The organism is Roseofilum sp. SBFL, assembly GCF_017746885.1.
Lineage (GTDB): Bacteria > Cyanobacteriota > Cyanobacteriia > Cyanobacteriales > Desertifilaceae > Roseofilum.
In genome coordinates, this window is sequence record NZ_JAGHZH010000036.1 from 1 (window position 1) to 57,671 (window position 57,671).

General features: G+C 45.3%; 20 protein-coding genes and 1 pseudogene (1 of these 21 running past the window's edge). 13 read left to right on the plus strand and 8 right to left on the minus strand.

Annotated features, from left to right (window positions below):
- Positions 1-167: 167 nt before the first annotated feature.
- Positions 168-270, plus strand: a pseudogene (locus J7545_RS23895) (IS5/IS1182 family transposase); the annotation flags it as partial.
- Positions 271-274: 4 nt separating this feature from the next.
- Here the strand turns inward: J7545_RS23895 and J7545_RS03760 are convergent.
- From J7545_RS03760 to J7545_RS03790, 7 genes are all read right to left on the minus strand, one after another.
- A complete protein-coding gene (locus tag J7545_RS03760) occupies positions 275-2,296 on the minus strand; it encodes a ribonuclease R (RefSeq protein ID WP_318719153.1) in 2,022 nt (673 codons plus the stop codon).
- A 143-nt stretch (positions 2,297-2,439) separates the two neighbouring features.
- Complete coding sequence (gene rpsR, locus J7545_RS03765) at positions 2,440-2,658, minus strand: 30S ribosomal protein S18 (protein ID WP_271945029.1); 219 nt, start codon at positions 2,656-2,658, stop codon at positions 2,440-2,442.
- 71 nt (positions 2,659-2,729) lie between these two features.
- Positions 2,730-2,924, minus strand: coding sequence for a 50S ribosomal protein L33 (gene rpmG / locus J7545_RS03770; RefSeq protein WP_271945032.1), 195 nt, complete (start codon positions 2,922-2,924; stop codon positions 2,730-2,732).
- A gap of 50 nt (positions 2,925-2,974) precedes the next feature.
- A complete protein-coding gene (locus tag J7545_RS03775; RefSeq protein ID WP_318700752.1) occupies positions 2,975-3,496 on the minus strand; it encodes an RDD family protein in 522 nt (173 codons plus the stop codon).
- Positions 3,497-3,527: 31 nt separating this feature from the next.
- Positions 3,528-3,992, minus strand: coding sequence for a response regulator (locus tag J7545_RS03780; RefSeq protein ID WP_318700751.1), 465 nt, complete (start codon positions 3,990-3,992; stop codon positions 3,528-3,530).
- A gap of 101 nt (positions 3,993-4,093) precedes the next feature.
- A complete protein-coding gene (locus J7545_RS03785; protein WP_318700750.1) occupies positions 4,094-4,735 on the minus strand; it encodes a pentapeptide repeat-containing protein in 642 nt (213 codons plus the stop codon).
- 17 nt (positions 4,736-4,752) lie between these two features.
- The gene (locus J7545_RS03790; RefSeq protein ID WP_318700749.1) at positions 4,753-6,114 is read right to left on the minus strand and encodes a DICT sensory domain-containing protein; all 1,362 of its coding nucleotides are present in this window, start codon (positions 6,112-6,114) and stop codon (positions 4,753-4,755) included.
- Positions 6,115-6,353: 239 nt separating this feature from the next.
- Here J7545_RS03790 and J7545_RS03795 point away from each other — a divergent pair, with 239 nt between their 5' ends.
- From J7545_RS03795 to J7545_RS03835, 9 genes are all read left to right on the plus strand, one after another.
- Positions 6,354-12,338, plus strand: coding sequence for a type I polyketide synthase (locus J7545_RS03795; protein ID WP_318719154.1), 5,985 nt, complete (start codon positions 6,354-6,356; stop codon positions 12,336-12,338).
- 11 nt (positions 12,339-12,349) lie between these two features.
- On the plus strand, positions 12,350-22,618 hold the full coding sequence (locus J7545_RS03800) for an SDR family NAD(P)-dependent oxidoreductase (RefSeq protein WP_318719155.1): 10,269 nt from the start codon (positions 12,350-12,352) through the stop codon (positions 22,616-22,618).
- Complete coding sequence (locus J7545_RS03805) at positions 22,611-25,610, plus strand: type I polyketide synthase (protein ID WP_318719156.1); 3,000 nt, start codon at positions 22,611-22,613, stop codon at positions 25,608-25,610. The genes J7545_RS03800 and J7545_RS03805 overlap by 8 nt, the downstream gene beginning before the upstream one ends.
- A 52-nt stretch (positions 25,611-25,662) precedes the next feature.
- Positions 25,663-28,614 (plus strand): SDR family NAD(P)-dependent oxidoreductase, encoded by a 2,952-nt coding sequence (locus J7545_RS03810; protein ID WP_318700744.1) that lies wholly within the window; start codon positions 25,663-25,665, stop codon positions 28,612-28,614.
- A 2-nt stretch (positions 28,615-28,616) separates the two neighbouring features.
- On the plus strand, positions 28,617-34,646 hold the full coding sequence (locus J7545_RS03815) for a type I polyketide synthase (protein ID WP_318719157.1): 6,030 nt from the start codon (positions 28,617-28,619) through the stop codon (positions 34,644-34,646).
- A 4-nt stretch (positions 34,647-34,650) separates the two neighbouring features.
- Entirely contained in the window at positions 34,651-40,374 is a 5,724-nt protein-coding gene (locus J7545_RS03820; protein WP_318719159.1) for a type I polyketide synthase, read from the plus strand.
- A complete protein-coding gene (locus J7545_RS03825; RefSeq protein WP_318700741.1) occupies positions 40,371-46,310 on the plus strand; it encodes an SDR family NAD(P)-dependent oxidoreductase in 5,940 nt (1,979 codons plus the stop codon). The genes J7545_RS03820 and J7545_RS03825 overlap by 4 nt, the downstream gene beginning before the upstream one ends.
- Before the next feature lie 45 nt (positions 46,311-46,355).
- Positions 46,356-47,249 (plus strand): phytanoyl-CoA dioxygenase family protein, encoded by an 894-nt coding sequence (locus tag J7545_RS03830; RefSeq protein WP_318700740.1) that lies wholly within the window; start codon positions 46,356-46,358, stop codon positions 47,247-47,249.
- An 80-nt stretch (positions 47,250-47,329) separates the two neighbouring features.
- On the plus strand, positions 47,330-54,628 hold the full coding sequence (locus J7545_RS03835; RefSeq protein WP_318700738.1) for a non-ribosomal peptide synthetase: 7,299 nt from the start codon (positions 47,330-47,332) through the stop codon (positions 54,626-54,628).
- Here J7545_RS03835 and J7545_RS03840 read toward each other — a convergent pair.
- Positions 54,625-56,229, minus strand: a complete 1,605-nt coding sequence (locus J7545_RS03840) for a photosystem II high light acclimation radical SAM protein (protein ID WP_318700737.1) — start codon at positions 56,227-56,229, stop codon at positions 54,625-54,627. The genes J7545_RS03835 and J7545_RS03840 overlap by 4 nt on opposite strands.
- A 322-nt stretch (positions 56,230-56,551) precedes the next feature.
- Between J7545_RS03840 and J7545_RS03845 the strand changes: the two genes are divergently transcribed.
- The 3 genes from J7545_RS03845 to J7545_RS03855 form a co-directional block, all read left to right on the plus strand.
- Complete coding sequence (locus J7545_RS03845; RefSeq protein ID WP_318700736.1) at positions 56,552-56,914, plus strand: DUF1830 domain-containing protein; 363 nt, start codon at positions 56,552-56,554, stop codon at positions 56,912-56,914.
- Between the two features lie 128 nt (positions 56,915-57,042).
- Entirely contained in the window at positions 57,043-57,480 is a 438-nt protein-coding gene (locus J7545_RS03850) for a DUF4079 domain-containing protein (protein WP_318700734.1), read from the plus strand.
- A gap of 16 nt (positions 57,481-57,496) precedes the next feature.
- Positions 57,497-57,671, plus strand: partial view of a hypothetical protein gene (locus J7545_RS03855; RefSeq protein ID WP_318719160.1) — the beginning only. It continues 383 nt past the right edge of the window; the window shows 175 of its 558 coding nt (coding positions 1-175); the start codon lies at positions 57,497-57,499; its stop codon lies off the right edge, out of view.

Sequence of the window (57,671 nt, forward strand, 5' to 3'; positions counted from 1 at the left end):
CATTGAGGTGATGGAAGACCTCTTAGTTGAGCGGTGTTTGACCTTGGCTAATTCTATGCACGAGCCAGTTCGTCATCTGACTCAATTTCATTGGTGGCCAGTGTGACTTTCTCTTTCCCATACTATCCGGATTTGGGATCAATAGTGCTATGAGTCGCTGACCAGAAATTGTCCATCCTCAACGACCATCTTATCCCAGTGATTTAAGTGATGCCTTCCTGGGAAGTACTCAAGCCTTTACGCCCTAGTCCTAAAGGCTTTGGACATCCAAGGATCAAGATTCTAAAGCTGCCGGTTCTAAGACATGCTGAAAATGAACTACATCTTCTCTGGGGTCAGCATAGGTGACTTTAAGCTCGATATAATCGCCAGGAGCTACCGGGTTGGTAAAGCGAATGGCCATCTCTAAACCCAGCTCTTCTAATAAAACCAGGGCTAAATTGTCATTTTCCCGTAACCAGCGCAGGACTAAACCTTGCCAAACTTGATCGAGATGGCGACGCAGAAATTCTAATCCCCAATACCGGTTAGTTTGCCGTTCTACCCAGTTGGCTTCTTGGGTGCTGGGAGCAATGGCAGCCATAAGTTCTTGAAGTTTGGCTTCGGAGAAGGGTAGGGGGTCGCCACGCAGATGGGCCTTGAGTTGGAAATGAGTCAGTAAGTCCATGTAGCGCCGGATGGGGGAGGTTACTTGAGTGTAAAAGTCGAGTCCGAGACTGGCGTGACGGGCGGGGGTAATGCTCATTTCACTGCGGGGCATACAACGACGTAGGGCGCAGGAGCGGACAGGCCCTGCGGGGAGTTGCATGAGTTCTTCGGCTGGGGGAAGTTCAGGTTGGGGTTGGGAACGGAAGGGAAAGGGGAGTTGATGGGTAGAACCATAACGTCCGGTGACTTCTCCGGCGAGGATCATCATTTCGGCGACAAGTTGCCGAGAGATGGCATCTTCGAGCAGGGTGATGGTTACTTCGTCGTCTTTGACTTTGATGGAGGCTTCGGGTATGGAGATGTTGATTGCGCCTTGGGCTGTGCGCCAGGTTTGCCGCAGTTTGGCGAGGGTGGCAAGGGTGGCGATTTCTGGTTCGGCAGGAACGCCCAGATGGAGCATTTCTTCTACATCGTCGTAGGTGAGGCGATAGGTGGGTTTGATGAGGGTGGCGTGGATGGTGTAGTCGGCGATCGCCCCTTCTTGATCTAAAATTACACCAAAACTGAGGGCACAGCATTCTTTCCCTTGAATTAAACTCATGGGGCCGGTGGCCAATTCTGAGGGAAACATGGAAATCATGCCGGTGGGGGTATAAATGGTAGTCCCTCGCCGTCTAGCATCTAGGTCTAGTTCATCTCCAAGGGTTAACCATCTTGTGGGATCGGCAATGTGAATCCAGACCCGAATTTGAGCATCGTCTAGGTATTCAATGCTCAAACCATCGTCAATTTCTTTGGTACTTTCATCGTCAATGGTATAGACCTTAAGATGGGTGAGGTCTAGGCGGTTGGAGTCCGGGTCATCCGGAGGATTTTGAAGACAACCTTGGGCCACTTCGAGTACCTTTGTTGAGAATTGAGTTGGAATTTGACTCCGCCGCAGAAATAGGTTTTCGTGGGGACTCCATATCCCCAAAGCAACTAAGAGATCGAAGCAGGCTTGGGGGGTATCGGGACGATTGAGGGCTGTTAGGGTTTCGCCAACGATCGCCGACGGTTTGAACCCTTCTGTGCTATTACCATGGATAGCGTATTTCTCGATCGCCTCTAGACGGGAGCGATCGCTATTTGTCCACTCTAGCACTTCTCCCGCTAGGGCCCGATTGAGGCGATCGAGAAAATCAATGGCTTCCTGTTGCCGTTGTTGTTGAACTTCTTTTTGGTGCTGAATTTCCGCGACTAAACTACTCGGGCGGGGTTCATAGCGATCGCCCTTTTGCTTAAAGTACAGCTTATCTTCAACCAATAAGCAATGGGCAGCATAACACAAGGGAGGACTTTGATCGCTATAGAGCAACTGAGCTAGTTCTTCGGGGGTTACCGCTTCCCCCGCTTCTACCAACAGTTCCCAGGCTACTTCTAAGTTGGATGGGTCAAGATAGGGATCTACTTCTTTGAGGAATCGGGGAATATCTGAGGGGGTATAAGCTTCTCCCGCCACTTCATAGGTAATTTGTTGGCGCTTAATCGTATGACTATGAGCGCCTTCGTCAATCACTACCCAATTTTTCTTTCCTTCTGGGCGATCGGCGACTGCTAGTCGCCGTTCCCCATTGAGCCTAAATTCGATTAGCCTTCCCTTCTCCACAGCACTATCCTAGGGATTGATTCACAACATCACAGCCTTAATTTACCAGTCTTTGGCAGAGTTAACTTTCCTAGTTCAGAATTCTTCTCTGTCCGACTTTTCTCCATAGGATGTGCTGATTTTATCCATCCTGACTCCGCTGCTTAACCTTCTTGGTTGACAAAGGGTAATAGGGCAATCAGCCGCGCCCGTTTAATGGCTGCTGTTAGGGCACGTTGTTGCTTACAGGTTAATCCTGTGATTCTGCGAGGTAAAATTTTACCTCTTTCGGTGATATATTTACGGAGCAAATCCACATCTTTGTAATCAATTTTTTCTTTGGGTTGAATGGGGGAAACCCGTTTTCTGTAGTAATTTGACATAGGTTTGATCTCGGTTGATATTCTGGGGACAATGGGCTTAATTCCAGCAACTCAAAATAAGCAACTGGAGGTTATTTAATTTCCTTGTGGGTTGTATGGGCGTTACAGTGGGGGCAGAACTTTTTCAGCTCTAATCGGCCCGTCGTGTTACGACGATTCTTCTTGGTTGTATACCGAGAGACACCTGGCGATCGCTTCGCCAAGTTACTGCGACACTCTGTACATTCTAGGGTCACAGTAATGCGGACACCTTTATTCTTAGCCATAGCTTTACGGGCGCTAAAAGTTTTTAGAGTTAATTAAACACAATTTCCTATTATCTCATACGTCTTTGTAATTGTGCAACTATTTGTTTGAGTTTCAAATCTAAGGAATAACCACGACGGGTTTGAATCATCAAAGTCCCTGCTACTTGGTCATGAAAGGCTTGTCGCCAATTGGTTTCGGCAAAGGCCCAGCCACAATCGACCCCTAGGGGTAAGATTAACAGCAGTGACCAGGCATTGGCTGGATTGAGAGAATTAAATCCGATCAAGGCCAACATTGAGGCGAGTCCGAGAACGGCTTCCCGTTTTAATAAGTCAGAAAATAGGGGAGTCCGTCCCGTTTGGTCTACCACTCGCAGATCAAAGGCATAGCGTCCCAGACTTTGCCCCTTATTTTTGAGGACAATAAAAATTCGAGCCGTAAACCAAGCTAAGAGAAAGGCTAGTAAAAACAAACTCCTACCGGCGATCGCACAAAAGAGCCAAATCGTAGCCAAATCTATAGCAAACGCTGCTGTCCGTCGTGACAGAGGCGCTCTGGGAAAATAGCGATCGGGGGGGGGACTGAACATGAACAGAAGGGAATAGGGAATAGGCAATCGATTAATTCTTTTGATGGTGTGATAAGGCCTGTTCTAGGGTCGTGATTTTTTCTTCCAAATACTTATGCTGCGATCGCCGAATCAAATGCCCCTTCAACCGTACCATGACTTCTCTGATATTGAACGGTTTGGTAATATAATCAACCGCTCCCAGTTCAAAGGCTTTAATTTTATCCGCCACCCGAGCGATCGCCGTAATGAAAATCACCGGAATTTCCTCAGTTTGAGGATTTTCCTGGAGTTTTTGATACACTTCATAGCCATTCAGACCTGGCATCATCACATCTAGAAGGATCAGATCGGGACGGATTTGTGCAGCGATTTCCAAAGCTTCAAGACCATTGACTGCTGCTTCCACTTGATAGCCATCATCAAGCAAAATTTCAAGCAACAAGCGCATGTTAGTGGCATTATCTTCAACCACCAGGATGGTAAATTGGGATGGTTCAAACTGAATGTGCTGCATAGAACTCTTAACCAAAAATGGGATGACTCTATGGCATCTACTGCCCTATTCTTAAGGTCTACCGAAGAACAAGGCGATCGCATAAAACCCCTTTGAAAATCCTATCCGGTATTCTGGCTTGTTCCGACTAAACAAGCGCCTTCCCAAGTAATCCCCGTCAGATTTGCACCCTCTAACTCGGCACAGAGTAAATGGGCTTCTTTTAAGTTAGCACCAATCAAATTCGCACCACGTAAGTCAGCTTCTTCTAAATTCGCTTGAGTTAAGCTTGCTCCTTGGAGATCGGCATAACTTAAATCAACCCCTTTAAGATTAGCATTATTCAAATTTGCACCTCGCAAGTCAGCGCCTCGCAAATCTGCACCTTGTAGCTTAACCCCGATGAGGTTAGCGCCACTGAGAAATGCCCCCGCTAAGGACGCTTGGGTTAATGTAGCACTCATCAAGTTAGCCCCTCTAAGGTTACTCCCTCGCAAGTCAGCTTGGGTTAAATCTGCTTGCATTAAGTTTGATCCGAGTAAATTACCCCGCAGATCAGCCCCAATCAGTTGAGCTGCCATCAGATTTGCACCGTCGAGTCGGGTTCCTTTGAGATTAGCAGAGGAAAGAATCGTTCCCACTAAGTTAGCTCCCGCTAAATCAGCATTCGGAAGTTGGACTTCAGTCAGGTCTTCATCTTCTAAGTTTACCCCTGGAAGGTGTTTGAGATGGCCAGCACGAAGGGCAACAAGATCTAAATCCATAGTATTTATTAGATTCATCAGTAGGTTGAGTTTAGGGAAGTAAGGGGGGTGGGATTTTCATCAAGTAACCAGATGCCTGAAGCAATTTTAGGGGGCAAGTTCGAGAGTTGCAAGCCCTGTTGCATTCCTCGCACTAATAAGGTCAACGTTTCAACTAATTTGGGGTCAAATTGGGTTCCAGCCAGGTCTTGGCAATATTCTAGGGCTGCGATCGCCTCTTGGGAATTCTGACTCTGGAGCTGCTGTTCAAAGGTCGCAATCAGACTGAGAATCCGAGATTCAATCGGAATCTGATCGTAGGCGAGACCTTCCGGTTTGCCAGAACCATCCCAATGTTCGTTTTGATGACTAATAATATGGGCGATCGCCTGAAGTTGGGGCATCATCCGCAAAATCGAAGATTTGGGCAAGTCTGAGAGCTGTTCCTGAAGTTCTTGTTGCCGTTTGCTTTGGTAGGGATCGAGGGCTTCGGGGAGACCTTGTAAGCAGGGCAGTCGATGGAGCAGAGCCGCTAACCGTAAGCGTTTCACTTGCCACACCGGTAAATCTAGCAATTGTCCCATTACATCTGAGAGCGCTGCCACTTCTGTCGCTACATGGGGGTTGCTCAGATCGGCTTGGTCAATGACTTGAGCCATCCGTAACAAGGCTTGAATTTTATTGGAGCGCAAGTTATCCGTCAGGTCTTGAAACTGATAGAGAGGGGAATCACTATTGTAAGGGTTAAGTTGATTTTGGCAGTTTTGCAGATAGTCTACAACAGAAGAAACGACAGCATTGAGCAGATCGGCTTCTGGAGGTTTAGGGGTGATATTTTTCAGGCGATCGCCGAGCTGTTGAGCTAATTTTGGATCGTAGGCTTGCAGATGTTCGGCCACTAACGTAACAGTTTCCTTAACTAACGTCGGTTCAAATGTCCAAAACCCATAAAATTTCCGTTCGCAATCGTTTTTTGGCCATCCTTTTACCCCATAATCAACCGCAGATAATTCTTGACATAAGACCATCGCCGTATAATTGTTGGACAGAATAATCAGATGCCATTCCTGACAAACTGGATCGTGGCTCTCTAGACCCACTAATTGAACATTGGGGAATTGACTGGTCGGATGTTGAGTAAATCCTGCCTCTTCAGTGGCTAAAATCACCACTTCGGAAGCTCGCTGGGCTAATTCTCGATAGCGTTCTGCTTCTTGCTCATACCATTTCCCCTGTTGGAATGCTGCAATCAGCAGGGGCTGATCCTCACATTGGAGAATAAAATCTTCTAAGGCATGACACAGGGCAACCAAAGTATTTTTATAATAGACCCCAAAGTTCAGGGGTTGGGTGTTTTTGTGGGCTGTATGCAGTTTTTGCAGGATTGAGCCAGTTAACATTATTTTATCTTATCAGTTGCTTATGAAATATTAATCTTCAATTCTTGCATTACATTTTGACATAACTTACCAGGGTAGAGCCACACTTTTCAGAAAATCAAAAAAGACGCTTATCATACAACTCCTGCACTTAGGATGCCTATCATGGACGAATTAAAGCTTCTGTTGAGAGCGATCGCTCATTGTGTCCCCACCTATGGTATAATAGTTAGTGACCTGGGCTTTAAGACTTGGAAGAGATGATTTCTGCAACGAATGAGAACGAAACCAATCACCATGAGCGATCCATAGCTGTTGTGGGGATAAGCTGTCGCTTCCCTGGCGCAAAAAGCTACAGTGAATACTGGAATAATTTACTCCAAGGAGTCAATAGTATCACTACCACATCCCAGAGATGGGATATTGACAAATTTTACTCTTCCATTCCAGAGACTGCCAACAAAACGATTAGTAAATGGTCCGGATTAATCGAAGGCATTGATAAATTTGATGCCGGATTTTTCGGGATTTCGCCAAGGGAAGCCAGTCGAATAGACCCTCAACAGAGGATTCTCCTAGAATTGAGTTGGTCTTGTTTAGAAGATGCAGGTTATTCACCGTTAGAACTCTCCGGAAACCAGATAGGAGTATTTATCGGTGTTTGCAACTCTGACTATAATCAAATACAACATCAAAATGGCAATATTCAGGGACATACCGCCACAGGAACGTACACCTGCATGATTGCTAACAGAATCTCTTATTTCTTTAACTTTCATGGTCCTAGTGTGCCCGTAGATACCGCTTGTTCGAGTTCTCTAGTTGCTCTGCACCAAGCCATCAATTCCATTCAAGCACAAGAATGCCAAATGGCACTTGTAGGTGGAATCAATATATTATGCACTCCCACCAGCTATATATCATTCAGTCAGCTCGGCATGTTATCTCCAACAGGGCAATGCAAAACATTTGATAGCCAAGCCGATGGCTATGTTAGAGGAGAAGGAGCCGGAATAATCCTATTAAAACCTCTAGAACAAGCCCGATTAGACCGAGATCAAATTTATGGTGTTATCAAAGGAAGTGCCGTCAATCATGGGGGCAAAGCAAGAACATTAACCGCTCCTAATATTTATGCTCAAACTCAAGTTCTACGAGCTGCCTATACCCAAGCCAATATCGCGCCTAACACCGTTTCTTACATAGAAACCCATGGTACAGGAACACCCTTGGGAGATCCCATAGAAATCAATAGTCTCAAACGGAGTTTCAAACAACTCCATCAACACTATGGAATCCCAGCACCACAAAATCCCTACTGTGGTCTAGGAGCAGTAAAAACGAATATTGGGCATACAGAAGCCGCCGCCGGAATAGCTGGATTAATCAAAGTTTTATTATCGATAAAAAACAAAAAAATACCTAAAATCATTAACTTCCAGAAACTCAATACTCGAATAGACTTAAAGCACACACCATTTTATCTAGTCAGAGAAACTCAAGAATGGAAACCACTAATTACAGAAAATGGAGAAATAGTTCCTAGGCGAGCCGGAGTAAGTTCCTTTGGTTTTGGAGGAGTCAACGCTCATATCGTTTTGGAAGAACCGCCCGAACAAGACAAACTACAAACAGAACTAGCTCCTTCATTCAATATATTAACGCTTAGTGCTAAAACCAAACCCGCGCTGCAAGACTTAGCCCAGAATTATATCCCTTATTTACAATCTCAGAATGAATCTGAAATAGCAGACATTTGCTATACCAGTACCCTAGGACGGGCGCATTTTGAAGAAAGACTAGCAATCGTGGCTGAGTCGAAGCAAGAGTTAGAGGAAAAACTCTTAGAATTTGTCAACCAACCTTACACCTACGGGGTCATTCGAGGAACAGCACCGTCCGCCCACTCTCAAGATGTGGCTTTTCTATTTACCGGTCAAGGGTCTCAATCTATCAATATGGGACGACAATTATATGAAAGACACCCAACTTTTCGCCAGGTTTTAGACGAATGTGACACAATTCTAAAATCCTATTTAGAAGTCCCTCTATTAAAAGTTTTATATCCTGATGAATCTCAGCCCCTTGAGACCTCTCTCATTCACCAAACTGCTTATACCCAACCCGCTCTCTTTGCTGTAGAGTATGCCTTAGCTAAACTATGGGAATCTTGGGGAATACAACCCAGTATTGTGATGGGTCATAGTGTCGGAGAATATGTCGCTGCTTGTATTTCTGGAGTCTTCACTTTAGAAGAGGGTTTGAAACTAATCGCCATGCGGGGACAATTAATGCAACGCTTGCCTCCCGGCGGCCAAATGGTCTCTGTATTAGCATCGGAAACTCAAGTCAAAGCAGTCATAAAGAACTATTCTACACAAGTTAGTATCGCCGCTTTTAATGGGCAACGAAGTATTGTCATTTCAGGGGAAATAGAAGCTTTAGCCGTTATTTGTAGTCAATTAGAAAGTCTGGGAATTAAAACTAAAACGCTACAAGTCTCCCATGCCTTTCATTCCCCATTAATGGAACCCATGATAGCGGAATTTGAAGCGATAGCTCAAGGAGTAACTTATCGTCAGCCCAAAATCCCGTTAGTTTCTAATGTGACAGGTAGAAAAGTTGGAGAAGAAGTCAGCACTGCTCAATATTGGGTGAATCATATCAAAGAACCGGTTAGATTTGCACAAAGCATGGTGACCTTATGTGAGCAAGGATATGAAAATTTCTTGGAAATTGGGCCAAAACCTGTATTGTTGGGCATGGGAAGAGAGTGTTTACCTGAGGAAGGCGGCCTATGCTTGCCTTCCTTACGTCCAGGAATACCAGAATGGCAACAAATGCTCTCTAGTTTAGGGGAATTATATGTAAAAGGGGCGAAGGTAAATTGGTTAGGATTTCATGAAAGTTTTGGTTTCTCTGGACAGAAAGTTTCTTTGCCGACTTATCCATTTCAAGGAGAAAAGTATTGGATAGAAGATTCTGAGCTTAACGATGCTTCTCTGGTAACTACAGATCAAGGAAATTCAATTGTCAACTTATTGAATCAAGGCGATATATCGCATTTAACTGAACGATTGAGAACGGTTGAAGATTTTAGTCCTCATGAAGTTGATTTACTTCCCAAATTACTGAAGTGTTTGGTCAAGCAACATCGACAAGAGTTAGGAAAAGCAGGCATTCATGATTATTTTTATTCTATAGATTGGCGAGAAAAAGTAGGTTTTGGTCAGACCCGGTTAATCCAACCGGTAGATATGGAACGTCAATCCATTTTGGGTGAGTTAGAACTCAAGCAAGAAAAGCCAGGAAATATTCTGACTTTATTAGAGAAAATTGGTATAGAGTATATTATGCAAGCCCTAGATGAAATGGGCTGGTCTTATCAGCCTACAGAGCTGTTTTCACTAGAGAGAATTACCCAAAAATTAGGGATCGTCAATAGCCAAAAACAACTGTTTAATCGGATTTTACAAGTTCTTGTTCAAGAAGGAATGCTTAAAAAACGATCGCAACAGTGGGAAGTTGTACAAGAGCTAACCCCCGTAAATCCAAGTCAAATTTATCAGTCGAGATTACAGAAATATCCGGATATCGTTGCCGAATTAACGCTTCTTCACCGTTGTGCGTCTCAGTTGAGTGCCGTATTACGAGGAGCGATAGACCCGGTACAGCTAGTCTTTCCAGAAGGGGATTTGACCGCAGCAACACACCTCTATCAAGAGTCTCCCACTGCTCAGGCGATGAATACCATCGTCCAACGCGCAGTCAGCCAAGTGATAGAAAAGTTACCTCCAAGGCAAGGGGTCAGAATCTTAGAAATCGGCGCAGGAACAGGAGGAACAACCGCTTACCTTCTCCCCCACCTTCAACCGAGTCGAACCCAATATATTTTTACCGATCTAGGAAACTTATTTCTCCGGAAAGCACAAGAAAAATTTCAGGACTATTCCTTTGTTTCGTACCAAACGTTAGATATTGAAAGCGATCTCGAACAACAGAATGTTGATTTACATCAATATGATATCGCGATCGCGGCTAATGTCCTTCATGCGACTGAAAACCTCAAACAGACCTTAAACAACGTACATCAGTTACTCGCTCCAGGAGGACTCATTGTCTTATTAGAAGTTGCAACCCAGAACCTATGGCTAGATTTAGTTTTTGGACTGTTAGAAGGATGGTGGAGATTTCAAGATCATGAATTGCGTCCTGATTATCCATTGCTCAATCGGCTGCAATGGCAGCAACTGTTGAAGGAAACGGGATTTAGCGAGCCGGTCATACTCCCTGAACAATCGGGGCAATTAGACCTCTCTTCTGACCAAGTCGTGATGATTGCACAAGCAGAAGAAACCGCTAGACTCGAAGACCGAGCAGTCTCTCAACATTGGTTGATTTTGGCAGATCCAGAGGGAATTGCCCAGCACCTAGCGACCCATTTACGTTCAGTCGGACACTCTTGCACGTTGGTATTTCCTGGAGAAAACTATCAAAAGATTGGAGCAGCAGAATTTATCCTTAATCCTCACCACCCTTTAGAGTTTGGACAAATGATGACTGAAATTGTCCAACAGTCAAGTTTATATGGAGTGGTGCAATGCTGGACTCTGGAAAGGGGAGATATCCTTCAGAGAGAACCGTTAAACGAATGGTTGAAATCAGGATGTGGCGCGACCTTATTCTTAGTGCAAGAATTAGTCAAACTTGAGAATAGCCAACCGCCAAAATTATGGGTCGTAACCCAAGGCGTGCAACCCCTTCCTGAACCCGAACCCCTATTATCTGGACTCGCCCAATCTCCAGTATGGGGGATGGCCAAAGTAATTGACTTAGAACACCCAGAATTGAACTGTGTTCGAGTCGATCTTGACCCAACAGAATCGGTGGAGACTCAGGCATTAAACTTATTGGATGAACTCCATTCAAGGGAGGGTGAAAATCAAGTGGCTTTTCGAGGACAACGCCGTTATGTTTCTCGGTTAGTCTCGAACGATCTGGCTACACCATCGATTCATCCCAGCTTCGGTAAAGAGGTGACTTATCTGATTGCAGGAGGCTTAGGGGGATTAGGTTTGCTGGTAGCAGGTTGGATGATTGAGCAAGGCGCTCAACATTTAGTATTGCTCAGTCGCCGTTCTCCTGATGCGTTAACCGAAGAAAAATTAGCTCAACTGAGGAAATCGGGGGGTTCCGTGACGGTGGAAAGGGCTGATGTATCCGATTTAGACGCAATGACTCAGGTGTGCGATCGCATTAATCGCTCCCCATACCCCCTAGCAGGAGTGATTCATGCGGCGGGGATGCTCTCGGATGCCGTCTTGCAAAATCAAACTTGGTCAAGTTTTGAACCCGTTATGAAAGCCAAAATAGAAGGGGCTTGGAATTTGCACCAGCTTACTAAGAACCAACCTTTAGATTTCTTCATTCTGTTCTCGTCTGTTGCTTCTCTGTTTGGTTCTTCTGGACAGAGTAACCATGCTGCTGCTAATGCTTTTCTCGATCATTTAGCTCATTATCGACGCAGTATGGGACTACCGGCATTAAGTATTCATTGGGGAACCGTATCCAAAGTCGGAGAAGCAGCAGAACGGGGTGCAGATATTCGTTTACAACAACAGGGGTTAAATGCTATTTCCCCTGACGAAGTTTTAGAGGCTTTAGCGATTCTCTTGACTGGAGAGTTAACGGAAGTGGGCGTTGTCAATGTGGATTGGTCTATCTGGGAAGATCGGATTGCCCATTCTCCCTTCTTGGAAGATTGGCAACAGAAAGCCACAGCGACTGAGGTGACCCCAACTGTTGAATCAAATATTGCACAACAGTTAAGCAATGCTACGCCCAAAGAGCGGCGATCGCTGCTCATCTCTCATCTGCGGAATCAGATGGGCCCAATACTAGGTCTTAAGAACGTTAGCGAAATTGGATTAGAAGATAAGTTTTTTGAACTGGGAATGGATTCTTTGACTTCCGTTGAATTACGCAATAAACTACAAAGAAACTTGGAAATCACTCTGCCCTCGACCCTGGCATTTGACTATCCGACAATCGACAAGTTAGTTGAATACCTGCTTCAACAATTATCTGGCTCACCCATAGCCAATAGCCCATCTTCTATTCCCGAACAACAGGAGGATACCCTAGAGGAAGATCTTGAAGAAAGATATGCTCTAATACAAGACCTGTCAGAAGAAGAAGTTGAAGAATTGATTAATCAAAAATTGAATGCACTACTAGACGATTAGGGGGGTACATCATGGACAAAGCCAACAAGCTACGACAATTAACTCCTTTACAGCGATCGCTCTTAGCCATAGAAAAATTAGAATCTAAACTCAAGAAACTAGAAAACTCTCATCAAGAGCCAATTGCGATCGTCGGTCTAGGCTGTCGATTTCCAGGAGGAGTCAATAGCCCAGAATCCTTCTGGAACCTTTTATCTGAAGGAACCGATGCGATTACAGAAATTCCTCAAAATCGCTGGAATCTCGAAGACTACTATGACCCTAACCCAGAAACTCCCGGCACAATCTACACACAATCTGGGGGTTTTGTCAACCCATTAAAAGAATTTGACGCAGAATTTTTCAACCTTTCAGCGAAAGAAGCAACCTCTCTCGATCCTCAGCAACGATTGCTTTTAGAAGTCACGTGGGAAGCCTTAGAACATGCCACCATTAATCCCCAACATTTAATGGGAACCAAAACAGGGGTTTTCATTGGCATTAGTACCCATGACTATCTGCAAAAGTTAGCTAGTCGCGACCTCAAAGAAATTGATGCCTATATGATTAGCGGGAATGCCAATAGTACCGCATCAGGAAGACTTTCCTATAGTTTAGGATTAGTCGGGCCAAACTTTGCTGTAGATACCGCCTGTTCATCCTCACTCGTTAGCCTACATTTAGCTTGTGCCAGCTTAAGAAATAGAGAAAGCCATGTCGCTCTAGCCGGCGGTGTAAATTTCCTGATTTCACCCTTAATTCATATCAACCATTCTAGAGCCAGAATGTTATCGGCTGATGGCAGATGCAAAACATTTGATGCTAAAGCCGATGGATTTGTGCGCAGTGAAGGCTGTGGAATAGTTGTCCTCAAACGTTTATCTGATGCCCAAGCTGACGGCGATCGGGTATTAGCAATTATTCGAGGAACAGCCATCAATCAAGATGGTCAGACCAGTGGATTAACCGTTCCCAACGGCATCTCACAGCAAGCGGTAATTGCTCAAGCTCTCAAGAATAGCCAACTAGACCCAAAAGAAGTCAGCTATATTGAAGCTCATGGTACAGGAACGGCTTTAGGCGACCCCATTGAAGTTGGGGCTTTAAGAGCGATTTTTAAAGACAGTCACTCCCCCCAAAATCCGGTCTTCATTGGCTCGGTAAAAACAAATATTGGTCATGCAGAAGCGGCTTCAGGAATTGCGGGTTTAATTAAAGTTGTTTTGCAGCTTCAACATAAAACAATTGCTCCTCACTTACATTTTCAAAACCCAAATCCTTATATTGAGTGGTCAGAAACACCGGTACAAGTGCCGACTCAAGTCATGCCATGGACGACTGAAAATCAATCCAGAATTGCTGGAGTTAGCTCCTTTGGTTTTAGTGGTAGTAATGCCCATGTAATTGTGGAAGAAGCCTCCCATATCAAGGTGAAGTCTCCCCGGCAAGAGTCGGAGCGATCGTATCATTTACTGACTCTTTCTGCGAAAACAAAACCCGCATTATCTGACTTAGTGAATCGATATAGAAACCATATCCAAGATTATCCTGATTTAGAACTGAATGATATTTGTTATAGTGCTAATACAGGACGTGCCCATTTCAAATATCGGTTAGCAATCCTAGCTTCTAGCAAGCAAGAATTAATACAAAATCTCCAGGATGCTGAACAGGAGAAAGAAGATAGGAGCGTCGGGAAAATTCTCAGCAGTGGAGAAGCACCTAAACTAGCTTTTTTGTTTACTGGACAAGGCTCCCAGTACCTGAATATGGGAAGGCAGTTGTACGAAACTGAGCCAGTATTTCAGAAAGCGATACAAGAGTGCGATCGCATCCTGAAGACTGAGCTAGATTATTCCCTGATTGATGTGCTTTATCCTGATGAAGTAGACCCTAACGTTTCAGATCTCCTTCATCAAACTCAGTATACGCAACCCGTCTTATTTTCCTTAGAATATGCTTTGGTTCAACTGTGGAAATCTTGGGGAGTTGAACCCGATAGTGTAATGGGTCATAGTGTCGGTGAATATGTGGCGGCTTGTGTGGCAGGAGTCTTTAATTTAGCAGAAGGACTCAAACTGATTGCCGCACGGGGACGGTTGATGCAGAAGTTGCCAGAAGGAGGAGGAATGCTGGCAGTCAGAGCCGCAGAATATCGGGTGAGAGATTGGATTAGAGCCTATGGAAATCAAGTCAGTATTGCGGCTATTAATGGACAGAGTAATGTGGTGATTTCAGGAGAATTGCTTAGTCTCGAAAAAATCGCCCAAGCTTTAGCAAAAGAAAATATTAAAACCAAATTTTTACAAGTCTCCCATGGGTTTCATTCTCCGTTAATGGAACCCATTTTAGAAGAATTTGCCAGCATTGCTCGTCAAGTCAACTATCGTCAACCCAGTATTCCCATTATTTCTAATGTAACCGGGACAAAAGTCGATCGGGATATCGCCACTGCGACTTATTGGGTGAATCATATTCAAGAGTCGGTACGTTTTGCCCAAAGTATGGAGACGTTAGGTACGACGGGTTATGGAGTATTTGTGGAAATTGGCCCGCAACCGATCTTACTGGGAATGGGGAGTCAATGTTTACCTGAAAATAAAGGAATTTGGCTGCCCTCTTTGCGTCCTGGGATAGAAGACTCTATACAGATTTTATCGAGTCTGGGGCAACTCTATAGTCAAGGAGTGGATATCGATTGGTTGCATTTTTGGCAAGACTATAAGCGAAAAAAAGTTGATTTACCGACCTATCCTTTCCAAGGAAAAACCTATTGGATTGAATCCGATCGGCAGGATAAAACAATCCAGAAAGATCGGGGTCTGGATTTGGGAAAATATTTTTATCATCTGCAATGGCAACTGCTTGATCCGGTTGAGGAATCGGTCGAATGTCCTCCAGGGAATTGGTTGATTTTTGTTGACGATTGTCAAAGCTTGAGCGATTCATTAGGAACTCTGCTGCGAGAAAAAAATAAGAAGGTTAGTTGGGTTTATAAGGGAAGTGGTTATGAACAAATCGCAGAAAATGAATATAGAGTTAATCCGGAACATCCGCAAGATTTTGAAGACTTATTAGAAAATCTAAAATTAGCTGGGCGAGAGAACTTTGAAAACATCCTTTATTTGTGGAGCTTGGATACTCCGCCAACCGAGCAGTTGAACTTAGAGCGTTTAAAAGTCGCTCAGGATTTTGGCTGTGGTGGAATTTTACATTTAGTGCAAGCCTTGCTGAAAGGCACGAGTTTAGGAAAATTATGGATTGTTACCCGTGGAGCGCAATCTGTTTCACTAACTCCGGAAAGGGTGAATGTGGCGACATCGTCTTTGTGGGGATTGGGTACAGTGCTGTCGTTAGAACATCCTCAATTGTGGGGAGGATTAGTCGATTTAGATCGGGAAAAACAAGAGGATGAAGGGCAGAAATTATGGCGTTTAATTGATAATCTGGACAAGGAAGATCGTTTGGCAGTGCGAGGAGAACAGATCTATTGTTCTCGTTTACTTCAATTACCGGTGTCTGAGCCAAAACCGGTGGTTCTAGATCCAGATGGACTTTATTTAATTACAGGAGGAACGGGAGCGTTAGGATGGCATACGGCGCAATGGATGGTCAATCAAGGGGCAAAACATCTCCTGTTAGTCAGCCGTCACGAACCTTCCGGCCAGAAACAGGCTAAAATTCGGGCATTAGAAGAGGAGGGAGTTGAAGTACAGGTTGTTTTGGCAGATGTGCGCGATCTCCAACAACTCTCGCTTATCCGACAACATCAGAGTCGAGATCGCCCCCTCAAAGGTATCATTCATGCCGCTGGAGTTGTCGCCATTGAACCCATAGAAGAGATATCCCTGGGTCAATTGCAAGAGATGATGGCAGCTAAAGTACTCGGGGGCTGGAATTTGCACCAATTGAGTCAAGACCTAGACCTAGACTGTTTTGTTACCTTCTCTTCCATTGCAGCGGTATGGGGTTCAATCGGTCAAGCTCACTATAGTGCGGCCAATGCATTTTTAAATGGTTTAGTTCACTACCGTCAAGCTCAAGGATTACCCGGTTTATCCGTGAACTGGGGACCTTGGTCAGGAGGCGGAATGGCTGGAGAAAAAGAGTTACAGGAGTTAAGCAAACGAGGAGTCAATCCCTTATCTCCCCAACAGGCGATCGCCGCTTTAGAACAGATTTGGCACAGTGGACGTGCCCAGACTACCATCGCCAATGTAGACTGGACGATATTAGCCCCACTGTATCAAACGGGACGGCAACGACGGCTATTAGATGAGATCCCTGTTGATTTGCCTCAATCTTCAAGCCCAGAACAAACGTCAGAAATCCTACAACAGATTCAAGCGGCACCCAAACATCAACAAAAAGAGTTATTGCTCACCTGCGTTCAACAGGAAGTAGCCAAAGTCTTAGGATTATCTTCCAACCAACTGCCGAACCGAGAACAAGGCTTTTTTGAATTAGGGATGGATTCCCTAATGGCTGTTGACTTAGGGACAAATCTGACTCGTCTGTTGGGCGTTTCCTTACCCTCCACGCTCACGTTTGATTTTCCCAACATCGAGCAACTGAGTCACTATCTGGCGACAGAACAATTAACCGTCGATCCAGCGCCAACCCCCGCTCAGTTGGCTACTCCATCCTCCTCCCTCAAAGAGCCGATCGCCATTATTGGCATCGGTTGTCGATTTCCTGGAGGCGCAACAGACCTCGATCGATTCTGGCAAGTGCTGGCCACAGGAACGAATACGCGCCAAGAAATTCCGCCAGATCGTTGGGATTTTGAGTCCGTAGGCGATCGGATCGCCACTCCCTACGGCAACTTTCTCTCAGAAGTCGATCGCTTCGATCCCACGTTTTTCGGCATTGCTCCCAGGGAAGCCACTGCCCTCGATCCCCAACAGCGCTTGCTTCTAGAAGTCACTTGGGAGGCTCTCGAACGGGCCTGTGCCGTGCCTCAACGGTTAGCTCAACAGCCTGTTGGTGTATTTATTGGTAATGATGGACAAGATTATGCCGAATTAGTCCATCAACATTTAGCCCAAGAACCAGATAGTCCGATCGCTCTCCATGCTGGGGTAGGCAATACCTTTTCGGGCATGGCTGGTCGTCTGTCTTATACCCTGGGATTAACGGGGCCTGCCATAGCCATTGATACCGCTTGCTCTTCTTCCTTGGTCGCCCTTCACCAAGCGTGCAATAGTTTGCGCTTGGGAGAATGTGAGATGGCGATCGCCGGAGGCGTGAAGCTCCATCTGACCCCCACCTCCTATCTGCTCGCTTCCCAAGCTAATATGCTCTCGGCTGATGGTCTGTGCAAAACCTTCGATGCAACAGCAGATGGCTACAGTCGCGGGGAAGGCTGCGCGATCGCGATCTTGAAGCGATGGTCAGATGCCCAAAAAGACGGTAACCCAGTGCTGGCAGTCATCCGAGGCAGTGCAGTCAATCAAGACGGGCCCAGCAGCGGGTTCACCGTTCCCAATGGTCAAGCTCAACAGCGCTTAATTCGCCAAGCATTACGCCAAGCGGAGATTGACCCCCAAGAGATCGGTTACTTAGAAGCTCACGGAACCGGAACCTCCTTAGGCGATCCGATCGAACTCAATGCTGCGGCGGCGGTGTTAGGTGAAGGACGTTCCCAAGACTGTCCCTTATGGGTTGGCTCAGTGAAAACCAATATCGGCCACTTAGAAGCCGCCGCCGGAATATCGGGAGTCGTGAAGGTGGTGTTAGCGATGCAACATCAGACCCTTCCTCCCCATTTGAATTTTAATCAGCCCAACCCCAAAATCGATTGGGACAATTCGGCGATCGCCGTCCCCACCCAACTCACCCCTTGGACCGTTCCCGGAAAGCGCTATGCTGGCGTGAGTTCATTTGGATTTACCGGAGTCAATGCCCATGTCATTCTGGAAGAAGCCCCTGCCCCAGATCCCCAAGACTACTCCGTAAATCCCTCAGATCGTCCCTATCATCTCGTCACCCTATCGGCAAAAACCGAAACGGCACTTCAGGAATTAGTCACTCGAGTGCAGCGTCATCTCGAATCCCATCCCCACGTGAAGCTTGCAGACCTAGCTTACAGTCTGAACACCGGTCGTGCTCACCTCGAACATCGACTTGCTCCGATCGCCTTCAGTCTACAAGACCTACAAGAAAAACTGTATCGCTGGCAAACCGGACAACAAACCCCCGAGCTTTGGAGCGGAGATCTTCCCAGTCTAATGTCCTCCCCTAAAGTCGCTTTTCTGTTTCCTGGGGAACCTTTAGACTCTGGCAACTGGGGAGAGAACTTGTATAAACAGTCCCCCATCTTCAAAGCAGCGATCGATGAATGCGATCGCCTCCTGAGTTCTCAGTTCCCCAGCTCGATCGTACAATTCCTCTATTCTCACTCCCAAGAAAGCCAACCTGAACAACCGATCCGGCGATCGGCTCTATTTGCCCTAGAATATGCCCTCTGTCAGTTATGGATGTCTTGGGGCATTGAACCCGATCTACTCTTCGGTCATGATGTGGGAGAATACGTCGCCGCTTGCGTCGCTGGAGTCTTCAGTCTAGAAGACGCATTACGTTTAATCACAGCAGACTCAACCCACTTAACCTCAATAGCTCAGGCGATCGTCTACTCTCCCCCTCGTATTCCCCTTCTCGCGATCGCAGACTCCCACCCCCCTATCTCCACACCAGATTACTGGATAACCCCCCGCCAACTCCCTTATCCATGGGCAGAAAAAATCCAAACCTTACAAGCACAAGCAGAGTATCTCTTCCTAGAACTCGGGCAAACCCCAAGTTTATCGACAACAGAGCAACACTCGACTCCTCAAAAGCCAGATAATTATTTCCTATCCTTATCCTCTCAAGGTCAAGAATGGCAACAACTCTTATCAAGTTTAGCTCAGTTATATGTCCGAGGAGTCAACGGTGATTGGTTAGGATTCGATCGCCCTTACCTCCCGAACCGTAAACCCCTCACCTTACCAACCTACCCATTCCAAAGAGAACGATATTGGCTTAAAACGCCTCACTCAGTTCTGACTCAAAATCAGAGTTCCGTTAACCCCAATCCTCCCCTGCCCGAAACCCCTGAAATCTTAGCTCAAAACTTGCAACAGTTCGGTGACCTATCCCCCAGCGAAATTGCCTTACTGCCGAAACTCCTAGACCTCCTCAAACAGTATCAAAACAATCCACAAGATCCTCCAATTGAACCCGATCCGCTTGCCCCTTGGCTCTACGAACTGCATTGGAAACCAAAAGCCAATTTCTCTGGCGATCGAGCCGCTAAGTTTTTGCCCTCTCCTCAAGACTTATATTCAACCCTCAATACAACGTCTCAACGCCTTTTAGCCGAGAATGACCTACAGAACTATACCGAAATTTCCGCCCATTTAGAATCCCTCAGTGTAGACTATATCATTCAATGCTTACAGGAAATCGGTTGGTCTTACCCCGTAGGAGAGCAATTAGAAACAGCAACTCTCATCGATCGATTCGGTATCCTTCCCAGTGCCTCTCGGTTATTCAATCGGATGCTACAAATCCTGGCAGAAGAGGGAATTTTAAACCAGGAAAATCACCACTGGCAAGTCCTCCAACCCTTGCCAGAAATCAATCCTAAGAGGCAGCATCAAAACCTTCTCAATCAATATCCCACGGCTAAAGCTGAATTAACCTTGCTTGGGCGTTGCGCGAGTCAACTGAGCCAAGTTTTACGAGGCACCATAGATCCGGTGCAGTTGGTTTTTCCGCAAGGAGATTTTACCGATGCCATTGAAATGTATCAAGGCTCTCCAGCAGCCAAAGTGATGAATGAGTTGATCGAAAATGTAGTGGTTAATAGCTTGAAAACTATTCCCGATCGCCAAGGCATAAAAATTCTCGAAATTGGAGCCGGAACCGGAGGCACAACCCGCTCAGTCCTCCCCCATTTTGCGCCGGAACAAACCCAATATCTTTTCACAGATGTGGGCAGTTTATTCACCACTAAAGCCCAACAAAAATTCCAAGATTACAAGTTTGTTACTTATCAAACTCTCGACATCGAAGTTAATCCCAATACTCAAGGCGTTGAGTCCCATCACTACGATATTATTATTGCCGCTAATGTCCTTCATGCTACCCGTAGTTTACAGGAAACCTTATCCCATGTGCGGCAACTCTTAGCACCTGGCGGACTGTTAATCTTATTAGAAGCCAATATTCAGATTAGATGGGTGGATTTGATTTTTGGACTCTTAGAAGGATGGTGGAGATTTGAAGATACAGAACTGCGACCTGACTATCCGTTATTGAGTCGCGAACAATGGAAAAAGCTGCTACAAGAGACGGGATTTAGTCAAGCCATTACTGTTCCTGAATTTGACCCGATGCCCTTGGTTTTATCTCAGCAAGCAGTAGTCGTTGCACAGGCGGATAAAACGGGCGAATCCTCTCCTCAATCCCTGGAGAAAAACTGGTTAATTTTTGCCGATCGACAATGCTTAGGTCAAGCTTTGGCTAAAACCCTGGATTCCAGGCAAGAAAACTATCGATTGGTTGTTCCAGGAGAGGGAATCAATCCCCAAAATCCTCAAGAATTTGACGATCTATTGACCTCCTTCTCTTTATCGTCATCCACTCAAACCCATGTCGTTTATCTCTGGGGATTAGATAGCCCTCGTTTAGATCAAATGAGTCCAGAAGCGATTCAAGAAAATCTAAGCTGGCACTCTCAAAGCCTTTTATATTTAGTCCAAAGCCTCTCTCGACTGAACCGGCTCTCGTCTTGCCGCTTATGGATCGCAACACAAGATTCACAACTGGTTGTTGCTGATTCATCTTTATCCGGATTAGCTCAATCTTTCCTCTGGGGAATGGGGTTGACGATTTCTCTGGAATATCCAGAGTTATGGGGCGGACTCATTGATTTAGATCCCCAGGTTTCTTGGGATGAATCCAGTCGAATTTTATGCACAGAAATTGATACTCCAGAAGGAGAAGACCGAATTGCATTTCGAGGACAATCTCGTTATGTTCAGCGATTGGTTAAACCCGATCGCCAGTTCTCTAGATCTCAAAATTTGGATAGGAATGCTACTTATATCGTTGCTGGAGAATTAGGCGGTTTGAGTTTACCCATAACGGAGTGGATGGTAGCTCAAGGTTTCCGAGATTTGGTCTTAATCAGTCCTGAGCAACCATCAGTGGATCAAAACACTCAAATTAATCAGTTACAAAACCAGGATACGCAAATCAGGTGGATTCAAGCTGACTTGACTTGTTGGGAGGAAGTACAAAGGGTTTTTGCTGAACTGGATAGGGATAAAATCTGCTTAAAAGGTATTGTTTATACAGGCAAAATAAGTAACATTAAAGGTATAAAAGAAAAAATATTTTCTGAATTAGAAATGGAAGTTCATCGTGGTATATTAGGACTATGGAATTTACACCAAATCACTCAGAATCGCGAGTTAGATTGCTTCGTGAATTGTTCTTCTTTGGCTGCTGTGGTGGGTTTATCGGGTCAGATACAGCAAGGCGCATCGGATTATTTTGCCGATAGTGTCGTCCGCTACAGACAAATCCAAGGATTATCGGGTTTAACTCTGAATTGGGGGGTTTTATCAGTAGGCAATTTAAGGGGTGAAACAGAGTTGGCAGAATTTAAAAAACGAGGGGTGTGTGCGTTGTCTGCTGATACAGCAAAATTAACGTTAACCCGGATGTTACAGAGGAAGCAGGGCCAAGCGATGGTGGCTGATATTGACTGGAGCATCTTTAAACCGCTTTATGAGATGGGGAGACACAGATTACTGCTCGAGGAGATAGAGCTTCAATCTTTAAGTCATGAAGGTCAAGAGCAGACCGGTCAAATTCTGGAACAGGTGAATCAGGCTTCAGAGAGCGAACGGATGGATTTAGTCATTGGTCATATTCAACAACAGACGATGAGAGTTTTGGGACTCAAAGAAACTCAAATGCCTAGGGCTGAACAAGGCTTTTTTGAAATGGGGATGGATTCTTTAACATCGGTGGAATTCAAGACTCGTCTGGAAGCCGATTTCCACTGTGCTTTACCGACGACATTAGTTTTTGAATTTCCTAATATCTTGAGTTTAGCGGAGTATATCGGGCGAAAAGTTATGGGTTGGGATAGAGAGGAGGCAGAAATCAGTAAATCGGGATCGAATCAGTCTCTTGAACGAGAGATTGAAGAATCAACGGTTGATGTCGGGCAGCTTTCTGAACAGGAGATGGAAGATTTGATTAATCAAGAATGGGCAGAATTAGGACTTGAAAACGATGAGTAAATCTAGCGAACTTTCCCCTTTACAACGCTCTGTGTTGGTGATTGAAGGATTAAAAAATAAGATCAAAACTCTGGAAAATGCCCAAACGGAAGCGATCGCCATTGTCGGGATGGCCTGTCGTTTTCCCGGAGGCGCAAATACTCCGGAAGCCTTTTGGCATCTTTTATCTGAGGGAGTCGATGGCATTAGTGAATTCAAGGGCGATCGCTGGAATGTCAATGACTACTATGACCCCAAACCGGGAACTCCGGGGAAAATGTACACCCGTGAAGCAGGATGTGTGGACAATATTGACCAATTTGACCCGCATTTTTTCAATATTTCACCGCGAGAAGCGATGACCATTGACCCCCAACATCGTTTACTGCTAGAGGTCAGTTGGGAAGCTTTAGAGCAGAGCGGTAATATTCCCGACCGAGTACAAGGGAGTCCCACCGGAGTTTTTGTGGGCATCAGTGCCACAGAATATAGTTGGATTGCCAAACAATCCAACGCTGACCTGAGTATGGGAGCCTATGCAGTAACCGGTTTACCCTTATATGGTGCAGCCGGTCGCTTATCCTATACCTTTGGATTAACTGGCCCTTCCATGGCGATCGATACAGCCTGTTCTTCTTCTCTAGTGGCGCTCCATCAAGCCTGTAATAGCTTACGCCAAAAAGAATGTGACATGGCTTTAGCCGGTGGAGTGAACCTATTTCTTTTGCCGAATGGCTTTATTTGGCTCTCTCAAGCCCAAATGTCCTCCCCCGATGGTCGGTGTAAAACCTTTGATGAGGGTGCCGATGGTGCGGGTTGGGGATCGGGTTGTGGGATGTTAGTCCTCAAACGTCTATCGGATGCTTTAGACTCACGGGACCCTATTTTAGCAACCATTCGAGGCTCTGCGGTCAATCAAGATGGGCCAACCAGTGGCTTTACGGTTCCCAATAGTGCTTCCCAGCAGCAGGTGATTCGTCAAGCCTTGAGAAATGCCCAACTGAATCCTTCTCAGGTGAGTTATATTGAGGCTCATGGCACAGGAACGCCCCTCGGAGACCCCATTGAATTAAGATCTTTGGCGGAAGTGTTTGCCCAAGACGGGGCGAGAAAGGAGCCTTTGGCGATCGCCTCAGTGAAAACGAATATCGGTCATTTGGCTTCCGCAGCAGGCATTTCTGGGGTGATGAAAGTCATTTTACAGTTGCAACATCAACAGATTGCGCCTCATCTGCACTTGAAACAACCTACCTCTAAATTTAATTGGCCAGAGACTTCCTTCTATATTCCCACCCAACTCACCCCTTGGGAAGTTAAAGAAGGTACGAGAATTGCAGGAGTGAGTTCTTTTGGTGCCAGTGGAACCAATGCCCATATTCTCTTGGAAGAAGCGCCTCTAGCGAGTCGAAGTGAAGCAGAATTCGAGCGTCCCTACCATCTCTTAACTCTATCTGCAAAAACTGAAAAAGCCCTATCTGAGTTAATTGAGCGCTACTCAACCCATTTGGAAACCCATCGAGAATTACAACTCGCTGATATTTGCTTTACGGCTAATACGGGGCGATCGCATTTTAATCATCGTCTGGCACTTTTAGCTCAGGATCGACAAGAGTTACTCGATAAACTGCGAGGTTCTGAACAAAATCGATGGTCGGGATACCTGCAAAATGAGGCCAAACCCCCTAAACTTGCCTTCCTCTTTACCGGACAAGGCTCTCAGTATTTAAATATGGGCAAAGAGTTGTATGAAACTCAACCCATTTTTCGCCAAGCTTTAGAGCAGTGCGACGAAATTTTACGCTCCCAACTCGATTGGTCTTTACTAGACCTTCTCTATCCTCAGACGAGTGATTCAGATGCTCTCTTAGATCAAACTGCCTATACTCAACCCACATTGTTTGCCTTAGAGTATGCCCTCGTTCAACTGTGGAAATCTTGGGGAATTAAACCCAATTGGGTGATGGGTCATAGTGTGGGAGAATATGTAGCCGCTACCGTCGCTGGGGTGTTTAGTTTAGAAGACGGTTTAAAACTGATTGCTGCACGGGGCAAGTTGATGCAGAACTTACCCGGAGAGGGGACAATGGCAGCCGTTATGGCATCCGAAGAAACGGTGAAAGCGGCGATCGCCTCCGACCCTACTATATCCCTTGCCGCCATTAATGGCCCGACCAGTGTCGTTATTTCTGGAGCCAGAAACGCCATCACCCATTGGTGCAACCAGTTAGAGTCCCAGGGGATTAAAACTAAGTTGCTCAACGTTTCCCATGGATTTCACTCTCAGTTAATGGAACCCATATTAGCGGAGTTTGAGGCGATCGCCAATTCCATCACCTACCACGTGCCTAAAATTCCCCTCATCTCCAATCTCAGTGGAACTCGCGCCGACTCTAGTATCGCTACAGCTCGTTACTGGGTCAATCATATTCGTCAACCCGTCCGATTTGCCCCCAGCATGGAAACCTTACATCAAGAAGGATGTAAAATTTTCCTCGAAATTGGCCCCAAACCCATCTTATTAGGCATGGGACGATACTGCATTTCTGAGCCTGAAATTTTGTGGTTACCGTCCTTACATCCAGCCATCCAGGACTGGCAACAAATCCTATCAAGTTTAAGCCAGTTATATATCAGAGGGATTAAAGTCGATTGGAAAGGCGGCGATCGTCCTTATACTCGTCAAAAATCCATCTTACCCACCTATCCATTTCAACACCAATCTTATTGGGTAGAAATACCTGAATTGGCAGAAAAACCCTCTTCTGATATCATGCCTAATTATTATGCCAGATTAGCCATCCAAGCTTTTAAAAATGGTCAGTTACAGGAGTTTCAACACCACTTAGAACAGGTTGAAAACATGTCGAATCTAGAACTAGAATCGTTTTTAAAGACCCAAAGTCAATCCCCCATCTTTGCATCCCTATTAGCTGGTGATTGGGAAAAGGTATCTGAGATTTCAACTCAAGTTGAACAGATGTCCGAGGAGGAAATACAGTCTACAATTCGCTAAAAGTAAAATAGTAAAAATCTATAAAAGTCATCAAAAAATAGGGTAATGCATTATGAATCAGTTTGAAGATTTGGCTCAAATATTTCAGCGACTGTCTCGACTCTCTCCAGAACAACTGCGAGCTTTAGAAATCCTGTTGTTGAACAATGGTCAAAATGGCCCTAATGAGTCGAAAACGCTTCTGGGTGATTACTATGATGAATTATCGGCAATTGAAGATGAAGACGCGATTATTAACTACCCAGCACTTCCCCAAATCATTAATGGCTTTTCCTGGGTGTTTATTGGTGAAAAATCTACCCAATCTTACGAAATAGCAAGAGCCGCTCGACAGGAAATGAGGAGAATGTCCTGGAGAGTCATCGACTTCTCAGCCTGTCAAAGAGCCTTGGATGTGGGCTGTGGTCATGGAACAGATGTCGTTGAACTCACTCGCAAGTATCCCCATTTATCCGTCACGGGATATACCTTATCCAGCAAGCAAGTAGAAATTGGAAGCGGTAAAATCGAGAAATTCAAGTTACAAGACCGCGCGCAAATTTTACGTCGAGATAGTTCTAAAGATGATTTCCCAGGTTCCTACGATTTAGTCTATGGATTTGAAGTCATTTGTCATATTCCCGATAAAAAAGGACTCTTTGATAACATCGATCGCCACCTGAATGAGAATGGACATCTCGTCTTTGCTGACTTTTTCTCCAATGCGTCCTTCTCCATTGACTACGAAGCCCACTCTTCCTATCTAATTACCAAAGCTGAATGGATTGAACTACTCTCTAACCATCATCTGCAAGTCGTCAGTTATGTGGATATTAGCCATGAAGTCGGCAATGGACTCTATGACCCCAATGTACAAGACAATATTGATTATATTTGCCAGCTCAAGAACCTAAACGAAAATGCCAAAACTGGGATTGAGTCCTACATGAACTTATACAAGTTATTGCGTAAGGGATTATTGAGCTATGTCCTGGTCACTGCACAAAAACAGGAGAATCTATCCGTTCAAGAACTGTATGAATTAAACCAGAAACAGCTTGACGTTTCTCTCACTTATCCAGAGGTCTCCCTACAACAGCTTTTCTATGGCATTGAATGGCAACTGCGGGAAGAAAATCCCAAAGTTTCTACAGAACAAAAGCCTGGACATTGGCTGATTTTAGCGGATCGAAACGGGTTCGGGAAACGCTTAAAAGGTTTGCTAGAAAAACAGGGTCAGCAGTGTACATTAGTTTATCCAGAAGGTCAGACTCAACACAAGGAACCAGAAGATTGGGAAGTTAACCCCTTAAACCCCCAAGAGTTTACAGACCTGTGCCAGAAATTAGTGGCAACTCATCCTGAAGATTGGCGAGGAGTGATTCATCTCTGGAGTTTGGGGAGTTCTACTCCAGAAAACTTAAGTGAAGAGGGGTTAAGAACTGCCCAAAATTTGGGCTGTGGCAGTGCCCTACATCTCCTGCAAGGTTTGCTCAAATCGGGCTTAAAGAGGAACTGGCCGAAACTTTGGCTCGTGACTCAAGGGAGTCAACCCGTAGGGAAAAATCCCAAAAACTTAGCCGTTGCTCAATCGAGTTTATGGGGATTTGGACAGGTAGTGTCTTTAGAACATCCTCACTTATGGGGAGCTTTAGTGGACTTAGACCCAGAAACGGATGGGGTGGAAGTATTGCTCGCCGAACTGCTGAATCCCACGGCTGAAGACCGAATTGCGTTTCGTTCTGGACAAGCCTATGTTGCCCGTTTAGCGAAAACCCTAGTGGCTGAGTCGGAAGCGGTATCCTTTACAGAAGACGGTACTTATTTGATTACTGGGGGACTGGGAGCGCTGGGTTTGCGAACGGCTGAATGGATGATTGAGAAAGGAGCAAAATCTCTGATTTTAATCAGTCGAAGTCAACCGTCTCCAGAGAAACAGAATCAGATTGCTCGTTTGCAGGAACAAGGCGCTAAGGTGAGGGCGGTACAAGTTGATGTGTGCGATCGCCAAGCCTTAGAATCTGTAATAGAGAAAATCCCCGACTCCATGCCCCCCCTCAAAGGAGTGATTCATCTAGCTGGGGTTTCTGGAGGGATTGAACCGGTAGAAAACATTACCCATGCAGACTTGGAGTCCGTTCTCGCGGCCAAAGTGACGGGAGGATGGAATCTCCATCAACTGACTCAAACTCTAGACCTAGAGTATTTTGTCTGCTTTTCGTCCATTGCTGCCGTTTGGGGTTCTTTTGGTCAATCTCACTACGGCGGAGCCAATGCCTTTCTTGATAGCTTAGTCCATTATCGTAGCTCTCTGGGCTTACCGGGGATGAGTATTAATTGGGGGGCTTGGTCTGGAGGCGGTATGGCCAATGCAGAAGATTTAGAAGAGCTGAGTAAGCGAGGCGTGTACTCCATTTCTCCAGCCCAAGGGATGGGAGCCTTAGAGCAACTTTGGAATAGCTCTCAGGTGCAAACCACTGTAGCTGAGGTCGATTGGAGTTGGTTCAAAGAGATTTACACCGTGGGTAAGGATCGCCTATTCTTGGAACACATGGGATTGCGATCGCCCGAAGAAGACGAAACGCCCTCCACAGCACCCCAATCTGAAATTCTCACTCAACTGCAAAGAGCGTCTTTGCCAGAGCGTAAAAAACGCTTAACTCAATATATCCAACAAGAAATCGGTAAACTGCTCAAATATCGAGCCAACCAACTTCCCGATTTACAGCTAGGATTCTTTGAAATGGGTATCGATTCCCTCACCGCCGTTGAGCTAAGAAATGAACTCAGTTCCGGCTTATCCTGTGCCCTGAGTGCCGCCACTTTATTTGATTGCTCGAATATCCGGGATTTAGCCGAATTTATCCTCACAGAGTTCTTTACTGAACCCGCTTCTGGGGAGCAAAATCCAACCTCCTCGACTCCATGGAGTGCAGAACTCGGTGACTTATCGGATGAGCAGTTAGAAGATGAAATTTCCCAAGAACTCGAAGGGATTGAAACCTTGTTAGCCGAAGGAGAGTAACCATGAATCAGACCTCACCTTCTTCTCAACCGACTCCTGATTCTTCTCGGAAGATGCTGCAAGCGCTCAAGCAAATGCGGGGCAAACTTGAAGCGTTAACTCAGGCACAAACGGAACCCATGGCTATTATTGGTCTCGGTTGTCGGTTTCCGGGAGGAGCCAAGGATAGTGCGACCTATTGGCATCTTTTGGAGCAAGGGATTGATGCCATTTCCGAAGTGCCCGGCGATCGCTGGAACTTGGAAGACTACTACGATCCAGAGGGCGGAAAACCGGGGAAAACCTACACGAAAGAAGGCGGGTTTATTGAAAATGTCGATCGATTTGACCCCCACTTTTTCCGTATTTCCCCCAGAGATGCGGTAGGCTTAGACCCTCAGCAACGCATCCTTTTAGAAGTGACCTGGGAGAGCCTAGAAAATGCTGGAGTAACCCTAGAACACCTGCGACATAGCCAAACAGGTGTGTATATGGGCATCTGCACCGATGATTATGCCAGCTTGAGAATTCAATACCAAGAGCAAGGAGGAACCGATGAATCATCGGGTTTGGGCATGGGACGCAGTATTGGAGTGGGGCGAATTTCCCATTTTTTAGGGCTGCAAGGGCCCAATATCCAACTGGATACGGCCTGTTCTACCTCTTTAGTTGCCATCCATCTAGCCTGCCAAAGTTTGCGATCGCGAGAATCGAATTTAGCCTTAGCCGGTGGGGTCAACCTCATTTTATCCCCCACCAGTACCATTGGTCGCTGCCAACTGAATATGCTCTCTCGCGACGGACGCTGCAAAACCTTTGATGCGTCTGCCGATGGCTATGGACAGGGCGAAGGCTGTGGAGTGGTCGTCTTAAAACGACTCTCAGATGCCCTAGCTGATGGAGACTTTATCTGGGGGTTAATTCGAGGCTCGGCCATTAATCATGATGGTCCGAGTAGCGGGATGACGGTTCCCAGCCGTATGGCGCAAAAGAAAGTCATTCAAGAGGCTCTCAAAAGTGCCAAATTAAGCCCTCATCAAGTCAGTTATGTGGAAACCCATGGTACGGGAACTTCCTTGGGCGACCCGATTGAAATTGAAGCGTTATCGGCGATTTATGGTAAAAATCGCTCTCAAGAAAACCCCTTGACGATCGGTTCAGTGAAAACCAATTTTGGCCATTTAGAAGCTGCCGCCGGAGTTGCTGCATTAATTAAAGTTATTTTATCTCTTCAGCACCGCCAAATTCCACCTCATCTCCATATCCAACAACCTAATCCTCATATAGATTGGGATCGTTTACCGTTGAAAATTCCCCAGTCTCTTCTAGATTGGGAAACTGAAAGTGAACCGAGAATTGCAGGGATTAGTTCCTTTGGAGCCAGTGGCACAAATGCCCATATTCTCGTAGAAGAAACGCCCGTTAAACAACCGGAAAAATCGGAAGCTGAAGACAGTTCAGAACCGCCGGTTCAGCTCTTAACTCTTTCAACCAAAACGCCAAAGGCACTGGGTGAATTAGTCCATTCTTATCAAGATTATCTGTCCACTTATCCAGAACTCGATCTGGCAAATTTGGCTTATACTACTCATTTAGGTAGAAGTCATTTTAATCATCGATTAGCGCTGATTACATCAAGTCATTCAGCCTTGCAGCAGCAATTGCACAGCTATCTCTTAGAGCCAGCAGAAGCGATCGCGGTCTATGGTGCAGAGGTATCAACCAGCACAGAACCCCCTGAAATCGCCTTTTTATTTACGGGTCAAGGTTCCCAATATGTCAACATGGGTCGGCAATTGTACGAGAGTTCGCCCGTTTTTCGGGAGGCGATCGCCCAGTGCAACACCATTCTCGGTTATGAATTAGACCGCCCTCTCCTGGAAATCCTCTACCCAGACTCAGAGGCAGAACCCTCCCCACTCCTCGATCGAACCGCCTATACTCAACCCGCCCTCTTTGCTCTAGAATACGCTCTATTTAAACTGTGGCAATCCTGGGGAATTCAACCCAGAGTTGTTATGGGTCACAGTGTGGGAGAATACGTCGCCGCTTGTGTTGCTGGAGTCTTCAGTTTAGAAGACGGCTTAAGGTTAATGGCTGCCCGGGGTCGATTGATTCAAAACTTACCGCAAAATGGCTTAATGGCGGCGGTTAAAGCCTCTGAATCTGACCTGCGTCCCCGACTACTTCCTTACCAAAAACAAGCAGCCATTGCCGCCATTAATGGTCCAGAAAGTGTGGTTATTTCTGGGGAAAAAACGATCCTAAAAGACATTGTGGAGCAACTGGAATCTGAAGGCATCAAGACCCAAAATTTGCCCATTTCCCATGCCTTCCATTCTCCTCTGATAGAACCCATTTTGGCTGAGTTTAGAGCAGTTGCCCAACAGATCGCGTACCATCCGCCCCAAATTCCTTTCGTATCTAATGTGACTGGAGAACAAGCCGGGGAGGCGATCGCCACAGCCCACTACTGGGTCGATCATCTGCGCCAACCCGTGAAGTTTGCATCTGCCATGACCGCAATGCAAGATTATCCCATCTTCCTAGAACTTGGGCCCAAACCCATCCTCTTAGGAATGGGGCGATCGTGTGTGTCTGACGATCGAGGGATGTGGTTACCCTCCCTGCGTCCGGGGATAGGAGACTGGCAACAAATGTTATCCAGTTTAGGACAACTGTACACCCAAGGAGTCGAGATCGACTGGTCGGGGTTTCACCACCAACAGAAACGCCACAAAGTGTTCTTACCCACCTATCCCTTTCAGAGACAGCGCTATTGGTTAGAACAGCCGAAATCCGCCCCCCACCAGCCCTCTTGGGGATCTTTGGGTTCCCCCCAGGAGCTTTCTGCCTTGACCGAACGATTGCAGAAAAAGGGGTCTCTTTCCGAAACTGAGTTGAAACTGATGCCCAAACTGCTAGAACTTCTGGCGCAAGAGGCAAACGAAACCAGCGATCGCCCCCCCATTTTAGAAGAATGTTATGGTGTGCAATGGCGCTGTAGGGCGTGCTTTGGCTCTCGATTTTCCGGGGAGAATCTCCAGTCTCCCCCAATCCTACAAGCCCAGTTAGTTCCTCAGCTTTCTGAACTGGCAAATCGCCCGGCGTTACAAGGTTATGACAAAATTCCCTTGCAGTTAGAACACTTAGCTAGGGAGTATATTGTGCAGGCTTTGCAAACCCTAGGTTGGTGTTATGAATCAGGAGAATCGTTCTCTTTAGAACAGCTCGCGGCACAGTTGGGGATTATCCCAGCTCATCATCGATTGCTTAAGCGCCTGTTGGTGTCTTTAGAAGAAGCCCAAATTCTGCATCAAACAGCAGAAGAATGGGAAACTTTGAAATCCTTACCACCCGTTAGTCCTAGCTCAACCTATCAAACGTTGCGCGATCGCTATCCTCAAGCCATCGCTGAATTCAGCTTACTCCATCGCTGTGCCTCCCAACTCAGCTCCGTTTTACAAGGAACTCAAGACCCCGTACAACTGGTGTTTCCAGAAGGAGATCTAACCAGTGCAACCCAACTGTACCAAGACTCTCCCGTATCTCAGGCGATGAATAGCTTAGTGCAACAGGCGATCGCCAGCCTCCTAGAAACCCTCCCTCCCAGTCAAGGCATACGCATCCTAGAAATCGGTGCGGGAACTGGAGGCACAACCAGCGCCATTCTCCCCACTCTCCCTCCCAGTCAAATCCAATATACCTTTACAGACTTAGGCCCCCTATTTCTCACCAAAGCCAAAGAAAAATTCTCCGACTATCCCTTCATCACCTATCAAACCCTTGACATTGAACAAAACCCAGCATCCCAAGGATTCCCCAATCATCACTATGACCTGATTATCGCTGCCAACGTTCTCCATGCCACCTCGAATATTCGCCACACTCTCACCCATGTGCGCCAACTCTTAGCCCCCGGTGGACTCCTCCTGTTACTCGAAGCAACCGAACCTCAACAGTGGGTGGATCTGATCTTCGGATTATTAGAGGGATGGTGGAAATTTAGCGATACGGAATACCGACGAGATCATCCCCTATTGAACAGACATCAGTGGCAACACCTGCTACAAGAAACGGGCTTTACTCCGGTTTCCTCCCTTCCCCAAGAAGCAAAGGTTGATGACGTTTTATCTAAACAAGCTCTTATCCTCGCTCAAGCTGACTCTGAGCCGAGAAAACCAAACGTAACATCCCAGAGTTGGTTGATATTTGCCGATCGCACTGGAGTGGCGCAAACCCTAGCAGCTCAGTTAGAAGACCTCGCCGCTACCTGTATCTTAGTTGGCAGGGGAGACAACTACCAACGGATTGCCCCCAAACACTGGCAGATCGATCCCCATAACCCCCAAGACTTTAGGAAACTGATGGCAGAAGTGGCAATCGAATATCCACAATTATCAGGCATTGTCCAATGTTGGACCTTAGAACCCCCCACCGACTCCTACCTCAGCCTTGAAGATTTAAACCGCTTATCTGAGCTGGGCTGTGGGACAACCTTGTCCTTAGTGCAAGCCATCATCGAGCAAGAACGATTTTCACCCCAATTACAGATCGTCACCCAAGGCTCTCAATCTGCATTGCACCATGGAGGACAACCTCCTGGAATTGCCCAATCCTCCCTTTGGGGTATGGCTAAAGCCATCCGCTTAGAACATCCCGAACTCTCCTGTCGGGTGTTGGATCTAGACCCTCAAACTTCCCTAGAAGAGCAAGCGACAAGCCTTTTACAAGAACTTGGCTCATCTGACTCAGAAGACCAAGTGGTGTGGCGAGAACAAGTACGCTATGTCCCTCGGTTAGTGAAAACCTCGAGTGAGTCCACATCTGGACGGGTAAAACTGCGATCGGATGCCACCTATCTAATTACTGGAGGCTTAGGAGGATTAGGCTTGCTCGTAGCCGACTGGATGATTGAAAGAGGCGCTCAACACCTAGTGTTGGTCACTCGCCGTCCTGCCGATCCCGCAACACAAGCTAAATTAACCCAACTAGAGCAAAAAGGATGCTCTATCCGTGTTGAAATTGCTGATGTTGCCAACTTCGAGGCCATCCAAGCAGTGTTCAATACAATGACCCCATCATCCTATCCCCTTGCTGGCATTATTCATGCGGCGGGAATGCTCTCGGATGGCGTACTCAAAAACCAAACCTGGTCTAGCTTTGAAGCTGTTATGGCTCCTAAAGTCCAAGGGGCTTGGATCTTACATCAACTCACCCAACACCAATCCCTCGACTTTTTTGTCCTATTTTCCTCAGTCGGTTCTTTATTTGGTTCCCCCGGACAAGGTAACCATTCGGCTGCCAATGCTTTTCTGGATGCTTTAGCCCATTATCGACAAGGCATCGGATTACCTGGATTGAGTATCCATTGGGGAGCGGTTTCTCAAGTGGGAGAAGCCGCAGAGCGAGGTGCAGATGTGCGCGTCAAACAGAAAGGTATGGAGGCTCTGAGTCCAGATGAAGTGCTAAAAGCGCTAGAACATTGGATGGGTTCTGCACAAGCGGAGGTGGGAGTTGTTTCCATGGAGTGGGCAGCTTGGGAAGAGCAGGTGAGAACTTGGCCCTTTTTATCCGATTGGCAAAAGACTGACTCTTTAATTTCTGCGCCTTCAAAAGCTAGCATTCTACAACAGTTGGAAATGGCATTGCCTAGTGAGCGACAAGATCTCTTGATCGCCCATATTCGCCATCAAGTTGCCCAAGTTTTAGGGATTGAGAAGGTTGAGTCCATTAGTTTGAAGGAAGGCTTTTTTGATTTGGGAATGGATTCGCTCACCTCTGTGGAATTGAAGAATAAATTACAAACCAGTTTGGGCTGTTCCCTACCTTCTTCTTTGATGTTTGATTATCCAACGGTATCTGAGTTGGTGAATTACTTGGCAGGGCACGTTCTAGACTCAGAGGGCGATCGAGAGGAAGTCCCGACGACGGAGAAATTTGCTCCGCCTTGGGGTGAAAAAGGGAATCGAGGCGATCCAGATTTAGAGGAGGATTCTGATGAAGATGTTGAGCTTTCTTTACTAAATAAATTAGATCAATTGGGGTATTAGAACGATGAGTATCAATTCAGGAAAAAGCGAATCTGCCTTAAAACGAGCGCTTCGAGCTGTGGAAGATATGCAGTCTAAGTTGGAAGCAATGGATTATGCTCGTCGAGAGGCGATCGCGATTATTGGGATGGGTTGCCGTTTTCCTGGAGGGGTCTCTAGTCCGGAAACCTTCTGGCATCTGTTATCAGAAGGAACAGATGCCATTACCGAGATTCCCCAAGACCGGTGGAATATCGACGAGTATTATGACCCTGACCCGGAAGCTCCAGGAAAAATGTACACTCGCTATGGTGGATTTATTGAGGAATTAAAGGGATTCGATCCCGGCTTTTTTGGCATATCGGGTAAGGAAGCAACGTTCCTTGACCCTCAGCAGAGACTGCTCTTAGAAGTGGTGTGGGAATCGTTAGAACAGGCAGCGATTAATCCGGAACACCTAGAAAAAAGTTTAACTGGAGTATTTGTGGGCATTTCTGGCAATGACTATACCCAAATTGCTGGATCGAATATTGAAGAGATTAATCCCTATCTGGCCAGTGGAAATGCCCATAGTAGTGCATCGGGAAGGCTATCTTATGTTTTAGGATTAACGGGGCCGAATGTGGCCGTGGATACGGCATGTTCTTCTTCTTTGGTCGCGGTTCACTTGGCTTGTATGAGCTTGAGAAATCAAGAGTGTAATTTAGCTCTGGCTGGAGGAGTAAACCGATTGATTTCTCCTTTAACTCATATTAATCACTCCAGAGCGCGGATGCTTTCTGCCGATGGTCGATGCAAAGCATTTGACGATAGTGCAGATGGGTTTGTGCGCTCTGAGGGATGTGGAATGGTGGTACTAAAGCGGTTGTCAGATGCCGTGCGCGATCGCGATAACATTTTAGCAGTCATTCGAGGTACAGCCCTCAATCAAGATGGTCGAACCAGCGGGTTAACGGTACCCAACGGTCCCTCTCAGCAAGCCGTTATTCGCAAAGCGTTAGAAAATGGTCGGATCGATCCGTCTGAAGTCAGTTATATCGAAACTCATGGTACGGGAACTTCCCTGGGCGATCCGATTGAAGCAGGGGCATTAGGAGCGGTTTTTGGCTCAAGCCATTCTCCAGACGATCCCTTACGCATTGGCTCAGTAAAAACGAATTTTGGTCATGCAGAAGCAGCCGCTGGAATTGCGGGATTAATAAAAGTTGTTTTACAACTGCAACACCAAACGATTGTGCCTCATTTACACTGTCATCAACCCAGTTCTCAGATCGATTGGCAGCATTTTCCCCTGCAAATTCCGATGCAACTCACGCCTTGGAGTGTTGGGGATAAACAGCGTCGTCTGGCTGGAGTGAGTTCCTTTGGCTTTAGTGGCACGAATGCTCATCTCGTGGTAGAAGAAGCGCCAGTTTCCTTGACTGATACTCAGAAAGAAGAAGCTCAATCTCCTTATTCTGTGTTGACCTTATCAGCAAAGACTAAACCTGCCCTTCATAACCTGGTTCAGCGTTATCAAAATTATCTAGAAACTCATCCTGAATTAGAACTATCTGATATTGCCTATACAACCAATATTGGTCGCAGTCATTTGAATTATCGTTTGAGTTTGATCGCGTCTAATCGCTCAGAATTGAGTGAAAAATTGCGTCAATTCCCCAACCCAGAAGGAATGGGAGTGTTGGTCGGAGAAGGTACAAGGGGGGGAATTTCACCTAAAATTGTCTTCCTATTTACCGGTCAAGGTTCCCAATTTCTGCATATGGGTCAATCCTTGTATGAAACTCAGCTAGTATTTCGCCAAGCTTGTGAGGAATGCGACCAAATTCTTCGAGATGAGTTGGACGATTCGATTCTGGATATCATCTCTGGAAAGTTAAGCAAGGGGAAGGAGGATTCATTATTAAATCAAACCGCTTATACTCAACCTGCTTTATTTGTCATTGAATATGCGCTGTGCCAATTATGGCAATCCTGGGGAGTTCAACCTCAAGGGGTGATGGGTCATAGTGTAGGCGAATATGTGGCGGCAACGGTTGCTGGAGTGCTGAGTTTAGCAGAGGGTTTGAAGCTGATTGCTGCACGGGGACGATTGATGCAACAGTTACCCTCTGGTGGGGGCATGATTTCTGTTATGGCATCGGAGTCTAAGGTACGAGAGGTGATTTCCCCTTATGCAGAACAGGTAGCCATTGCGGCAATTAATGGGCCGGAGAGTGTGGTGATTTCGGGTGAGAATGAAGCGTTACAAGCGATCGCCACCACTCTAGAATCAGAAGGAATAAAAACAAAGCCGTTAGTCGTCTCCCATGCCTTCCATTCCCCATTGATGGAGCCAATGTTAAATGAATTTGCGGCAATTGCCCGTCAGATTCAGTACAAAAAACCACAACTGCCCCTCGTTTCCAATGTCACAGGAAAACGGGCAGACCTCAGTATAACCACCCCTGAATATTGGGTCAACCACGTGCGGCAACCGGTACGATTTGCTGACAGTATGCAGACTTTATATCAAGAAGGGTATGAGATTTTCCTCGAAATTGGCCCGAAACCCCTATTGCTAGGTATGGGACGGCAATGTTTGCCCCCAGATTGGGGAATTTGGCTCCCTTCTTTACGTCCTGGAGTAGAAGATGGGCAACAAATGCTCTCGAGTTTAGCTCAGTTGTATATCCGAGGCATAGAGGTGGATTGGTTGGGGGTTCATCAAGACTCTGCACGCCAAAAAGTAGCACTGCCGACTTATCCCTTTGAACGACAAAATTATTGGATTGAGGTCAAAGAAGAAAAGCGCGATCGCTCCAATCTAGCTTCAAGTCCCATTTTGAATCTGATCGATCGAGGGGAGGTGCAAGACTTAATCGAGGAACTCAATTTAGCCGCTATTTTTAGTGCAGAAGAAGCGGAAGTTCTGCCGAAAGTGTTAAGTCTCTTGATTGATAGGCATCAGAACCATCTTCAGTTCAAAGGAAATATTGTTCATGATTATTATAATTCGGCGATCGCCCTCACTCAAGAGACAAGAGATACAGGAGCAGTGCAGCAGCGATCGCTACAGTTTCTGACGTTTGGTATTTTCCCAGAAGTTGTACCCGATTTTTCATGGGTTAAGCTCTGCGTTACTCCAGATCTGGAGCGCGATCCATTGTACCCGATGGCACTCAAAGCTCAAGAGAAACTCAGAGAACTCTGTTTTTCCCAAGTTGATTTTTCTGCCTGTCAAACCGTTTTAGATTTTGGCTGTGGCTATGGTTCAGATATCATTAGTCTGGGACAAAAACATCCTCATCTCCAATTAAATGGCTATACGATTTCGAGCGAACAAGCTAAATTTGCTATCCAACAAGTGAAGGGATATGGTTTAGAGCAGCAAATCAAAGTCTTTAATCGAGATAGCAGTCAAGACGAGTTCCCCAATCAATACGATCTTGTCTTTGGATTTGAAGTCGCCCATCATATTAAAGAAAAATCCAATTTATTCTCCAATATCAGCCGGCATATGTGCGAAAATGGCTGGTTAGTCCTGGCCGATTTTATCGCCCATGGAGAAGTCGATATCGATCATGAAGAAACCTCTTCTTATTTTATTACCAAACACCATTGGGTTGAGCAACTGTCCCAACACCAACTCCAACTTACTGGATTTATTGATGTGAGTCAGGAAATTGCCAATTTTCTCTATGCTCCAGATTTTGAAAAAATTCTGAATGAACTTTATGCAGAAAATCCAGATGATAATGTCAGAGCAGCGTTCCAATCTTATAATCAATTGGGTAAGTTACTAGAGAAAAACTTGGGAAGTTATGTGTTATTAACTGCGAGAAAGTGTGAAGCGCGATCCCTAGAAGAATTACGGTTATTGAACGAAGAGGCGTTTAATCATCCGGTGGTTTATTCAGAAATTGAACCGGAGGAGTGGCTGTATGAATTAAGTTGGGAGCCTAATGAAATCACTCCAAGTGATGGAGAACGAGCGCTTGTAGGAAAATGGTTGATCTTGGCCAATAAACCGGAACTTAGGCAACAATCAGCTCACTTTTTAAGCAATAGCTGTATTTGGGTCTCTCCTGGTCTAACGTATCAGCAATTAGAGGATCGAGATTACCAAATTAATCCCCAAGAACCCGATCATTTTCATCAATTACTCAAGGCAGTTAACAGACCTGAATCTCCTCTACAGGGAGTCATTCATCTTTGGAGTGTGCAAACTTCAATTGATGAGTTAGAAGCCTCTCAAGAACTCAGTTGTCTCAGTACTCTCTATCTGGTTCAAGCCTTAATTTCCCAAACGCAATGGTCTGGAAGATTACTCCTGGTGACTCAAGGCGCTCAAGCTGTAGATCGTGACGCTTGGGTGCAAAACCCCCAACAATCCTCTCTCTGGGGGTTAGGGAAGGCGATCGCCTTAGAACATCCAGAACTTCAGTGTCAATGTATTGATTTAGACCCAAAAATGGATGTATCACAATCCTTACCTTTTCTAGCCGCAGAATTGTGTCATCCAGAGGAGGAAAACCAAATTGCCTTTCGCAACCGTATCCGCTATGTTCCAAGGTTAGTTCACCGACGCAAGCACTCTGAATCTGAAGCTCAAACCTCCGTTACTTTACGCTCGAATGCCACTTATTTAATCACGGGAGGATTGGGAGGATTAGGGTTAAATGTAGCTCAATCCATGGTCAAACAAGGCGCAAAATCTCTCGTTCTTACTGGGCGTAATCTTCCATCTGCTCAAGCCCAAGAAACCATAACTCAACTCAAAGAAAATGGAGCGCAAGTTTCAGTGATGCAGGGAGATATTTCCCGACGGGAAGATGTTTCTCGAATTTTGGCTCAAATCGAGTCTTCTCTTCCTCCATTAAAAGGGATTGTCCATGCAGCAGGAGTCCTCGAAGATGGGGTCGTGCAAAATATGAGTAAGGCACAATTGACGAAAGTCATGGCTCCTAAAGTACAAGGTAGTTGGAATTTACATGAACTTAGTCAAAAGATGACCTTAGATTTCTGGATTTGCTTTTCTTCAATTGCTTCTTTATTCGGATCATTGGGTCAAGGTAACTATGCAGCAGCCAATGCATTTATGGATGGATTGGCTCACTATCGGCATGGGTTAGGATTACCTGGGTTAAGTATTAATTGGGGAGTGTGGGGTCAATCCGGAATGGCGGCTCGTTTATCCCAGGAACAGCAAGACCGAATTAAGATGAGCGGAATGGGCGTGATGTCACCCGAAAAAAGCTTGCAGGTGCTGTCGGAGTTATGGTCAGAAGCAAGCGGACAAATGGCTGTATTTTCTGTTAATTGGTCTGAGATTTTTGCAACCCTTCCGTCTGGGGTAAACCTGCCAGTCTTACAAAAATTTGAGTCAGGACGTTCAACTCTAGAACCCGAACTTTCTTTATTGGAGTCCTTAAAATCTGCATCAGCACCGGAACAAAAAACGCTCCTCATTGATTATCTACAGCATCAAGTGGCACGAGTTCTAGAAATGCCGGTGACTCAAATGGATATCCATCAATCTCTAACGATGATGGGGGTTGATTCTTTGATGGCAGTTGAATTACGGAATCGATTTAATACTCAATTAAAAGTTGATATCCCCATTACTCGGTTTATCGAAGGGGCAAGTATTGCTACTTTGTCGGTTGAGATCGAGGAGCAAGTTTTTGCGGACGTTGACTTGGGCGATCGTCCCTTCTCCGATCCGATCGCCGATAACTCTGTTAATCGTATACAAGGAACCCTATGAACTTAGTTGCATTTCTTCAAGATCTCTCAATTCAAGGCTGGAAAATTTGGTCAGACAATGGAGGATTGTCCTATGATGCTCCTGGCGATCGCTCCATTGATGCTGTATTAGCTCAACTCAAAGAACACAAAGAGGAAATTCTACGCTTACTCCAGGAAAATCCAGGCATTTTGCAGGTTTATCCCCTGTCCTATAGCCAACAAGCCATGTGGTTTTTATGGCAATTAGCCCCGGAGAGTCATGCCTTTAATTCATCCTTAGCCCTGCGCATCTGTTCAAAGGTCGATGTGGTAGCCTTACATCAGACCTTTCAAACCTTGCTTGAACGCTACCCGATATGGCGTACTATTTTTCCTCAACAAGGTCAAGAACCGATTCAACAGGTATTAGAGGATCGGCATATCGATTTTCAGCCAATTGAGAGTTCAACGCTAACGGAAGAACAGCTTAAAGCTCAAGTCATTGCCGCCCATCGAGAAGCGTTCGATCTGCAACAAGGGCCCATTGTTCGGGTTCGATTATTTACTCGTGATGAAAACGATCGTGTTCTCTTAGTTACCACTCACCACATTGCGAATGATGTTTGGTCGATTGATATTTTACTGCAAGAATTGCCACAAATCTATCAAAGTATACAAGAAGGAGTCCAGGACACCCTGCCTCAGATTCAATACTCGTATTTGGATTATGTACGTTGGCAACGCAACCTCTTAGCCAGCGATCGCGGCGAAAAACTGTGGAACTACTGGCATCAGAAACTAGCTGGTACAAATTGTATACTGCCTCTGCCTTGCGATCGGCCTCGACCGCTTCAACAAACCTATAATGGCACATATCATCTGTTTACCCTTTCCGAAGACCTAAGCACACAACTCCAGGAACTCGCTCAACAAGAAAGTTCTACCCTATACATGGTTTTGCTGGCTGCTTATCAGGTTTTACTTTATCGTTATACCCAACAAGATGACATTTTAGTCGGATCGCCTACATCCGGTAGAACCCAACCGGAATTTGCACCCATATTTGGCTATTTTACCAATCCAGTTGTGATGAAAGCAAATTGCTCTGGAAATTTGTCGTTTCGACAATTTCTAGCGCAAGTTAAACAGACGGTTTTAGAAGCACTAGCTCATCAAGATTTCCCCTTTTCTTTGCTCGTCGAACGATTACAAGACTCCCGCGATCCGAGTCGTCCTCCCATTTTTCAAACGATGTTCGCCTTACATAAGCTTCAGCAATCTCAATCCTTTCAAAACTTTATGTTGAGGGAAGATAAAACCTTGAACAATTGGGGAGGATTGGCCGTTAAGCCCTTTGATATTCCTATGGCTGAAGGGCAATTTGATTTAACCTTAGAAATAACAAAAATAGAATCATCTTTGATCGGCATCCAAAAATATAATACGGATTTATTTTATCCAGAAGCTATTGGACGGATGGTGGGTCATTTCCAGGTGTTGTTAGAAGGAATGGTCACTAATCCAGATTGTAAACTGTCTCAGTTCCCTCTACTTACAGAAACTGAAAAACAAGACCTGATCAACCTCAGTCACGATCCCGCTAAAAATGAAGGTTTTGATTCCTCCCCAATTCATATTTTAGATCCTTTTGGGCAACGGGTTCCCCTAGGAATTGAAGGAGAGCTGTATACTAGCGATCGCTCTTTGAGTTCTGAGGAGTCCAAGTCTCTCGATCATCCAGAATTGGGTCGTTTATACTCAACTGGAGAATGGGGAAAACGCTGGGGGAATGGGACTTTAGAACGACTGGGAGAGGTGAAACGGATCGTCTCGGTTAAAGGACGAAGAGTAAACCTGCAAGCTGTAGAAGAAGCCCTACGCTCCCTCGCGGACATTCAGCAGTGTTCTGTATGCGGCGATCGCCAAGGAGAGTTAGTGGCTTATATCGTGCCCTCTAATCCCCTATCCCTATCATCTATTGAGTTACAGATTAAGTCTGAGCTACCCGTAGAGCTTCAACCCTCTGTCTGTATTCCTGTGGTAGCCTTGCCTTACACTCAGCAGGGTAAGATTGACGCAGATCGTTTAGCGCAGTTAGAGGCGATCGATTCTGAGTTGGTTGAACAGTGGCAAGAACAACTAGAGAAAATTTCGAGTATCGAACAAGCTGCTGTAGTCATAGAACCGAAAAAATTTGCGCCTCCATCTCCCCTCCATTTATGGGATCTTCTACCGGAAGATAACTTATCTATTTCTGAACCAGACGCATCTTCTGCGATCGATCGGCTATCGTCATCTAAAAACAGTCATTCCAGCCTTAATCTCCCTGCAATGAGTGAGGGCGGAGAATTACAGTTTCCAGAACAAGCCCCTCAAAACTTATCTGAAGCCTTGATTCAAGCCGCACAAAATCCTTCAGATACAGGACTCATTTACCTGAATGCGGATGGCTCGGAAGAAAGACAATCTTATACTCAGTTACTGCACCAGGCACAATGCATTTTAACCGGCTTGAAAAAACTGGGTTTGAAGCCTCAAGACAAAGTCATTTTTCAGCTCGAAAACGCTCAAGATTTTATTCCAGCATTTTGGGGATGTGTGTTAGGAGGAATTATTCCTGCTCCCTTATCGTTTCCAGTGAATTCTGATTGGAGTAAATTACATAATACTTGGGAATTATTAGAATCTCCTTTAGTCCTAACCACACGAAATCATGCAACAAACTTAAAAACCTGGGCACAAGATCTAAATTTATCTGGTTTTGAAGTAGCTACCTTAGATCGCCTAAAAAATGCCCCACCGGATTCTGACTATTATCCAAGTCAACTCGATCAGTTAGCCTTACTCATTCTAACATCAGGCAGCACCGGAAAACCCAAGGGCGTTATGCTCACCCATGGAAATATCCTGAGCCGCAGTGAAGGATCAAAACGTTGCCATGACTATAGTTCAACAGATGTTTCTCTCAATTGGTTTCCTTTAGATCATGTGGTCGGTTTAGTCATGTTCCATATCCGAGATGTATATCTCGGTTGTCAGCAAATTCAAGCCCATATTAACGTGGTGCTCAATCGTCCTGTAACCTGGATAGATTGGTTAGAGAAATATCAGGTTACCGTAACTTGGGCCCCAAACTTTGCTTATGGTTTGATTAATGCACAATCTGAAGCAATTGAGCAAGGTCATTGGGATTTATCTTCTGTGCGCCATATGATTAATGGGGGGGAAGCGATCGTTGATAAGACAGCACGACAGTTTATGCAATTACTGACTCCGCACCAATTGATAAAAACAGCAATGAAACCGGCTTGGGGCATGTCAGAAACGAGTTCAGGGGTCGTATTTTCCAAGGATTATACTTGGGACGGAGAACGGGAAGATACGCCTTTTATCGATCTCGGACTTCCTATTTCTGGAGTTTCTCTAAGAATTGTCAATGAGCAGAACAACCTCCTTGAAGAAGGAGAAATTGGTCAGATTCAAATTCAAGGGGTGACCGTCACTCAAGGGTATTATAACAATCCAGAGAAACAAGAAGAAGCGTTTACTCAAGACGGTTGGTTTAAAACGGGAGATTTAGGTTTTCTTCAAGAGGGTCGGTTAACGATTACAGGAAGACAGAAAGATGTGATTATTATTAATGGGATTAACTATTATAGTCATGAAATTGAAGCGGTCGTTGAAGAGTTGGAAGAGGTGGAAGTTTCCTATACCGCCGCTTGTGGAGTTCGTCAATGGCAAGATGATAGCGATCGGTTAGCTGTGTTTTTTAGTCCCAAGCACCTGAGCGATTTAGAGCAAAGACAACTGTTGAAACAAATTCGGACTCAAGCGATCCAATCGATGGGAATTAATCCAGATTTTTTGATTCCGGTTCATTCAGAAACGATTCCGAAGACGGCTATTGGTAAAATTCAGCGATCGCAGTTAAAACAGCGTTTTGAAGCGGGAGAGTTTAAGCCGATCTTAAAACAGGTCGATTTGCTGCTTGAAAATCAGAACACGCTACCCAATTGGTTTTATCGGCAAACTTGGCAACCCAAAGCAGTAGAAGGGGTTCATCTTCAGCCCCACAAGGGTTTAACACTCATCTTTTTTGAGGGTGAAGGATTAGCCCGTGGGTTAGCAGAGCAATTGACGAAACATCATCAATCCTATATCCAAGTCATTGCCGGTTCTGAGTTTACTCAAATCGATGAACGGTGCTATTCTATTGCTCCCGATCGCCCAGAGCATTATCAGCAACTGCTAGAGTCTATATCCGTTCAGGATTGTCCGATTGCTCAAATCATTCATCTAGGGCAATATCGCACTCAAACCCAAGAGATTAGCAGCACGGAGGAATTAGAAGCAGCACAAGAGCAAGGATTATATAGCCTCTTGTTTCTCTCTCAAGCTCTGGAAAAAAATGGAAATCTAGACCAGCCCCTACCGTTGTTTTGGGTCACAAGTTTGACTCAAAGGGTAGAGGCAAGCGATCGCATTGCTCCTGAAAAGGCAACCGTTTTAGGGTTGCTGAAAACTCTACCTCAAGAAATCCCTGGATTCGCTTGTCGCCATATCGATCTATCGGTAACCGACACTGAAGAAGAGCAGAAAACCGATTTGTGGCAAGAACTCTGTACGGTTTGTCCAGATGTGGAAATTGCGTATCGCCATGGGCAACGATATACTTCCGGCTTGCAAGTTTTCCCTTGGAACGGGGAATCTAAACCTCAACTCCCCTTTAAACCCGGAGGCACTTATCTCCTCAGTGGTGGATTAGGTGGCATCGGGGTAACAGTTGCTCAGTATCTTTTACGGACTTATCACGCTCGACTCTTATTGGTGGGGCGCACCCCTTTACCATTACTCACCCCTGAAAAACAGGACACTTATCAACAGTTACAAACGTTGCCAGGAGAAGTCATTTATCAGGCGGTTGATATTGCTAATGGGCAACAGGTGCAACAAGCGGTTAATTCGGCGATCGCTCTATGGGGAAGTCCACTCGATGGCGTAATTCATCTGGCAGGAACCCTACAGGAAAAACCAGTCTTGTCCGAAACTCAAGCGAGCGTGGCTGAGGTATTGCGTCCCAAAGTTTTAGGAACGTGGGTGTTACATCAACTGGTTAAAGATCGTCCAAATAGTATATTTATTCACTTTGCTTCGGTGAATGGATTTTTAGGGGGATCGACGGTAGGAGCTTATGCTGCCGCGAATAGTTTTCAAGGGGCATTTAGCGAATATCAAAATGCCCAAACTCCCGTGCAAAGTTATGGCTTGGCATGGAGTATGTGGGATGAAATCGGCATGAGTCAAGGCTACCAGATGAAAGAACTGAGTCAGGCAAAAGGATATTGTGCGATCGCCCCTTCTCAAGGATTGACTTCTCTCCTAGCGACTCTGTCTCAACCTCCCGGCTATTGGTTAATTGGACTCGACTCCACCAAACCCTATATCCAGTATTTGCTCTCTAACTGTCAGAATTTACAACAGTTAACCGCCTATTTTACATCCGGGAAAAAATGGGCCGTCAATCCATGGCAAGATCTACAAGTGCGCGATCGCGTAGGAACCCTTACCCACTGTGAAGGCGTACAACTCGAAGAAATGCCCTTAACAGAAACCGGTGATATCGATCTTCGGCAACTGCTGGGGAGCAACTTGAATTCCAAAGACCCCCAAAATCAACAGCCGCGTACCCCCACAGAACATCAACTGGTGCAAATTTTTGAAGCCGTCCTCAAGGTTTCTCCCGTAGGAATTTATGATAACTTCTTTGAATTAGGCGGCCATTCCCTACTGGCAACTCAGTTAGTCTCCCGTATCTGCCAAACCTTTGAAATTGATATTCCTTTAACCCTAGTCTTTCAAAGCTCCACTCTTCTGGAACTCGCTGAACGAATTGACGGCATTCGCACATTACTCGTCGATGCCCAAATCAATCCCACTGAAGATTTACAACCCGGTGAAGAAGAAATCGAATTATAACCCCATTGAGATGATTTACTCCTGTTCAATTACCGAAAAACAACGATGAAAACTCTGAACTCCCCCCCCTTATCTAACACCCTAGAAGAAGCCCGCAAACACTTTGAAGAATTTGGCTTTGCCTTAATTGCTAACGCCCTTTCCCCGGATGAAGTCAAAGAAGCTAAAGAACGTCTGATTGAACAAGCCGAAGCTGAACGGCAAGCCGGTGTTGCCATGATGGATAGTGGTGCAACATTTGATCCCAATGGGCCCAATCAACGAGTCTGGAGCTTAATTACCAAAGGCGAAATCTTTCGCAAAATAGCGGTGAAAGAAGCCCCTTTAAATCTGATTCGGGATAGATTTGCTGCCACCAATGATGGTCCCATGCCAGAACCCTTTGCGGGTGAAGCTCTGTTATCTTCCTTGAGTGCTAATATTGCCTGTAAAGGAGGCTCCGCCATGCCCTTACATTTCGATCAGGGCTATTTACCGGTCACGCCCTATCCCATGGTGATTAACATGATGTGGATGCTCTCGGACTTCACCGAGGAGAATGGAGCCACCCTAATGGTTCCGGGTTCCCATAAGCTCCAACCTCAGCAAGTGGTGAAGGGACAACCTATTGCTGTACCCGAAGAAGCTCCCGAACCCATCCCTGCTGTTGCTCCTGCGGGGACAGCGATGGTCTTTGATGGCCGACTGTGGCATGGCACGGGAGTCAACAAAACCGATGAACCCCGCTATGGGATTTTGGCTTATTATTGTCGTCCTTTTATGCGTCAGCAAGAACAGTTCTGGCTGACACTGGACTGGGAAGAAGTCAAGGATTATGCTCCCGAACTCAAGGAACTTTTAGGCTTAAAAATGTGGGGACCTCTTGGTATGGCGGGGAATGGGAAAGATGGCACGATTCAAGAGATTGGAACTCCCGTTATCCGAGAGATGCATTTGTAATCTTCTGGAGTGAATAAGGGTGGGATAAATGAGTCATATTTAGGTCATATTTTTTAGGTCATATTTAGGGAGTGTCTGCGATGAAACCTGTCGATCGATTTCTGTCAGAACTGCGCGAACTGGATGTTAAAGTCTGGGTTGAAGGCGAGAAACTGCGTTGCCGCGCTCCAGAAGGGGTGTTAACCTCAGCCATGCGAGGTACGTTGTCAGAGCGCAAAGCAGAGATTATTCGGTTTCTGAGTCAAAGCTTCACTCCGGTTCAGACTCTACCCGCCATTGCTCCTAGCCCTCGTGATGGCACTCCCCTCCCCCTTTCTTGGGCCCAGGAAAGACTCTGGATTCTTGACCAACTGGAAGGGGAGAGTTCTATCTACAATGTGCCTGGAGCCTTCCGAATTACGGGAGATCTTCAGGTTTCTATCCTAGAATTAGCTTTGGCGGAAATCATTCGTCGCCATGAAGTTCTACGGACTCGCTTTGAATCTGTTAATGGTACTCCAGTACAGGTTATTGACTCCCTAGTTGAGTTCCAACTTCCGATCGAAGATTGGCAAGATCTCCCCCCAACCCAACAACAGGAGGAGTTGAATCAGGAAATTGGCCGTGAAGCTCAAGCTCCGTTTGATTTGGCAACTGGGCCTTTATTGCGCGTGAGTTTAGTTCGACTTTCAAGAACAGAGTCGGTTTTGCTGGCTAACTTGCACCATATTATCTGTGATGGTTGGTCAGTGGGAGTCTTGTTCCAAGAGTTATCGACACTCTATCAAGCGTATCTTCAGGGAGAATTGTCTCCTTTGCCTGAACTGCCGATTCAATATGCTGACTATAGCCAATGGCAGCGTACTTGGTTAAGCGGGGAAGTTCTGGGGACTCAATTGGGATATTGGCAACAAAAACTGGCTGATGCTCCTGGTTTATTACAGTTGCCGACGGATAGACCTCGACCAGCGGTGCAAAGTTATCGGGGTGAACACCAAGTGTTTACTTTGCCTCCCCATCTGACGGAACCCTTGCAACAGCTCAGTCAAAAGGCAGGCACAACCTTATTTATGACGCTATTGGCAGCGTTTTCTACTCTGCTGTATCGATATAGCAGCCAAGATGATATTTTAATCGGTTCGCCGATCGCCAATCGCGATCGCCAGGAAGTTGAACCCCTAATGGGTTGTTTTGTCAATACCTTAGTGTTGCGAACCCAGTTTCCAGAAGAGATAACCTTTGAGCAATTGCTCGCTCAAGTCCGGGAAGTCACTTTAGAAGCCTATACTCATCAGAATGTCCCGTTTGAACAGGTGGTGGATGCGCTGCAACCGGAACGTAATTTGAGCCATTCTCCTCTATTTCAAGTGATGTTTGTATTGCAGAATGCTGGAGCCTTATCCTGTGATTTGCCTGGAGTGAGTTTTGAGAGGTTAAGCTCCCAGATCGCCACCTCTCGATTTGACCTCACCCTCTCCATGGAGGAAACCGATAAGGGGATTTTAGGCTATTGGGAGTATGCCACCGATTTGTTTGATGCTGCGACTATTGCGCGCATGACGGGTCATTTGCAGGTACTATTAGAGGCGATCGCCGCTAATCCCCAACAGAAGATCGCCGAACTTCCCCTACTCACAGAACCAGAACGCCATCAGTTATTGGTGGAGTGGAACAATACCGCCACCGATTATCCTAGGGATAAATGTATTCATCAGTTATTTGAAGAACAAGCTGAACGGACTCCTGATGCGATCGCTATTGTCTTTGCAGAAGAACAGTTAACCTACCAAGAATTAAATCAGAAAGCGAATCAATTAGCTCGCTATCTGCAACGTTTAGGAGTACAACCCGAAGCACTGGTGGGAATTTGTATTGAACGTTCCCTAGAGCTGATTGTGGGAATCTTAGGCATCCTCAAAGCAGGAGGTGCTTATGTACCTCTAGACCCAGCCTATCCTCAAGAACGCTTGGAGTATATGTTCAATGACTCTGAAGTATCAGTGCTACTAACTCAACAACAATTATTAGCCCAACTCCCTCAACATCAAGCCAAAGTAGTTTTTCTAGATAGAGATTGGGAAAAATTTGCAACTGCAACGCCAGAAACAGTCAACAGTAAAGTAAGCCCTCAAAATTTATCATATGTAATTTATACATCTGGATCTACGGGTAAACCGAAGGGAGTATTAGTAGAACACAAGGGGTTGTTTAACTTGGTTAAAGCTCAAATTCAAGCGTTTCAAGTCAACTCAAACAGTAGGGTTGTTCAGTTCGCATCATTAAGTTTTGATGCTTCCATTTGGGAAATTGTCATGGCTTTAGGTTCAGGAGCGGGTTTGTATATGGGAAGCCGAGATACTTTAATGCCTGGATTGGGTTTGAGTCAATGGTTGCAGGAGAACAAAATAACCCATATCACGATTCCCCCCTCAGCTCTAGCAGCAATGCCAAAAGACGAGTTACCAAGCTTAAAGACTATCATTGTCGCAGGAGAAGCTTGTCCACCAGAGCTAATATCCCAGTGGTCTGTGGGGCGACAATTCGTTAACGCCTACGGCCCATCAGAATCAACAGTCTGTGCCACTATGGCAGAATGCTCACCAGCGTGTCCTGTCCCACCCATAGGTCGCCCAATCAGCAATACTCAAATCTACATCCTAGACAGAAATTTACAACCAGTACCTATAGGAAGACCTGGAGAAATTTATATAAGTGGGATAGGTTTAGCTCGTGGGTATCTCAACCGAGAAGATTTAACTAATCAGAGATTTATCTCCAACCCTTTTGACTTATCGAAACCCCCGACTGAGAAATCGAAGTTATATAAAACAGGTGATTTAGGCCGTTATCTAGCTGATGGGAATATTGAATTCTTAGGTCGAATAGACAACCAAATTAAAGTGCGGGGTTACCGGATTGAACTGGGAGAAATTGAAGCCATTTTATCCACTCATCCCCACGTCGAGCATGGCATCGTCATCCCACGAGAAGACACACCCAATAACAAACGCTTAGTTGCCTATGTCGTGAGCGAAGATCCCGATCTTACTCCTCTAGAACTACGGCAATTTTTGCAAGATAAGATACCAGAGTATATGATCCCGTCTGGATTTGTCATACTCGAACAACTCCCCATTACCCCCAATGGAAAAGTAGATAGAAAAGCCTTACCCGCTCCAGATATTGAATTAACCAGAACAGAAGAATTCATTGCTCCCCAAAACAAAATAGAACAGACCTTAGCTGAAATTTGGCAAGACGTTTTAGGATTACAGCGAGTAAGCGTGAAGGATAACTTTTTTGAAATTGGAGGAGATTCAATTATCAGTATTCAAATCGTTTCTCGCGCTCAACAAGCAGGCCTTGGCTTGACTGCCAAGCAACTGTTTCAGCATCAAACTATTGCACAACTCGCAACCGTTGCCAGTACACTACAACCATCCTCTGCTCAACAAAACAGTGTGACGGGTGAAGTTCCCCTTACTCCCATCCAGCATTGGTTCTTTGAGCAAAATCTTGCTGAACCTCACCACTTTAACCAATCTTTTCTCCTCAAAGTCCCTGCTGATATTAAACCCCAGTTTCTATCTACAGCAATAAGCAAACTCTTAAGCCACCATGATGCTCTACGCCTGCGCTTTTTTCAGCATGAAACAAGCTGGCAACAAATCAATGAGAATGTCAAAGAAACTATTCCATTTGAGAGAGTTGATTTATCCTCAGTACCTCCCTCTGAACAAACCCGTGTTTTAGAAGACAATATTGCTCGCCAACAGACGACCTTAAATCTGGCGGAAGGCCCTCTGATTAAAAGTATCCTCTATCAACTTGGAGAACAGACAGAAGGACGTTTACTGATTCTTGCCCATCACCTAGTTATCGATGGAGTTTCTTGGCGTATTGTATTAGAAGATTTATCAGCCGTTTACCAACAACTAGAGAAGAGTGAACCCCTACAACTTCCTCCAAAAACTACAGCATTTCAAGATTGGTCAATTCATCTTTTAGAGTACAGTCAATCTCCCCTTCTTCAATCAGAACTGAATTATTGGTTGCATCAATCTCAAGACTCTTCACTACCCATCGATTATCCAGAAAACACAACTCACAATATAGTTGGGAATACAGATAATATTTCCGTACAGCTAACTCCAGAAGAAACTCAAGTTCTCTTACAACAAGTCTCCTCCGCTTATAATACCCAAATCAATGATATCTTACTCACTGCCTTAGTACAAACGTTCAGAAATTGGAGCGGACAATCAACTCTATTTCTAGACTTAGAAGGACATGGACGCGAAGAATTGTTTGCTGACATCGATTTATCTCGAACCGTGGGTTGGTTCACCAGTATTTTTCCAATTATGCTCCAACAACCTACGGAAGATAATCTCGGGGAAAATATTAAATCAATTAAAGAACAACTCCGAGCCATCCCCCATCGTGGAATTGGCTACGGTATTTTACGTTATCTCAGCTCAGATCTAGAAATTAAGTCTGGACTTTCAGCTCTCCCACAACCTGAAATCAGCTTTAACTATTTAGGTCAATTTAATCCGAATGAATCTCAAAATAATTCTTGGCAAGTCGCTTCAGAAGCCATGGGTTTAGTTCAAAGCCCTCATGGCAAGCGTCCCCATAGATTAGATATTACAGGAATCGTCTTAAAGGATAAGTTGCAAATGGATTGGACGTACTGTAATCATCTTCATCAACGATCGACCATCGAAACTTTAGCAGAAAATTATATCAATACCCTAAAAGCACTCATTCATCACTGCCAATCTCCAGAAACTGGTGGATATACTCCTTCAGATTTTCCTGCTGTTCAGTTCACACAGATCCAGTTAGATACGATTATCTCAGATATTCAACAAGAAAATCATCACCCAGCCAAGATAACTGCAATTTATCCCCTTTCTCCCTCACAACAAGGAATGTTGTTTGAGTCTTTATCCGCTTCAGAATCTGGGGTTCATATTGAACAGATTGTTCTGAATTTAGAAGGGGATTTAGATGTACAAGCGTGGCAGAAAGCTTGGAAAAGTTTGATAGATAGACATGAAATCTTAAGGACTGGTTTTCTATGGAAAGATTATGATAAGCTGGCTCAGTTTGTTTTACAAAGTTTTCCTTATGAACTACAAATCGAGGATTGGAGAGCGGAAAAAGATGCTCAAGAAAAGTTGGCTCAATATATTCGGATAAAGCAAGAGCAAGGCTTTAACTTGACCCAAGTCCCCCTTCTAGATTTATCTCTATTTCGATTGGAGGATAAAGCCTATTATTTTGTATTCACAGTACACCATATTTTGGTAGATGGATGGTCTTTAGGAGTCATATTCCAAGACCTGTTGACACTCTATCAAGGATTGACTCGGGATTCTCATTATTCCTTATCCTCTACCTATCCCTATCGAAACTATATCACGTGGTTATACAATCAAGATTTGACTGAAGCTCAGGAATTTTGGCAAGAAAAGTTACGAGGATTCACCCAACCTACTCCGTTAGGAAAAGAAGTTGCGTCGGATGACTTTGCACTTCCAGAACAACCCTATGGTCGTCGAACCATTAGTTTATCTGAGTCCTCTACAGAAGCTCTGAATCTTCTCGTTAAGAAAAATCGAGTTACTTTCAATATTCTGATTCAAGGAATTTGGGGATTATTGTTAAGTCGCTATAGTCATCAATTAGATGTCGTTTTTGGGGCTTCTGTTTCGGGTCGTCCTCCAGAAATTTCTGGAATTGAGTCTATGGTTGGCTTATTGATTAATACGGTTCCGATTCGGTGTGCTGTTATTCCCGATCTTCTGCTTTGGTCTTGGTTACAAGAACATCAACAACAACAATTTCAACAAAAATCTTATGAATATTGTTCTCAAGGCCAAATTCATTCCTGGAGTGAAATCTCCATGTCATCACGATTGTATGACAGTATCCTGGTCTTTGAAAATTATCCAGTTGATGCCTCAATCCAAGATTTTTCCGAGTTTAAGATTAGTCTTAATCAAAATCATTCTCTAGGAGCGCAAACTCAATCTAGTTTAACTATTCTTGCGATTCCTGGCTCCAATTTCAAAATTAGTGTTGTTTATAGTCAGTCTAAATTCGAGGGGTCAGAAATCGAAAAAATACTCGATCATTTTCTCATGATTTTCGATTTGATTATTAAAAACCACGAAATAACTTTAATAGAGATTGCTAATGCCATTTCAGACGATCGAGTTCCACAGGTTAAGCACGATCGCTTATCCAAGGAAATTACGAGTCAGGATAGTCAAGAAGCCTCCCTTTTCCCGCGAAACTCTGCCGAGCGAAAGCTGGCGAAAATTTGGTCAGATATTCTTCAAATTGAACCCATAGGAATTAGAGATGGTTTTTTCAATCTGGGTGGACATTCCCTTTTGGCGCTAAAATTGATGGCTAAAATTGAGCAGGAGTTCGATCGGCATCTTTCCTTATCTACTCTATTTCAAGCTCAGACGATTGAAAAATTGGCAATATGCTTGCAAGAATCAACAGATTTTAATTCTTGGTCAGCTTTAGTCCCGATTCAAACTCAAGGAAATCAACCTCCTTTCTTTTGTGTTCCAGGAGCGGGTGGAAATGTGATTTATTTGTCTGATATAGCCTGTTATTTAGGAGAAGAGCGACCTTTCTATGGGTTTCAAGCGAGAGGTTTGGATGGAACATCAGAACCCTACACTACAGTTGAAGCTATGGCGAGGGATTATATTGGATATATTAAAGCTGTACAATCTGACGGCCCTTACTATTTAGGGGGTCATTCTTTCGGTGCTTTAGTTGCTTTTGAGATGAGTCAGCAATTAGAAGCGCAGGGAGATAGAGTGGCTCGATTGGTGATTTTGGATAGTCCAGTTCCAGATGCACTAGAAAATAAACCGAATATCGATCGCGATTGGTCTCTTTCCCGGAAACTGATTTTAGTGGTGGCATTAATTGAACAGTTTTTTGGTAAAGAGATAGGCGTATCTCCGGAAGTTTTGCAATCCCTCGAAGTGGAAGAACAATGGCAATATATCTATGAACAGCTACAAACAGTGGGCTTTTTCCCCGAGGGAGCAGGGGTTCAACAGATTCGGGGGTTTGTGAATGTGTTAATGAGTGATTATGAAGCCACCTATTCTTATTACCCGCAAAGCAATTATCAGATTCCGATTACATTATTGAAGGCAAGAGATACGGTTTCTGAAGAGATGGCAGAAAAAGGCTTTGGCCATACTCTCAAAGCAGAGATTGCCAGCGATCGCCTCTGGGGTTGGGGTCGTTTCTCCTCCGAGTCAGTAGTATTTTACACTACTCCAGGAACACATCTAACTATGTTAAAACCCCCTCATGTCCAGGTCTTAGCAGAAACCTTGCGAAATTGTTTTTAAGAACCAACGCGGGTTAACTGCTTTCTGCTGCTTTCTGCTTTCGGGGTAAGGGGAGCGCTGAGGGCTTCATCGAGACTTGCTCGACCGAGCCGTTCTTCTAAAACTTGCATGACTTCTCGACCAAAGTCATTACTATTGCGCTGCCATGCGATTAAACAGACTTGGCCAAAAAACGAACCTAATGGTTCTGGATTCCAGAGCAATTTGCGAGCTGTCCAGGGCATCATACTCATGGGATCGTAGTCGGGTTTGAGAATGCCTTGGTCAAAGGCATATTGTTCGAGGTGGGTATGGGGTTGTAAACCGATAAAGAAAATGGCGGGTTCGACTTTATCAACGCCAAAGATTTCTTCTAAGGCCCGATGATAGGCGATGGTTTGGCGAATGGTGTCATAGGTTTCGTCAATTACGTTGAAGGAATAATTGACGGATACGAGGTCGTTAAAACCGGCTGCTTTTAAGTCCCGACAGTTTTCTAAAACTACGCGCAGATTATAGCCCATTCGCATTTTACGGACTAATTCTTGGGAGCCACTGGTAATGCCGATTTCAAAGTAATTCATTCCTGTTTTGACCATCAGATCGCACAGTTCAGGGGTGAGATTATCCGCTCGGATATAGGAGGCCCAGTGAATATCGGTTAAACCTGCTTCCAGGATTTTGTGTAGCAATTCGATCGCATCGGGAATGAATTTCCGTGCCGGAATAAATTGGGCATCGGTAAACCAGAAGTTCCGTACCCCCCGGTCATAGAGTTGACGCATTTCTTCGACGACTTCATCGGCGGGGTTAATGCGGACTTTTTTACCTTCGACGACAGTATAAACGCAGTAGCAACAATTATGAGGGCAGCCGCGCTTGGTTTGTACACCTAAGTAAAAGTCGGGGTCTTGTAGGTAGTAGTTAAAGGCGGGCCAGATTTCTTCGATATAGCTATAGTTGCAGGCCGTTTTTTCGAGGGGAGTGGGGGGTTCGTGGATGAGGCGATCGCGGGGGACCGTTTGACCAACAACATAACAGCGCTCGCCACTGATATCTTGATCCTTTAAGAGTTTTTCTAAGAGGCTTTCTCCTTCACCCACGGAAATAACGGTTCCTGGGGGAAGGGAACGACCGAGTTGTTTATAAAAGACGCTCACCGCGCCGCCTCCCACTACTAAGCGGGTGTTGGGGTTATATTTTTGGGCACGCTTTAAGCCTCGCTTAATCAGGCTCAGATTCCGCCAAAGTTCCCCATAGTAGGCAGTGGCTAATCGCAAACCACCCAGAGCGCCTCGGAGCTTAATGAAGGGATTAAAGCTGTAGTAAAATTCAAAGGCGTTTTGTAGGGGGTTGCCGCTTCTTCCGCCTACGGGTGCATAGATTTGAATGTCTCGCCAGGAGAAGATCAGTAAGTTGGGGCGAAACCGATCGATCGCCTCGTCTAGGGCTTGTTTATAATCGAGGGGGGGAATCGTTCCCAGGTCGAAGATCTGTTGTTCCACGGAGGGGAAGCACTTGTGGATGTGATCGGCAAGATAGACCACACCGATGGGAAAGATGGGGTTACAGGGAAGGCGGACGTAAAGAAGGCGATCGCTAGTGACGGAGGTAGCGTGCATAGGGCGTTTCCTGTTCTAAACCTGGATTTATGAGAGTTTTTCACATAACTTTACGATAACATTGGTTTTGGGATCTGTTGGAGGAAATTTTGGCCCCAGGGAGTTGGGACTTAGATTAGATTTACTAATCATCAAGATTAGAGATGATCATAGATAAGTGGAGAGAAAATCCTTATAAAAGTCTCTAGGACTGCAATTGACTGCCCAGAAAAGAGGTTAAAAAAGGATTAATGGTAGTCGCCTTTACAACCCGTTGGGATCAGAAGTGTTAGAGTAACAAATGTAGGCTAACATCCGTTATTTTTGATCTTTTCATAAGAATATGGCACAAATTCTTGATCCCCTTCCACCAGAGCAGTCCTATCGCATTCTTTGCTGCTATGTAAATGCGACCAGTAAAGTGCAAGTTGCTCGTATCTGTAATATTCAAAATTGGTATTTTGAACGGGTGGTGTTTCCTGGACAGCGTTTAGTCTTTGAATCGGTTCCGGAAGCCCTATTGGAAATTCACTGTGGCATGATGGCCAGTGCGATTTTATCGGATAAAATTCCTTGCGATCGCTTAAAACTGCAAGAATTAGGTATAGAAGGAGAAGGGCAAATGCTCAAGGAATCTAAATCTTTACCCAAGGTGATTAATACCTTAACCAACTTTAAAGCGCCAACGTTAACGGCGATTGATTAAGAAAACCTTTAATCTCTGGTTAGGAGAAAGATGGGGAAGTAAAAGATGACGGGCTAAACTTCTTTATCTGAATCTAGATTGAAATTTTAGCTTTAGACGGTTACGTTTAATAAATCTGGTTTTAATTTGTGGATCTTCCTTCATTTTTATGGCTCTGGAAAATAGCGGCCTGGTCAATGGGCTTGGCCCTATTTTCCTATGTCTTGTTAGCGATGACAGGAACTGGAGTTTGGTGGAGTCGGCAAAACCGCCAACCCTTAACTGGGTGGTGGCGATCGCTCCATTATATTCTCGGTTCTATTTTAGTCTTTCTGGTTCTTTTGCTGCTGGCGATCGGTATCGTCGGAACCCTGGGCCATTATGGCAGCTTAGGACATTCCTCTCACCTATTTGCGGGACTATGGGTGGTTGCTTTAGTCCTGATTTCTGCCACCAGTGCGACTCAGATAGGTCCCCAAAGACCTTGGGCTAGACCTCTACATCTGCTCGCCAACACGCTCCTATTTATAGGCTTTAGTTGGGTTTCCCTTACTGGATGGAGTGTGGTACAAAAATATCTACCTTAGATGGATTAACCGGATTATGCGCGATCGCCCCCAGCAAGACTCATCACAGTTTAAAATTTCCCCCCTTATCCGCATCCCCCTCTTAACACTCTATATTGCCCTCACCGTCCCTTTACCGATTTTGGCTAGGGTCACCCCATCTGGGATTTCTCCACTGCTCCTGTGGGTCGCTCTTGCCCTAGGAGCAGTCA

Bases quoted from the DNA above. Each gene is read 5' to 3' on its own strand.
- rpsR (WP_271945029.1), bottom strand. From the start codon at position 2,658: ATGTCAAATTACTACAGAAAACGGGTTTCCCCCATTCAACCCAAAGAA.
- rpmG (WP_271945032.1), bottom strand. From the start codon at position 2,924: ATGGCTAAGAATAAAGGTGTCCGCATTACTGTGACCCTAGAATGTACA.
- J7545_RS03775 (WP_318700752.1), bottom strand. From the start codon at position 3,496: ATGTTCAGTCCCCCCCCCGATCGCTATTTTCCCAGAGCGCCTCTGTCA.
- J7545_RS03780 (WP_318700751.1), bottom strand. From the start codon at position 3,992: ATGCAGCACATTCAGTTTGAACCATCCCAATTTACCATCCTGGTGGTT.
- J7545_RS03785 (WP_318700750.1), bottom strand. From the start codon at position 4,735: ATGGATTTAGATCTTGTTGCCCTTCGTGCTGGCCATCTCAAACACCTT.
- J7545_RS03790 (WP_318700749.1), bottom strand. From the start codon at position 6,114: ATGTTAACTGGCTCAATCCTGCAAAAACTGCATACAGCCCACAAAAAC.
- J7545_RS03795 (WP_318719154.1), top strand. From the start codon at position 6,354: ATGATTTCTGCAACGAATGAGAACGAAACCAATCACCATGAGCGATCC.
- J7545_RS03800 (WP_318719155.1), top strand. From the start codon at position 12,350: ATGGACAAAGCCAACAAGCTACGACAATTAACTCCTTTACAGCGATCG.
- J7545_RS03805 (WP_318719156.1), top strand. From the start codon at position 22,611: ATGAGTAAATCTAGCGAACTTTCCCCTTTACAACGCTCTGTGTTGGTG.
- J7545_RS03810 (WP_318700744.1), top strand. From the start codon at position 25,663: ATGAATCAGTTTGAAGATTTGGCTCAAATATTTCAGCGACTGTCTCGA.
- J7545_RS03815 (WP_318719157.1), top strand. From the start codon at position 28,617: ATGAATCAGACCTCACCTTCTTCTCAACCGACTCCTGATTCTTCTCGG.
- J7545_RS03820 (WP_318719159.1), top strand. From the start codon at position 34,651: ATGAGTATCAATTCAGGAAAAAGCGAATCTGCCTTAAAACGAGCGCTT.
- J7545_RS03825 (WP_318700741.1), top strand. From the start codon at position 40,371: ATGAACTTAGTTGCATTTCTTCAAGATCTCTCAATTCAAGGCTGGAAA.
- J7545_RS03830 (WP_318700740.1), top strand. From the start codon at position 46,356: ATGAAAACTCTGAACTCCCCCCCCTTATCTAACACCCTAGAAGAAGCC.
- J7545_RS03835 (WP_318700738.1), top strand. From the start codon at position 47,330: ATGAAACCTGTCGATCGATTTCTGTCAGAACTGCGCGAACTGGATGTT.
- J7545_RS03840 (WP_318700737.1), bottom strand. From the start codon at position 56,229: ATGCACGCTACCTCCGTCACTAGCGATCGCCTTCTTTACGTCCGCCTT.
- J7545_RS03845 (WP_318700736.1), top strand. From the start codon at position 56,552: ATGGCACAAATTCTTGATCCCCTTCCACCAGAGCAGTCCTATCGCATT.